We start from the raw sequence: 57,671 nt of genomic DNA, 5'->3' as shown, positions 1-57,671 counted from the left end.
ACCCGGTAGATCTGACCTGCCGCGGCGCTGCTGGCAACGAAGTACATGTTTCCGAGGCTGTCGAACGCGAGGTCCCCATTGCCGCCCGGAGGTGCATCCGCTGTGACAGGGATCGTTGTCGTTGCAAGCGTGTTCGTTGCTGGGTCGAATGTTTTGAAGACGAAGTTGTTCCCCCCACCAGCAGCTTGCCCGCCGAAGTAGAAGATGCCATTGGTGGGATTGACCCCACCCATGGTGTTGGGAACCGCGGGGGTGGCCCTGGCCGTGGTTTCCCAGGCCTCGGTCGATGCCGTGTACTCGAAAATGCTCGTGCCGTTCGTTAGCAGGAGCTTGTTACCGTCATTGGTGAGGCCAATTTGGTTTAGCCCTGTCACTCCGCCTGGCACTGTCAGCACATGCGAGGTCGTGCCCGTCGCGAGGTTAACCGAGACGATGTTGGAACCACCTGACTGAGTGGCGTACATTCCTGTGTCAGGGAACGCATCAGCTGCGAAAGCAGGCTGCGGGATAGTGATTGAAGCGCCGATGACCAAGGCAGCGGTTAGCCCTGCACCGCGAGCCTTTTTCAGATAGCTGCCGACGACAGCCTGTTTCGATGATCGCAATATTTACTTCTCCTCAAGCAGGCAAATGCCCACATAGTATTTTTCGGTTTTGGTTTCTGCGCATCAAGTCTAGGCTACAAAGCAAGGTACAAAAACCCCGCGTGCGCCTAGTCCGGCATGACTCGACTCTTGAATTATTCGCAGTCAGCCCTCGACGCGATGGCGGAAATCTGTGAATTCGCGCGACCAGAGGCGTAAGTTCTCGCTGGGCCGCAAGATTGTTCGTTCGGTTTTGCCACAACTTATCCTGGACTCAAAGCCGCTAAAGAAGCTGAACCCTTCGTCAACAGAAGTGGGGCAGTCTCTTTTGTTCTCTGAAATTGACCATTGGTCATATGAGTGGTGGACCCCAGAATTTAGGCCTCAGGGTCCACCACTCAGGATGGCAGTGAATCTAGCGTCTAGGAGGCACTGCCACAGATTAAAGCTTGCGGCGCGTCCGTGGTGCCAGCCGTGCCGCGGCACCGAGTAAGAGCAGCAGGCTGGCCATGCCGATAACGTAGCCTGGGAACGTCCCACCGGTTACCGCCAGCACGTCATGTTTCGGCCCGATCGGTGTGACGGCCGGGGCCTTCTCTACTGTGACGGTCTGGGCTGCGTCGTTGATGTCTTTGTGAACGGCAGCCGGTTTGCCAGTGGTTTTGCTGCCCTCAAAGAGTTGCTCGTAAGCAACCAAGACATCTCCGGCGTATCCTTCGGGGACGGTAAATGCCACGTCAGTTGAACCATTGGCCTCTGTCGGAGTGAAGGTCGTGCTGCCAGTGATCCCTGTACCTGTGCCATCTGCTTTGTTCATAAGCTCACCGGATACCGTGTACTTAACACCTGGTGTCAGGTTCTGATAGGCGACGGTATCGATAACGGTGCCCCCATTCCAGCTCAGTACCCGGTCACCATCGGCAGAATCGACTAGGGACGTGCCGATAACCGGATTCGAAACGGCCGGGGCCTTCTCTACTGTGACGGTCTGGGCTGCGTCGTTGATGTCTTTGTGAACGGCAGCCGGTTTGCCAGTGGTTTTGCTGCCCTCAAAGAGTTGCTCGTAAGCAACCAAGACATCTCCGGCGTATCCTTCGGGGACGGTAAATGCCACGTCAGTTGAACCATTGGCCTCTGTCGGAGTGAAGGTCGTGCTGCCAGTGATCCCTGTACCTGTGCCATCTGCTTTGTTCATAAGCTCACCGGATACCGTGTACTTAACACCTGGTGTCAGGTTCTGATAGGCGACGGTATCGATAACGGTGCCCCCATTCCAGCTCAGTACCCGGTCACCATCGGCAGAATCGACTAGGGACGTGCCGATAACCGGATTCGAAACGGCCGGGGCCTTCTCTACTGTGACGGTCTGGGCTGCGTCGTTGATGTCTTTGTGAACGGCAGCCGGTTTGCCAGTGGTTTTGCTGCCCTCAAAGAGTTGCTCGTAAGCAACCAAGACATCTCCGGCGTATCCTTCGGGGACGGTAAATGCCACGTCAGTTGAACCATTGGCCTCTGTCGGAGTGAAGGTCGTGCTGCCAGTGATCCCTGTACCTGTGCCATCTGCTTTGTTCATAAGCTCACCGGATACCGTGTACTTAACACCTGGTGTCAGGTTCTGATAGGCGACGGTATCGATAACGGTGCCCCCATTCCAGCTCAGTACCCGGTCACCATCGGCAGAATCGACTAGGGACGTGCCGATAACCGGATTCGAAACGGCCGGGGCCTTCTCCGTCCAGCTAATGTCAGCGCGGTCTCCCACGGTGGCAGTTTTCGCCTGAACCAGTACGATCGACTGCGCGTGGTCACCAGTAGTCGGAGTACTACCATCTGTGCGGGGAACTGAGATGATTCCGCCGGTCGGCCCTGCTGCGGCTGCGGTTACGGTTACGGTGGTCGATCCTGCTGCGACATGACCGCGAAGGTCGAGATATATCTTCTGTCCATCCACGACGGCAGTGGGATCTATAGGATTTCCCGATGCGTCGGTGAAGTTAAAGCCAGGGGCTGAGACGATAACCGACTTCTGGTTCGTGTTCACCACAAATGGCCCGACTATACTGTCGCTCGTCTGCGCAGAAGAAGGGGCTGTAATCGATGCAGTGACCTGTACATCACTCGGCTTCATCACGGGATTCGTATTTGCGCCATTCACAAGGTACCAATACACAGCCTCAGAATTTGGGCTCTCCCAATTCCAACTGGCATCGTAATCAAGTTCCGTGTATCGCCAAATCGCGTATTGAGTGGCTTCGATCGCATCGTTCACGGATAGCCCTGCGATCCCAGTGGCAGCTTCCAGATCCGCGAGTGTCATTGCCGGGTAGCTGTGCGCGAGTACCCAGAGAACCCTGCCCTGAATGGTGGGGTCGGTGAAGTAATTTGCGCCGAGGTATTCATCGAATCCTCCGACATGCCCTTCGACATTTGAGTTCGCGTGGACGTCGTGTTCTATGCAATATGCCCAGGCATCGGGTTCTCCGACTGCAGGAGTTTTGTACCAGACGGGAAACATTCCAGTCCCGGAGTACCCCTGCCTCGCTCCAACGTGTACCGAGTCGCCAGACTCGACCGTGGCTGAGGCCGCCGTTGGAGCTATCAGGGCTCCGAGCATCAGCAGGCTTACTAACAGCCACCTCGTGACCGCGGCCGATTTATGTCGTGGAAGGGGAGCCATTGTTTTCCTTTTCGAATTCCAAAAGAGGGTCATGCGAAAAGTTACCTTCGTGCCCCCAGCAAACAAATATCGTTCAGAGTCTATTCAAGGTGCCGACACCGGAGAATAGTTTAGGGCCAAATCACCCCCGTATAGGGGTCATCTCTGAAGCGCCACAATCCGTTAGCCTCGATCTTTCATGAGGCGCGGTTTCTTGTGGATCAGGGCTGACCGTCTGCCTGGCGGTTTTGATTGCGGCAGGTGGGTGTGACATTGTGTCCGCTGTCCTGGTGGCGGTTGTCGGTGACGGGTTCCACGCCGGTCACGGCGATGCTGGTTTTGGTTTCTCACGGAGTGTTGGTCAGTCGGTGGCGTCGTATATGGCTGACTCAGGGCTGCGACGCGTGCATGTCGTTGAGCGTCCGTCAGATCAGGGCGGCTTCAAACGGAACCCGGCTGGAGTGTTAGTAGGCCTTACGCTCACGCTTCGCTCGGAAGCGAGGGGTCAAGGTACCCGTCGGCCCAGGCAACGCGGCCATAGTCCAGCTTCGAGCGAACCGGGACGCCGACTGAAGCGTACTTTTTCTTCACTCGGTCGAGGTATTGTTTCGCCGTCTCACGCCCGATATTCATCGCGGCACCCACCTCGTCGACGCTGAGCCCGGAGGCATAGAGCACCAACGACCTTTCTTCCTGCAGACTCAATGAAGGGCGGTCGGGATCCCCAGCAATCACCGACGCAAGTTCCGTGGTCATCCATTCTTCACCCGCGAGCACTGCAGAGACTGCAGCAAGGATGTCATCCTCACTATCGCGCTTCCCGACGATTCCGACTACCCCTGCACGCACGATTCGACGAACGAGCATAGGAGAAGCGAGTGCCGATAGGACGAGGATCTTGAGGCCGGCCTTGACCATTATTTCAACGAGAGCGGGGCTGACGCTCGGTTGGCGGTCGACCATCAAGTCGAGGACGAGTAGATGCGGACGCTCGACCATCGGCGCTGCTCCTACCCATTGAGTGAACTCCGGCGCAGATGCCCCGCTGAAGACGACCTCGTACTTACCGGATCTGGACAGGAGCTCTTCGGTGCGGGTTCGTTGCAGCAGATGGTCTTCCACGATAGCGATCCGGGCCCGTTGAATTTGGTGATCAGTCATAGGGTTCTTCCTGAAAGTTCAGCACTGGGATGCGAGCGGTCCCAGCGAAATGCTTGGATTTTCGATGTACTGGTTGCATTGATTGGAAAGAAATTTCAAGTAGCTCAAGTTGCCCAAGTGAGACGAGGCGAGCCTTATCTGCTAGGTGTTCAGGTGTTTGGAGTGCCGATCCGGTAAGCGTCAACTGCAGCCCTTCCGCTACGGGGAACAGACTGACGGCGAGTGCCTCGCCATGCTCAGCTGACATCAGGTTCTCGCTGACGACGTCGCTAATGTCACGCGCGACGTGTTCATTGGCTGCATCGATGTCTCCGAGTCGCAGTCTGAACTCGATACCAAGTTCCCGTGCGCGACGAAGCGTGGGCATGAATACTTTGCCAATGTGCACGAGGTCGGGATTGATCTGCACGAGCTGGCGGAGATACCGTTCCTCTTCATCACAAGCAGCCCTCGTTGACTCCGCATGAGGGTTCAACCTACCGTCCCGGATGCCCCGCAACAGCGTGGCCGAAGCGTCGAGTCCTGCGTCCATCCAGCGTTGATAGCTTGCCTGAGATACAGTTGCCAGCTCAGTGTGCAGACTTGCCTGAAATGTTTCGGCGCGCGACACTGCCTCCAGGTTAGAAAGCCGGGTCACGAGACGTTGAAACATTGTCCAGACGCCTGAGAATCCCAGCCCCACTAGACCGGCAACGATAATAATCTCGGCAGCCGTCTCAGAAGTGGGCAACGCGAAAACAGCCATTAGAACTACCACCGCACCCCATGCGAAGGCTCCTACAATAGGCCATGCCTTACCCCTAGTTCTCGACAGCAACAACACGAACGGCCCGGTCGCCGCGAGCGCTTGCCAGTGCGCCGGCCCGACGAGGCCAAAGGAAGTCGCGCGCGCTGAGAGGTAGAACACCGACAAAGTGCCGAGCACGAGTAGGAATGGCAAAAGGGTCCTCCCGCGACGCAGCACCGGGGTTCGGGCAAGGATCAAGGAGACGAGCATGATCGCGATCATCGGGAACAGTGCGCCTCCATCATCGGTGCCTCCTGCGACGGTAAGCACAATGCTCACTATCGTGACGCCTAGGCCCCAGTAATTGCCGGAGCGACGGTTTACTGTGGATGCCGAAGCTTCTAGTCCGGCGTCGTTCGAATTTTCCGTTTGATCCGCTGAAAGGGGTGCCAGAGCTATTGAGAGCGTGACCACCGTACCCATGCCGAGTGTACTGCGCACGTCGGCAGCAAAGTTGTGGTCAATGGCCCGACGTCGGATGGAGGCGTCCACACCGCGCCCGGCAGGCGTGTCTTCGCGAAAACCAATACCGTCGTCACTCACACGGACGACTAGCTCCGTTGTAGAAGTGAGCACTTCGACGTCTACGTGGTTCGCACCCGAGTGCTTCGTCGCGTTGGTGACGGCTTCGCGGACACACCCGATGATCCCGTCGACGGTGCGTTGAGGTAGAGCAGTACCCGCCAGTTGTATTGCTTCGTCACCTGCTCCTTGGCGAATGGTGGTGATGCCAGGCTGCTCGAACACATCCAGAAGTGTGGCGATGGCGGTGGTTCGTCGAGCGCCACGGAGTTCTTCAATGAGTTCAAGGTCTCTGGCGCACTGAGTTATGACTCGACTTACATCACGGGCGCCGGCCCCTGCTGACGCGATCGCGGCGAACGTATTGATAGCGGTATCGTGCAGAACACGTGAGTCCTCGGCTAGGCGAGCGCTTTGGTAGGTGAGTGCTTCATCTCGAAGGGAAGCTTCGTCCGCGAGTTCGACGCTCTCGTCCGTCTTGCTGGAATGGCGCAGCAGAGCCCCGAGTCCCAACCTAATAGCGATGATGATGGATGCCTGCGTTACCAAGATCGACGCCGGCAGTTGGGCACCCCAATCAGGAAGAAAGTGGAGGATGGTTACTGACGTGCACACGGCAGACCCAACAACCATCCAGATTGCGTACCTTTGCAGTATCAAGAGTCCTGCGAAGAACGCCGAGAAGTTAATCTGCCAGCACGCAGCGAAAGTCAGTGACGAATCCAAATCCCCGCTCAGCAAGTAGCCCCATACTCCCATGGCGACCATCGCGGGCGGCAGAGCGGGCCCCCAACGCCTGCTCCGGATCGAGAAAGCGGCAAGGACACCGACCAGCGCTTGGAAAGTTGCAAGTATCCAACCGGGCTGGCCCAACGCGGCAAGTGACAGTATGACCATGATCCCTTGCCATACCAATGCTGCAGTGAGCGCAACGCTGGACGTCGAAGCGATCAACGACCTTGTTGCGCCACCAGGTGAACGTGGGGTGAGGCCCGCGGCGTCCCGTGCGCCGATCCGAGCCAACATGCTGCACCATGCGTCCATTCCCACCCGATTCATCTTGAAACCATTCGCAACATGTAAAGCCTACTGTCCAAACAACACATGGCGGGAGTCAGAAGTGTCCAAGGAATCAGTACACCGTATTGTTGGCGGGCGAAAGGGAACCATCACCTACAGACTTCAATCTCGTTGATCGTGGTTGGGAGAGTTTGATGGAGAACATGACCCCCATACTGGTGTCATTTTCTGATGATCACCCCCTCTAGAAGCCGGGATTTGATAGATATTTTGTAAGAAATCAATATCTTTCATCGAGGAGCTTCATCATGAACCGCGTTCCGCTTCCCTTGGCCGTGCAAAATACAGTCGACGCTATCAATGCTGCGGATATCGACAAGTTTGTCGGCTCGTTTCGAAGTGACGGGATTATCGACGATTGGGGCAGGGTACTCCGAGGTCGCGCCGGTGTGCGTCAGTGGGCAGAAACTGACGCGGTTGGTGCGGGTGCGATCATTGACGTGTTCGATGCGGACACCGTGGGTGTAGCTACTAAGATTCGATTTCATTGGAATAGTGGAGTATTCAATGGGGAATCCAGTGCAACCGTGACGGTCAGAGACGGCCTAGTCGCATCGTTCCAGATCCCTGCAATTAGTGCGACCTAGAACTTTGAGCCGATTTGGCCTCCAGCGGATGACAGGCCGCGAGCCGAGCGAACCGAACCGTGTAGCAAGTCCCCTGGAGCTCTTCTTTGATCTAGTCTTTGTCATTGCGGTTTCGCAGGCATCGCAGAACTTACATCATGGTGTGTCAGAAGGTCACACACTAGCGACCCTGCTCGGGTACGCAATGGTGTTCTTCGCAATTTGGTGGGCTTGGATGAATTTCACCTGGTTTGCCTCGGCCTTCGACACAGATGACTGGCTCTACCGGGTGACCACTATCGTGCAGATGGGTGGGGTTCTCGTCCTCGCTGCGGGGATCCAAAGCGCGCTCGTGGATGGCCAATGGGCAACAGTCACTTGGGGATATCTGATCATGCGTCTAGCAATGGTCGTCCAGTGGATCAGAGTGGCCCTCTCCGATCCAGAGCAGCGGAGTGTTGCACTTCGCTATGCTATCGGCATCGCAGCCGTACAGATCATTTGGGTGGTGCGAATTCTGTTCGCCACCGAGGTTCAGTTCTGGACCTTCTGGCCGGCGGTGTTCTTAGAGCTAACGGTTCCAGTTTGGGCCGAAAAATCACGGAAGACACCTTGGCATCCGCACCATATCGCAGAGAGGTACAGTCTCTTCGTTCTGATCCTTCTTGGAGAGAGCCTGCTTGCATCTGCTAATGCAGTAATCGATTCTCTAAACGCGGGTGGTCATGCAGGGGACGTTATCCGGCTCGCCCTCGCCGGGCTTGTACTGGCTGCAGGAATCTGGTGGATCTATTTCTCTCAAACACACGGCAAGCGGCTTAGCAATGCACGCACCGGATTTGGGTTCGGATACCCGCACTACCTGATTTTTGCTGCAGTTGGTGCGTTATCGGCGGGAATAGAAGTCGAACTAGATGTGCTCGCAAAGTCAGAGGAGAATCTACCAACGATGACAGGTTCAGTGGCTCTCACGTTGCCGGTATTCGTCTTCATGATCGTCGTGTGGGCTGCGCTGCTCAGACCTTCGCTACCAATCATTGTCTCGACAGTGTTCCTCGCCTGCACAGCTGGGACCCTCGCCATAGCAGCCTTTCCGGCGCTCACTGTTATCAGTATTTCTATCTTCGTAATGATCGCAGTTTCGGCGCTGGAAATACATCGTTCCTCCGTATTAGCATCCCCAGCTTCGGATTGAGTGCCTGAAGCAGCGAGAAGCTACGCCAAAAAGCAGGGTCTCTGGTGAAGCTGCGGAGATCAATAGTGAGAACCGTGACGCACCAAGGCTGACCAATGTCTCGCCCTGAGTCTATTCGCCGGTTCGAATGCCACAGACACTCAAGCGCGAGGTGACGGGGAGGAAAGCCTCCCCGTCACTACCAGAAGCCCCGTAAATCCGGGCCTTTTTGCCCCGCTCACACATTGGGCCCAAGTCAGATTCGAACCGACGCCCCCCAGGTTCCTGGGGCGCGTAAGGTTCACAAACGCGACGGCCGTTGACTATAAGCTCGTCGTGGTCGACGACGATCATTTCGGGTCCCTGGCCGGTCGCATCTATTCAGTCACAATCCTGGGGTAGGGCCGTCAAGATCGAACCACCCAGGTTGACACGGCGACCGGATTCATCTTGGGTGACCTCATCGCACCCCGGCACTGAACTAGACCACGAACTATTCAGCGATCTGCACGGTCAGTTCCCGGCCATCAAATGGTCCGGGGGTATCGACCGCTTCAGGGGTAGGACAACTCGCTAACCAACACGCCCGCCGGTGATGTCATCTTCTCCTGGTCTAGTTCTTCATCTTCTTTTGTGTTTGCAGCGTGATGATGTACCCCTGAGGTTCTTCCTGAGTGCGTCTGCCTGGGCGAAGGTACGACGCGAAACAATTCGCCATGGCGAAAATATGCTGTCTCTCCGCTAAGGCGTAAATCTGTAGACGCCAGCTCGCACCGGCTAAACCAGGTAAGTTGTCAACTTTCTCATTTTCGCAAATACTTCGTTAGCATCGGTGGTGCCGAAAGGCCAGTGGCTAGCTCTAGGGCGTGTCTCCTAAATGGTGGTGTGGTGGTGCGCAATGATTGAAGGGTGTCACGTACTTCTGTTTTGACTGATGGTCAGTGGGCCCGTATCCAGCCGTTACTCCCCTCGTCCTCCGGCCGTCGGGGTCGCCCCTTTCGGGATGACCGCAAGGTGGTCGAGGGCATCATTTACCGGTATCGGTGCGGGATCGCTTGGCGTGACGTGCCGACCGAGTTCGGTCCATGGCAGACGATCTGGAAACGCCACCGCCGCTACAGCGGGGACGGCACGTGGGACGGGATCTTGGCCCAGCTGCTCACTGCAGCCGATGCTGTGGGCCTGGTGGATTGGGCGGTCTCGGTCGATTCCACGGTCAACCGCGCCCATCAGCACGGCACCAATCTTCCCCGCCCCACAGGGGGACCCATCGAATTACATGAATCTGCTCGATGAGCCGGCCGACCATGCAATTGGCCGCTCCCGTGGCGGGCTGACTACGAAGATCCATGCCCTGGTCGATGGCAACGGCAGGCCCCTGGCGTTACTGGTTGCTCCCGGCCAGGGCGGGGACGCACCCATGTTTCCCCACCTGATGGACCATCTGAGTATCAACCGGGCCGGTCCGGGCAGGCCAAGAACCCGCCCGGACCGGGTACGCGCAGACAAGGCCTACTCCTCAAAAGCAATCCGGACCCACCTTCGAGATCGGGGCATCACGGCCGTCATCCCGCAACCATCCGATCAGATCGGGCACCGGAAACGCCGCGGCTCCTCCGGTGGCCGACCACCAGCATTCGACAAGGAAGACTACAAAGGCCGCAACGTCGTTGAGCGAAACTTCAACACCTTCAAACAATGGCGCGGACTGGCGACCCGTTACGACAAACTCGCCCTCACCTACCGAGGCGGAGCCGTCCTCCGCGCCCTCACCATCTGGCTGACCGCATTAGGAGACACGCCCTAGTCGCTGCAATGGCACCGTGTTGTCGGGTGCCAATTCTATTGGGGGTTTACAAGTTGTCCAAAAGAGAAGTCTCTCTACCTGTGCGAATCGTCCTTGGGTTGACGATCTCAACTGCGATCGTTGCCGCTGGATCCGGAGTCGCTTCGGCATCCCCGAGCACTGTCGCGAAGAATCAAGAAGCATCCCCGGTTGCAACTAACGTTGGGACCCAGCTCGAGGTGGCTCCCGGCACGGCGAAAGTCGTAGAAAAAGATGCCGCCGGTGACCTGTCGCTTGAAATTCCCGGGAACATTACAAGTAAGCAGGCAATCAGCCCCTCGGACATCCCCGCTGCTCTCTTCGAAGGCCAAGGTCAAGCTCTGCTGAACACTGAGCTTCCCGACGCTACGATTTCCACCTTTGCCACGGCATCAGGTAGCCAATCGATCATCAAGATTGACTCCGCCTCTGCGGCTACGGAGTACCGGTTTCCTCTTGAAATTCCCGCGAGAGCTAAAGCAAAAGTACTCAAGGACGGTTCCGTAGAATTCTCAAGCCAGGACGGAGCAATCTTGGGTAGCGTTCTGGCGCCCTGGGCACATGATGCCAACGGCGCCTCAGTTCCTACGTCATTCACTATTGATGGCACGACCCTGGTGCAGCGGGTAGCTCACACAGAGCAGACTGCTTTCCCGGTAGTCGCAGATCCCAGTACGGTGTGGGGGTGGACCGTCTGTGTCGCAACTGTGGGGACCACCATTCTTCCTTGGGGCGCTGGCGCAAAGGTTGCCGCCAAACTCATCACCAGGTTTGGTTCCGTCAAGCGCGGTATCGAAATCATCTATCGTGCCTATCACGCCGCAAATGGTGCCGGTGCCAAATGGAACGCAGCGATGGCAGCTTCAGGTGGCCTGTTCGCTGAAATCTTGGGTATTAACGGGATCAAGGATGCGTGCTTCTCCTAACATGCCGCTCCGCTCTATCTGTTCAATGAAGGAGAACCAATGATGAACGAATCGACGTCAGAGAGTCATGTTAAGGACCGACGACCTCGCAGGTATCTCAGTGACAGCTTTTACCTTGTCCTGGCTGCGGCTGGGCTGTTTCAGGTCCCGAGGACCATTGATGCTTCAGGACCTTGGATTGGTATTCTCTTCGCTCTCGTGATCGTGATCTTCACTGTTCTGATCGCGGTGGGAAATAGGAACCGATTCCTCCCAATGCTCAGTAACCGATACAAGGACTAAGAGCACTCAAGTTCAAGAGGGTGGGGGCTGTGCCGGCATCGCCGGTTACAGCCCCCACCCTCTTTCACTGCCGGTCATCGAATTCACATGGTTTTGTCTGCTGTCGGAGACGTCACAGCTTTCACAATGCCATCCAGGGAAGGAACATCGTAGGTTTGAATCATGATGAAGACTCGACGGGGAACAGTCAAAGACGGCCCAACAACGGACGCTACCCAACTTAACGCCGAATGGATCAATCTCGTCTGCGGGGAAGATGTGGCCCTTGGACTCGCCAACGGCTACACCCTGCAGGGGCAGGTATCCGCCGTCGCAACGGACGGTAGTGCCGTCTGGATCGACCTCTCCGACGGCCGGGGTCGGCAAATGTATTGCGCCACAGATAACGTCACGATCACCCCGATCAACTAGACACAAGCGGCCTATTTTTCCCCTTGAATCATGGCACTTCTGCCCCGTGGAGTGGTTCGACCGGTGGAGTTAGGCCCACTCCCCCGGCTTTCTTCCTTGGTGCGCATGCCTGGGCGAAAGACTCCGGCCGGGATCCCGCGCCAAGGCATACCGCCGTTGTGTTTGCGTTGGAGCCAGCGTAACTCCCGATTAACCGCCGCCGCCAGCAGCTCATTGACGGACGCGTACCCTTCCTGGGCTCCCACAGCTTGTTGCACGGCACGTACCTGATCCGCGGTTTCGACGGGCAGGGACAGGCTAAAACTCGGGGACTTCTTAGGCTTCATCGGGCCACGGGTACAGGGTGGAGAGCCTCTCAATACTTTGGGAGCCATCCGTGTTGGTAGTGAAGCCGGAATGTTCGTGGCTGCCGCCGGCGTGCGCTACCGCAGCCAGCACCAGCTCGAGGACCCGGCGATCAAGTCCAGGAAGAACCTCACCCAAGTCCACACTGACCTCAACAGCAGCAATGGAGGCCACGAGCCTCAGGAACCGGCTCTCACCACCGGAAAGCACATCCACATGTTCAGGGATCTCACCGAAGCGGATCCAGTGTTTTCCTGATTTCTCACTCTTGTGGATCCAGGAGTTGCCCGGTGCTGCGAAGCGTCCCTCAAAGGCACGGATCAACAACTCCGTAGCCGCCTCGGCGGTGTAACTGCCTCTGGCCCAGGCGCGGAGGTCTTCAAAGTGTTCGTCGTTCATAGTCATCTCATTTCAAGCATCAGATGCGGGGTAGTGCACGGTTGCGTGTCGGGGCTAGCGTACCTGCCAGCCCCGACACGAGAACAGTGGTTAGAACGAGGGCGCTCAGGTCGGGTCCGCTCCCCTACCCACCGTCATTCTGGCCTCCGGGAATGGCCCACGGGCCATCGGCTGTGACCGGCAATGAATCACCCCAGCCCGGGCGTGCCTGACCATTCCCGGCCGGGTTACCCTGGTTAGCCGGTACAGCTCCTCCGGCGCCATGGCTGCTGCGTTGGGTACGGTTGACCTTCGCAGCGGCACAACGCAGCAAGGGGCCGATCTCATCAACCTCAAACTCCATGACGATGCGCTTCTCGCATTCCTTCGTGTCATAGGTCCGCGACTTCAGCCGGCCTCAACGATGACGCGGGTGGCCTTGGTCAAGGACTCGGCGATAACATACCCATGGTTTTCCCCATCGCGGAGCACCGCGAGAACTGCTTGCGGGAGGGCCGCACGAGTCAATTCTGGGTCCGCATCGAAATCGTACACACTTGGATAATGTCCCTAACCAGATAGTGTTGCAATCTTCACTAGGGTCAGGGTTGGTTAGACCCGGGGGAAGGGCTCAGCCAACGTAGGGAATGGTGGGGTTTTTTCGGTGGTGTTGCCAAGTAGCCGTTGACGTTGCAGCGGGTCCGAGGCCGCTGCGCTGGCGGCCACCGCCAGACCGAATGCGCCGTCGATCACCGCCTGGTCCGCGGAGATCGATGCCCCGTGCTCGGCAAACTCTGCAGTGTGGTGGACGGCCCCGCCCACGTCGTAGCCGAGCAGCGGGTGAATGCTTGGCACCAGGTGGGAGACGTTGCCCATGTCCGTGGAGGCTACTGGCGCTTCGCTGTAGCGGACGTCCCGCCCCCGTGTCACCATGGCCTTGCCGTAGGCCTCGGAGAGGAAGGAGTCCTGCCGCAATTCTACAAAGGCATGGCCCGCTGGGGTGATTGTGAGTGTGCTGCCACTGGCGTGTGCTCCGGCCTCCAGACAACGCCGCACGCGATTCTCGATGACACTCAGGCCGGCCACGGTGGGGGAACGCATTTCCACGCTGGCCCGGGCGCGTTCTGGTATGACGTTAACCGCGCTTCCGCCTTCGGTCACGATGAGCGAGACAATGGATCCCGGCGGAAGCTGTTGCCTCGCCAACGAAACGGCAACTTGGGCCACCACCAGTGCGTCCAGGGCGTTGATGCCCTGATCGGGTGCTGCTGCGGCGTGTGCTGGGCGTCCCTCGTAGAGCACATTCCACATGTTTACCGCCAGCGAGGTGCTTCCCACTACGTCCTCGGCGCCGGCATGGGCCATCATGGCCATCGAGACATCGTCAAAGAATCCTTCGTTGATCAGGTCGACCTTGCCGCCGGTGGTCTCCTCAGCCGGGGTGCCCAGGACCTTGACGGTGATGCCAAGGTCATCGGCCACGGCAGCGAGCACGAGGGCCGCCCCCACGGCTGACGCCGCGTTTACATTGTGCCCGCAGGCATGTCCAATGCCTGGAAGTGCGTCGTATTCAATACAGAGCGCCACTACCAGCGAACCGGAGCCTAATCGTGCACTGAAAGAGGCTGGGAGTTCGGGCTGGATGGCATCGAAGGTGAAACCGGCTGCTGTCAGCAGCGAGGAAACCCGTCTGGCGGCTCGAAGCTCCTCCCCGCTGGGTTCGGGATCGGCGTGAATTGCGTGGCTCAGGTCGATGACCTCGGACTGCCAATGCTCCAACGCTGCTGCCATCCTGGCCTCGATCCCCACGGCGGAGGCACTGTCGAATGCCGCCGACCGGGAAGCGGAAACCCGAGGGGCATGTGTATTCATGACAGGACTCCAACGGCATGGCGCTTGGGATACAGGGTGGAAGCTGCCGCCGCGATCAAGGCGGCAACGGCTAGGGTTCCCCAAATGACGGAGAGGCCGCTTTCACTGATGTGACCGGAGACAGCGAACGAGGACGAAATCATTTTCACCACGGCAGCACCCACGGCTACCCCGACTGATAAGGCCAACTCATTGAGCCCGGCCGCCGTTGAAGTCTCCGCTAGCGGGACACCTTCCACCGACAACGCCCGTGTCCCCGCCTGATACATCCCAAGGCTGATATTGAACATCGCAAACCCGGCACAATACGCTACGAAGGAACCATGGGCCACCGCCATGACCATAAAACCTCCGGCCAACAGCAGACCGGCGAGAACCAGGGTTGCACGCTCGCCAATCACCCTCAGCAAGGGGGCGGTTAACAATGAGGACAGGAGCGAGAACACGGATGCTCCGGCCAAGATGATGGCAATCATGAGTGAACTGAATGCGAATCCGTAGCCGGCCTTGTCCGGGTTCGCGTGCAGGAAGATTCCGTTCGTGCCGAAGTAGCTGATGGAGGCGAACCCGAAGAAGAAGGTCGCCAGAGATACGGTGCGGATCCGCGGATTGGCGAGCATGCGCAGGTCCACGAACCTCTTCCTGGCCGGGAGGCTTCGGACGTCAATGGCGATCCATACGACCAGCAACGCCAGCCCCAGTAGTCCCGAGCCGATCGTCCGGGCATCCAGCCAGCCCCAATCCGGGCCCATCGACAGCGCGACCACAAGGCCGATCAACCCCAGGGAACATGCCATCAAGGGTGCGAGAGCGAGCCCCTCCCGTGTGGGCGTCCCAGCGTCAGGCAGCAGGAAGGAGCAGACCAGGGCCACAATGGCGAACGGGACCGCCACCCAGAACCCAAGGGTGGGGTGGGTGACTCCAACGATCCCGGCCAGCAAGCCTCCCAGGCCAACCATGATCATCAGCATGCCGATCATCACGCTGACGCCCGTGCGGGTTTGTCCGGGGCTGGTCACCCTCAAGATGCCCATCATGAGTGGAATGAACCCCACGACGCAGGTAAGCATGACAACACCTACCGTCACGGTCCACAGAGAAGGCCAAAGGGCCATCATGAGCACGCCGGCAGTGACAATGCCTGTCGACCCGCGGAGCACGAGCCGGTATCCATAACTGTCACCGAGCCGGGAGATGATCGGTGTGAGGACGGCAAAGCTGACGTTGGAGATCAAGAAGATGCCGTTGATCGTCGGATCATCGATCGAAAAGACCGGCCCGAGAGCGGGCAGGATGGGATTCAAATATCCCTGAGTGACGCCGCTGAGTGATTCGATCAGAGCCATCGCCACGATCATGCCCACGACGGTTCGTCTCGCTATGGCCGCCGCGGCCGGTGGGGCTGTCTTGTTTCCCATGTGCATCCTTACGGTTTGGGCGCTTGCGCCCAAGTGGCGCGAGTCACAACACTATCTTCACGCCCACATGTCACGTCAAAAATGTTTGAAATAGTGATCAGTCCATCAAAAATGTAAGAATCAATCATGCTATCGGAGCTAGATCTTGAAATCGTAAATGCCCTTCAGGTCAATCCCCGCGCGGATTGGGCCCGGGTTGCTGATGCCCTCAATCTTTCCGCCCCCACTATCGCCCGCCATTGGAGCGCTCTGGCAGAACAAGGCTTGGCCTGGGTCACACCCGCTCCGGGGCCGCGCTACCCCCGTGTGGGTTGGTCGGCATTCATCTACCTCTCGTCCTCGCCAGCTGACCACGAGGCACTTGTCCATCGGCTCTGCGCAGAGCCGGCCTTCGGCACCGTGTCCTTGGTCTCGGGTGCGCACGATTTCTTCATTGACTGTTTTGCCTCCAGCCACGAGGCCCTGATGGACATCCTCACAGGTTCGTTCGCAGACCTGCCGGGCGTGACCGGCAGAGAGATCGTTCTTATCACCAAGCTGTACCGGCAGGCCACCGATTGGCGCCACGGAACCCTAGAACCCGGGCGGGCGCGAGCCGTTGCCGCCGGCCGTCAGGTACCGCAACAAGAGTTCCAACCGGACCGGCTGGATGCGGTGTTGCTGGAGGAACTTGCTCGCGACGGGCGGGCCACCTGGGCGGAACTGGGCGCCGCTTGCGGCGTCTCCCCGCAGACGGCCAAGCGGCGCCTAGAGCGCTTTCTTGCAACAGGCTACGTGGCCCTCAGGTGCGATACGTCCATGGCCTTCCAGCAGGACCTTCGGGAGGTGACGCTGGTACTCAATGTTCCGGCGACCCAGGTAGACGCTGTGGGCGGGTACTTCGCCGACCTGCCCAGCTGTCGTCTCAGCGCACAGGTTTTGGGCGCCCAAAACCTAGTCGTGACATTGTGGGTTCGGGACTATCTGGAGGTACAGGGCCACGAACGAGAGCTAGCAATCCGTGCTCCACAAAGCACTGTTATCTCCCGGCAGGCGGTAATCCGCAACTACAAGCGGCTTGGCCACCTCCTGGACGAGACGGGACGAAGCTGCGGTCTGGTTCCCCTTCCACTTTGGCGTGGAGAATAGCCGGCCGCGCGGCACCAAACGCTGCATAGCCGCCAGAGCTACCTCCTCTTGCGACGACCGGCTGAAGCCGCCGCGGAGCCAAACGAAAGGTTTGTCTCTCGGGCGTTCAAAACGCGGGGAACATGCCAAGTCTTGAGGCTTTCGCGATAGGGAGCTCGTCCCCACTGGGTGATGTAAAAAGGTAAGCGCACCTCTTGTTGCATGGCCCAGTCCGACCCGCCGTGGATGCCGGCACGGCCAATTCCCACGCTCCCCACCCGGCCAGGCACTCAACCCCTTCTTGTGACGGCGAAACCGGCCGCCACATTTCACAACATCCGCCACGACCGACAATTCTTGGGCGACACTAAGGGATGACTATTTCCGAAGCTTCACGTCCTCCTCGTCAGCGAGTCAAGGTCGAAGGCCGCGACGATTTCGGGGAGGTTCTCTCCCTCGGTGTAAACGTTGGCGGCAGTGCCCAAGTCTTCTGTGTCGCCGTCCATTTCCCACTGGATGGCCTGTGCGCCTACTACGACAAGAGCCGAGTCAAGCTCCTTCCTCCACTCGAACCCACCTACCCGACACGTTAGGCAACCACCCGCTCGAGGTGGTAGGCCAGTGCCGGTGACGGCACCAACCGTGATTGCCGAGGTAGGGCACTCAAAGGTGGCGGCACCGTTTTCAAAACCAGCCCGCCTGGTTGGTCTCGATGAGTGCGGGGTGTTAAACCTTGGGCAAGAGTAGAGCGCGGCACCAAGCCATTTCGGTTAGCTTGGTGCGCTCCTTCTCTTTGCCCTCTTACTTGGTGAGCATCGGCTTTTCGACGTCACTGAGACTTTATCCCCGTTCCGCAAGCTGGGTCAGGTAGTAGCTGTGATCGGCGTCGACGTGTCACCAGCTCGTGCGGATGATCGAGGTTTCCTACGCGGTGACCATGATCGTCAAGGTGACCCGCTCGGGCTTGGTGATGGGCTTGGCCAACAAATGTATTGCGCCGCCGACAACGTCACCATCACGCCGACCAACTAGTCACAAGCTGCCTCGCTTCCAGCCAGGAAGTGCTCCTCCGACTGGGCCCCGATTCTGAGCAACCATGCTTCGAGACCATTAGGTGGGCACCAAGGCCTAGCCAGGGCGTGAGCGTTGCGCGATTGGGGAGAGTAGGGCGTCTACTATCCGCTCGCGCGGGTACGACCGGGGAGCATCGCTGTTAGTTGGATTGAGCTTTCGTCGCAAGAACGGCGAGCTGGACACGGTTGCGAACCCCCACCTTGATCATGACCTGAGAAACCGCGACTTTGATGCTGGCTTCGCTCAGTTGAAGCCTGCGTCCCAGGTCCGCGTTGGACAAGCCCTCAGCGATCCCATTAGCCACCGCGCATTCTCGGACACTAAGCCTGGCATAAGAGTCCTTGAACCGCCGGGTTTCATTCGACTCCTCAGCTCCGGCCGAGGGGTAGCCCCGAGCACCCGGTATGAGTACCCCGCCTTGGTGAACCACCCGCAATATTGCCGGCAGGTCGCCCGTCACTCCCGCCGGGGTAAGGATCGCTGCAGCCCCAGCCATGATCAGTTCCCCGGTAGTCTGTTCGTCAAAATTGCCCAACATCACTACCCTTGGCGATTGCGGGAACGCGGCAAGTTCTGCGCACGTCCGAATAGCCTCGGCCTTTCCCATGCCGGCCTCCACCAAGACCAGATGCAGAGGACCAACGCCCGGCAGCTGGAGAGCGTCCTGCGCTTTTTCGACCGCACCCACGATTTGAAGAAACGGCGCCCCGGCCAGGATGTGACTCAACCCCAAGCCGGTGAGGTAGTCACAACCGACTAACGCCAGACGAATAACCGACGACTCCTCCGCGGTCACCACATTCATTACATGCCCCATCTCAGTCCGCACCCAAACAGTGTTCGCACTGTGAATTAGATCACATTGAGAGGGGGTGAATTGGCCAATGTTGCGCTGTGACGACACCCGCCCCGCATCGCCATATCGAAACCGACAATCAACTCATTGACGGCCCGCTACCACCTGCCACGGACGGTCGACCTTCAGGCACCAAAATGCCCTGCCGACACAGCGTGGGGCAATGCCGACAGGGCCATCTTTTTGATCCGGCCCCACGACCGTCCGGGGGAGAACGAGAGGCGGGGCCGCCCGGGAAACTATATGACAATAATGGTCTGAGGCAACATCAACTTCGTGAAATGACCACGATCCGGACAAAGCCCCCCGCAGCCGGGGCACTTCCGCTTAACTCTGGGGCGACAGGTCCCCTCTGCGCCGATCGAAGCTGCGGAAGACAGGAACAAGTCGACCGTTTCCCTGATGCGAGATCTGCTAGGGTTGGCGAATTTGCGCTGTGGCAAGTAGCTGGAACCCACGGTTCCTGCTGCCAAAGCTACGCGAAAAATCGGGAAAGTCTCTATTTCCCACTTCCCCGGGTTTCTTCTTTGGTGCGCATGCCTGGCCGGATGACTCCGGCCGGGATCCCCGGCCAGGGCTTACCGCCGTTGTGTTTGCGTTGTAGCCGGCGAAACTCCCGATTCACCGCCGCTGTCAGGAGATCGTTGACGGAGGCATAGCCTTCCTGGGCTCCCACAGCTTGTTGCACGGCACGTACCTGATCCGCGGTTTCGACGGGCAGGGACAGGCTAAAACTCGGGGACCGTTTAGCCTTCATTGGGCCACGGGTACAGCGAGGACAAACGCCTAATGGAGTCCGTGCCGTCTGTGTTGGTGATGAGATCGGAGTGTTCGTGGCTGCCGCCGGCGTGGGCCACCGCTGCCAACACCAGGTCAAGTACCGGCCGATCAAGGCCAGGAAGGACGTCACCGAGCACCAGATCGAAATCCACTTCAGCGATAGACGCGGCTAGGAGCAGCAACCGCCGTTCCCCTCCGGAGAGTCCACCCAGGCGGTCTGGGATCTGCTCGAAATTGATCCACGCATTCTCGGTGTCTTTTTCTTTCTTGACCCAGGGTTTCCCAAGGCTCGCGAAGCGTCCCCCAAAAGCCCTGATCAAAAGTTCGGTCGCGGCTTCGGTGGTGTATGCATCTTTGGCCCAGGCCCGGAGTTCATCGTTATGGATCATGGCTTCATCCTCACAGTTCGGTCTTACGCAGAAAATAGGGGTGTCGGGGCCAGACTATGGCCTGGCCCCGACATGAGCGGAGTTTAGAACGGGGGCTCGTCGGAGGTCGGCCCACTCCCCCACCCGCCATCGCCCTGGCCGCTGGGAACGGCCCACGGGTCGTTCGCCGGGGGGGAAGGATGATGCCGCCTGGCCCGGTCGTGACTGGCCGTTTCCGGCCGGGTTGCCCTGGTTTGCCGGTGTGGCGCCGCCGGTGCCCTGACCGCTGCTGCGTTGGGGGCGGTTGATCTTGGCGTTCGCCTAGCGCAGCGAGGGCCCGATCTCATCGACCTCCAACTCCATGACGGTGCGCTTTTCGCCTTCCTTCGTGTCGTAGGTCCGGGACTTAAGCCGGCCGCTGACAATGACGCGGGTTCCCTTCGTGAGGGACTCGGCCACGTTCTCAGCCGCTTCACGCCAGATAGAGGCTCGGAGGAACAGGGTTTCCCCGTCCTTCCACTCGTTACTCTGGCGGTCAAAGGTCCGCGGCGTCGATGCGACGGTGAAGTTCGCTACCGCTGACCCGGATGTCGCAACTGTCGTGGGTTCCGATCACGGCGATGGTAGTTTCGCCTGCCATGATCGTGCTCCTTTTCTATTGTCTTACTTGCTGGTGACGGTACAGACGGTCTCGATTGAGGTCTGCATTCGGGTTTCAGAGGCCGGACCTTCAGGGTCGGACTGATCAACCGCTGAACCGAGGTCGACCAGGGCCTTGCGCAACGCAGCCGCAATACCGGCGACGTCCTCGAGTTCGGGGAAGCTCGTGCGAATTAAACTCTCTGCGTAGTCACTGATCCCGGTGAGCCCGAGCATGTGGGCGAAATCCCGGCCCCGGGCGAGCTGAGTGCGGTGGCAGTGGGCCTCGTAGTCCAGCTCGCCGTCCTCGTCATAGAGGGGAAGATCGTAGGCAACCTCGTCTAAGTAGGTCTTCAGTGCGCTCATGGCGTCCACTCCCCTAGGCTGCTTGCTCGATGGTGATGATTTTCTTGATCTCCGGCGGGTTCAGACCCGACCAGTGATTGACAGTGCCCTCACGTTCGTAGACGACGACCGGGGCCTGGGAATAGCCGCGTTTTTCGGAGACGTACTCCAGGGCGGCAGCGTTGGTGGTGATGTCTACCAAGACGTTTTCGATGCCGGCAGCGTTAAAGAGTTCCCTGGTCTTGGTGTAACCAAAGCCACCTGCGGGCTTCGAGTAGATGGTGACAGCCATAGGGATCAGCTCCTGCGTTACGTATGAATTCTGGTTATGTTCGGCTGTTGCTATACCCCGATTCTATCAATTATTCCTATGGATAATAAAGCGCTTTGTTTCTACAATTCGCGAAATTCTGCAACAATGTGCGCCTGTTTTGGATGCCGTTTCTGGGGTACGCGGCGCCCGGCGGGTGTGGCGTCAGAACGGATAGCACCTCAGCGTGAATCCCTTCAGGCGCTTGAAAACACCTTTCGTCCACAAGGTTCCTGTGCCTGACCGAGGTGGCTGCGCCTTGCCGTCCATGCCGTCACTGCTGAAAAGAACACGACCACGACGGCGGGGACCGTCTCAGTTCCTTAGAACTGAGACGGTCCCCGCCGGCACTCCCCCTCCCTCACGAATGAAACATGACGGCAGTGACTGCTAACCTCGTTTGGCAGTTGAATTCCAGCTTCGATTGGGAACCATGGCAGTTCCGTAGGTGGAACCTTCACCGGATAGGCCTCCGACAAGTCCCGCCTTGCTCCAGGTCGGGTAGTATCAGTGCGCTCTGTTCTGCCGGATGGTCTACAAGCGGGTGGCTTGCGAAAAAGTGAAATATCCGACGCTAAGGATTTGCCGAACGACGAAGCGGCCTGGACTTGCCGGGTTTGACGTCGAGGCGGGCCTACTTCTCCGCCATTTCGATGTTTTCCATCACGGTTTTCAACTCAGGAGAATAGGCGTAAGTGGATTCGCCGTCGACCGTAACCCACCACTTGCCGCAGAGCGAACTGGCTTTCTGCTCAGTCCCGGCGGGCCACCAGTCAGCCTTCAGCGTTGCTACGCCTGTGCTGTAGTCAACGGCCTTGAAATGACTCTCAGCATCGTCAGCCGGGGCGGGCTTTTGGCCGATCGGGATCGCTTTGCAGCTACTGGGAAGCGTGACGTTTTTCATCACGATGATTCGCTCCGAACCGGTGGTGCGGAGCACTTCTTTGATGTCAGCGGCCTGTTCTGGAATCCAGCTGGGCAGCACCCCGGCGCCATCCTTAGCGGTGGCAAAAGTCTTAGTTTCTAGTTTGTTGTTTTCATTGCCATTGACACCAGTGTTGCAGGCGCTCAATAGGAAAGCGGCACCGACTGCCAAAGCGAATACTGTTGCGGTTCGTTTCATACCTCCAGCGTATTTCTCCCAAGCCGGGTGGGCATCGGAGGGCGGGATGAATCAATCTCCTGCCCAGGGTGGACAGTCTGGCTCAAGAGGCGAGATGAGTCATCCTGGGGTAGGGGAGTTCGTCGAATAACCGAAGCTAGAAGCTTCAATGAATCCGGTAACGATCGTTGGTGAGACACTTCAATCCCGTGTGATGGAAGTGTCTCACCAACGATCGTTTACAAGACGCCTAGATAGGCCAGGGCCCGACAATGCTGGAGCATTGCTCCTGAGCCCCCCGTTACGGACTCCTACCTCTCGTTCGGTGTATTCCTGGTCGAAGATCTAGCGCGCCGCCAACGTCTGTAGTCATGTTGTAGGAGACGACCAGCCAAAGCGTAGAGTCGCGCATTGCGACGGCGTTGTTCAACGCGTTGATGGACCCGACCTCCCTAGCGTCGGATATTTCACTTTTTCACGTTGTGGCCTATCCATGGCTTCGCGACGGAGGACACCATGGAGTAACACAAGCGTCCACGCCGAACTATCCCAGGAGGCTCCATGATGTCCGAGAACCAGAAAACGGTCGAGAAGTACATCGACGGATTCAACAAGTCGGGACTGCCCCGGCTTTGCTTGACTTCTGACTTGTGAGGATCCGTTCCTTGCAGCAAGGATGTTGATTATGCCCAAGCCTTTCCCCGCCGAGTTCCGCCGTGATGTTGTTGCCGTGGCTCGCAAGCACGAAGCACCCATCGCTCAGATCGCCAAGGACTTCGGAATCTCCGAAGCGACCTTGCATGTCTGGCTCAAGAAAGCCGATATCGAGGATGGCACCCGTCCCGGCGTGACGGAGAAGGAAGCCGCCGAACTACGGGATGCCAGAAAGCGGATCCGTCTGCTGGAACAAGAAAACGAGATCCTGCGTCGGGCCGCAGCGTTCTTCGCCCGCGAGTTGCCCCCAAAATGAGCTACCCGCTGGTCCTTGACCTTGCCGCTGACGGGGTCCCCATCGCGGTGGCCTGCCGGGTGCTCGGTTTCTCCAAGCAAACCTTCTACACCTGGAAGGCAGCTCCGGTGACAGACCGGGATTGGGCTGATGCTCACCTGATCAACGCCGCGCTAGACGTGCACCGGGACGACCCAGCGTTCGGGTACAGGTTCATCGCCGACGAGCTCAAGGACCAGGGACTGGTCGCGAGTGAGAACCGGGTCCTGCGGCTATGCAGCAGCCAGAGGATCTGGTCTGTGTTCGCCAAGAAACGCGGCCTGACGCGCAAAGCGGGGCCGCCCGTCCATGACGACCTCGTCAAGCGGGACTTCACCGCGACAGCACTCAACCTGCTCTGGTTGACGGATATCACCGAGCATCGCACCGACGAGGGCAAGCTGTACCTGTGCGCGATCAAGGACGTCCACTCCAATCGGATCGTCGGTTACTCGATCGATTCACGCATGAAGGCTTCCCTGGCCGTGGCCGCGCTGCGCAACGCCGTGTCGCTAAGGTCCCCTCTGGGGACGGTGGTGCATTCGGACCGGGGCTATCAAGCCGTATTCAACAGCTTCGTTCGGACCCTGAAGAGCAATGGGCTGACCGGCTCGATGGGCAGGGTGGGTGCGTGCGCTGACAATGCCGCAATGGCGTCATTCTTCGCGCTGCTGCAGAAGAACGTGTTGGACCGGCAGCGCTGGTCCAACACGGCAGGAGCTGCGGCTGGCGATCGTGACTTGGATCGAGAAAACTTACCACCGGAAACGCCGACAACGACGACTTGGCCGGCTAATCCCGATCGATTTTGAGACAATGAATACCGGCCTCAAAGCCGCCTAGAAGCACTAAACTCGAAGAGTCAACGACCCGGGGCAGTCCCGTCCGACCACGCCCAGATCCTGTCCTGCCTGACCGACGACGTCGAGTGGACCGTCTACGGCGCCTACCGCCTGACCGGTAAGGAGGCCTACGACAACGAGATCGAGAATCCTGCCTTCATGGGCAGCCCCACGCTCACCATCACCCGGATGGTCGAGGCGAACGACGTCGTGATGGCCGAGCTGACAGGGGAGGTCCGGCGCGCGAGCGGGAACCCCACGCGGATGGCTGTGGCGGAAGTGTTCGTCATGCGCGAGGCCCTTATCGCTGAGCGGCATGCCTACGTCATCGAGATAAAACGCAACGATTACAGGTGACTGCGCCCTCTCCGAGCGCGACCGGAGTCCTGGCATGAAGCAGACGGCAGAATCGACCATGGCCTCCTCAGCCTCAGCCTGGACGGATTCGCTGGGTCTCCGGCGGCCGCCCGTCCGGACGCGCCAATCACCTTAAAGGCCTAGTACTCCTGAAGGTGTCTTCAGGGGCATTCCCTCTTGGTAGCCGGTTCGCGTTTCTCGACTTTCTTCGCTCCTTTTCCGCCACGGCCCAGGCAATCGGGCGCTGGCTGTCAACGGCACAAGCTCCTGAGGAATCGCGGCCGGGTCGGACGTTAGAGGGGCGATACGGATTCGATCTCTCCATCTTCCGCCGATGTGACCGGATCGTTGAACTGCTCCCGGATAAGTAGTGCGGACAGGATGCCGACAAGGCCCGAGCTAGCCAAGACAATCCACGCGAAGCGGTAGCTGGACGCGGTGGTTCCGGCTCCGACAATCGCGATCAGGGCAGCGACGCCGAGTGCGCTGCCGATCTGCCGGGCGGTATTGAGCACTCCGGTGCCGGCGGCGTAGGAATCCGGCTGCAGGCCGCTGACTCCCCCGGCGAGAAATCCGGTTTGTGCTATGCCGGCACCGGCTCCGGTCAGTGCGAGACCGGCGAACATCACGGGAATGGAGTTATGCCCGTCGTTGAGGAGGAAGTACCACAGCGTCCCGCCGAGGACGAAAAGCACACTGCCCAGCCCTGCCAGCCAGCGCGGCGCCCGGCGCGTCCTGCCGGCGATCAGCGCGGCCACGACTGCGGTTCCGGGCCCCACGGAAAAGCCAAGCCCGGCGATGACTGGGCTCCATGCCCAGACATTGGTGAGGAACAGGCTTCCGCCGAGTAGCATGACCGCGAATCCGATATAGAAGCCGGCCATGCCCACGGCGGCGACGGAGAACGACGTCGTTCGAAATACCCGTAGATCGACGGCGGGCGAGGCGTGGTTCAGGCACCGCCGGACGAACCAGACGATTGTCCCGATACTCACGGTAACCGTTCCCCACAGCCCCGGACTGGCGAAGCCCCAGTTGCTGACGTAGGACAACGCCGTAACTAAAGCTCCAATCGCGACGGCGAGCAGGGCTACCCCGAAAAGATCGGGCGTCCTCGTCTCTTGCCGCGGTTCCTCTTTTAGGAAGGTGGTGAGGAGCAGCGCAAGGATCGCGATGGGCACATTGATGACAAAAATCCATCGCCAGTCATACTCGGACAGCAGTCCGCCAAGCACTGGCCCACCTGCCGCGGCCACGGAGCCGCTGGCGCTCCAGATTGACACCATTTTCTTGTGCTGCGGCCGCTGGTACTGTCCCAACAGCAGCGCGAGGCTCGTGGGCACGATCAGGGCAGCACCTCCGCCTTGGATTCCCCGGGCACCGATTAGAACGGCAACGCCAGGGGCCAACGCAGCCAGGAGCGACCCGGCGCCGAACAACACCAGCCCGAGGCGGAACAGTCGAAGACGCCCGAAGCGATCCGCGAGGCGGCCTGAGGGAACGAGCAGCGCTGCGAACGCGATCCCATAGGCATTCAGAATCCACGACATTGTCTGTGGTGTGGCGACTGGGAAGCTCTCACTGATCGAGGCGAATGCAAGGTTGACGACGAAGAGGTCCAGTGAGGCTAGAACGCTGGCGAGCAGAGCTGCCGCCAACAAGTAGTTACGTCCGGGCACCCAAAGTCGACTTGCTTGAGAAAAGCTATTCACAGGGCAACAGTACGGTTATAGACTTGCTTTAAGCAAGCTATTTAGTGAGGAAGAGATTTTTATGGTCCTGCGTTCTGATTGGTCGGAGAGGCCTTGTCCGATCGCCCGAGGCATCAATGCTGTCGGTGATCCTTGGGTGCTGCTGATCTTGCGTGAACTTGTCGCGGGAGTGTACCGCTTTGATCAGATCCGCGAACAGATCGGTGCCGCTGAAAACATTCTGGCGAAACGCTTGAAGCACATGGTCGAGGAAGGACTGGCGGTGCGCGCGCCCTACCAGGACGGCAGTCAGCGCCGATTCGAATACTTCCCCACCCAGGCCGGCGCCGACGCGTTACCAATCTTGCACGCGTACTCGCTCTGGGCGGAAAAGCACACTCCGAGCGAGAGCCATGGGAGCCGTCTCGGCATCATTTGCCGCGGCTGTGGGCAGGAAAGCTCCACCGGGGAATCCTGTAGCAATTGCGGCGTGGGGCTGACAACGAAGACCGTTTCATGGATTCGGCCCACCGATGAGGACCACTCACCCCGGCCACTCACCGATTTGGTGGTCTGACACCGCAGGAGTGCGCGGTGGACAGGGAGCGGCGGCTACGATCGAAGCTATGGTCAAGAGAGGTCCGTACGCCAAGGGTGTTGCAACGAAGGAAGATCTACTGGATGCCGCCCTGGAGGTCGTGGGTCGCGTCGGCTACGGTCGCAGTTCGGTGCGGGAGATTGCCGACGAAGTTGGCATCACGCACGCGGGGTTGATGCATCACTTCGGCTCCAAGGACGTCCTGTTTCGGGAGGTTCTGAGGAAGCGGGACGAGGTCTCCCGTGCCCGGGCGGTGCAAGCGGGAATCGAGCTCGGCACACCCGAACAATTGACAACTACCATCCGTGCCAACGCCGATGTTCCCGGCCTGGTGCAACTCTACGTTCGGCTCTCCGGCGAAGCGAGCGAGGATGGCCATGCGGCCCATGAGTTCTTCGCCGAGCGGTATCGCGAGCTGAGACAGCTTGCCGCCGATCGCGTCCGTACTTTTCAAGCCGAAGGTAAGCTGCCGACCACGTTGGACGCCGAACGAATCGCCACACTGATTCTCGCTGCCGCCGATGGGCTCCAACTGCAGTGGCTCTACGAACGCGACCTGGATATGCCGGGCCATATCGATTACATGCTGGAAGCCATGGGTCTCGCGCAAACGTCCACCGCAGACACACCCACGAACTCGGACGGCCTCTAGCAACACCCTCCATCCCCCTGCTCCCGGCCCCTGTCGGACCGAATCGGGAGCGCCCTCTGGCGCGCCATCAACCAGCTCAAGAGACGCACATTTTGAATACATCAAATACTTCCCAGCTACCCCTTGTCATCGAATACTTACCATTGTAAGGTTTTCAATATTCGCTCTCCTCGTCCGAAGAGGCACCGATCTGGCGCCAGCGAAGGTGCCAGCGAAGGTGCCAGCATTCGAGGTGGCGGCACACCAGAGCCGCGTGCCATGGCCAGTCCCACCCAACAATTGAAGGAGCAGTATGTCTCCCACCTTCCATCTTCCCGACGACTTTCTCTGGGGTGCCTCAACCGCGGCCCACCAGATCGAGGGCATGAATGTCAACAGTGACTTCTGGGCCCACGAGCACAGCGGCCTACTCCAGGAACGATTTACAGACATGAGTGGTGACGCCTGCGACAGCTACCATCGCTGGCGTGAAGACATGGACCTGTTGGCGGGGTTTGGCTTTACCGACTACAGGTTCAGCATCGAATGGGCGCGCATCGAACCAGCACCCGGCGAGTTCTCCAACGCCGAGATCGCCCACTACCGTCGCATGGTGGAGGGAGCCATTGAACGAGGGCTTCGCCCAATGCTGACGCTTCATCACTTCACCGTTCCCCGGTGGTTCGATGAGCAGGGCGGATGGGAATCCGAGAATGCAGTTGGTCTCTTTGGGCGCTTCGTCGAGGCGGCAGCCCCCATTTTCGCCAGCAACGTTGACCGCATTTGCACCATCAACGAACCCAACATGGTGGCGAGGTTTGCCGCGGTCCGCAAGGCGGTCTTGGCGGGCAACGATTGGGAAAATTCCGGAACCGGCGGATACGACGAGCCCACCACCGTGGCCTTGATCAAGGCCCACCGTCGAGCCGTTGAAGTAATCAGGAGCCTCACGCCCCACATCCAGGTCGGGTGGTCGGTCGCCATCGCCAACTACCACGCAGTCGATGGCGCGGACATGAAAGCGGCAGAATTAGCATCCCGCACTCGGGATATTTTCGTCCTCGCCGCCGCCGGTGACCAGTGGATTGGCGTGCAAGCCTACACCCGTGCGTTTGTCGGGCCCGAGGGGCAACTGCCGGTTCCCGAAGGCGCACAAAAGACACTCACCGGCTGGGAGTACTACCCTCCGGCCCTCGGAGAATCCATTCGCACCGTTGCCCGCCTCGTGCCGGGAACACCCATCATCGTGACCGAAAACGGCATCGCCGAAAGCGACGACACCCGCAGAATCGCCTACACATCAGGTGCTCTCCAGGGGTTGCGCGATGCGTTGGCCGACGGCGTCGACATCCGCGGCTACTACCACTGGAGCGCCCTGGACAACTACGAGTGGGGAAGCTATCTCCCGACCTTCGGACTAATTGCCGTCGACAGGAAAACCTTCGAGCGGAAGCCAAAACCATCCGCGGCATGGCTCGGCGCCGCCGGCCAGTCCCGGTCCCTTGACCTGTCCAGCGAAAACGCCAACTGACTTTCACTTCCCACTAAGCAAGGAACAGCTCATGACATCGTCGTCAGGCAATTCCAACAACGCAACCTCACTCTCCACCGCTGAACCCCCACAGCCGGCAGCCCAGGAAGACGACGGAAGGAAGCGTCGCCGGCTCATCGCCACGATCGCTCCCGCCACCTCCGGCATCTCCCTCATCTGGGGTGCCGTCCCCTCGATTCTGCTGGCATTGCAGGTGCAGCAAGCCTTCGGGGACGATGCCAAGGTCGCGATTCTGGCCCTTGTCACGACAATCGGCGCGATTGCAGCGATGCTGGCCCAGCCGATCGCCGGAGCACTATCGGACCGTACACGGAGCCGTTTCGGCAAGCGCGCACCATGGATCGTCGCCGGTTCCCTATGCGGCGGGATCGCGTTGATTGGCATGGCCTTCGCGAACAACCTCGCCTTCCTCATCGCGGCGTGGGTTATGGTGCAGATCGGCTACAACTTCGCCCAGGGTCCGTTGAGCGCGATCATGCCCGACAGGGTGCCGCGTTCGATCCGCGGCACGTTCGCAGCGGTTCTGGGACTGGGATCCATGTTCGGCTCCCTCGGCGGGCAGATCTTAGCGGCGTCGCTGTCAAGCAACATTCCCGCCGCCTACTTGCTTCTCGCTGGATTCGCCGTGATTGTGCTGACGCTCTTCGTGGTGCTCAACCCCGACCGTTCCAGCAAGGACGCCGCCGTCGAGCCGTTCGTCCTGCGGAAATTCGCACACACATTCTGGGTCAGCCCCATCAAGCACCCGGACTTCTTTTGGGCGTTCACGAGCAGGTTGCTGACCTACACCGGATACTTCGTGGTCGTAGGCTACAAGCTCTACATCCTCCAGGACTACTTGGGCCTGGGCCAGAAAGCGATCGGCCTCATCCCGGCACTGGGGCTCGTGTCGCTCGCCGGGCTCCTGGTGAGCACAGTTGCCGCCGGTCGACTGTCGGACCGAATAGGGCGCAGAAAACCGTTCGTCTTCGCATCGGGATCTATCGTCGCAGCCGCCTTGGTCATTCCGCTGGCACTTCCCAGCGTGACAGGGATGTTGCTCATGGCCGGTCTGGCGGGCTTCGGATTCGGCTGCTTCCAAGCAGTTGATGCTGCACTGATTTCTGAAGTCCTCCCTTCGGACCGCTCGTTCGCCAAAGACCTCGGCGTGGTCAACATTGCCGTGACCCTGCCACAAATCCTCGCCCCCGCCGTCGCAGGCGCCATCGTGCTGAGCTTTGGCTACGCACCGCTCTTCCCCATCGGCGCCACCATCGGCATCCTCGGAGCCCTGGCCGTCATCCCCATCAAATCAGTTAGATAGCATCCTTGATCCGGCTTCGGACACCCCTGAGCACCAGCACATCCAGCAGAAGGACACCCAGATATGACCAACGCCACTAAGACCGCCGAGCTGAGCCTGGACCAAAAGGCCGCCATGACCTCGGGTGCCGGGTGGTGGGACACCGTCGCCTACCCGGAGGCCGGAATCCAATCCGTTATTATGTCCGATGGGCCACACGGGGTCCGATTCCAGGAAGCCAATGCCGACCATCTGGGTCTCTCCAGCAGCGCCCCGGCCACCTGTTTCCCTCCCGCCGTCGCGCTCGGTTCAAGTTGGGACCGTGGCTTGGCCCGCCGCGTGGCCGTCGCTTTGGGCCGTGAGTCGCAGTTCTTTGGGGTCAACGTCCTCCTGGGTCCTGGTATCAACATCAAGCGCAGCCCGTTGTGCGGGCGCAACTTCGAATACTTCTCGGAGGACCCGCTGCTGAGCGGGGAACTCGGTGTGGCCTGGGTCAATGGCCTGCAGTCCCAAGGGGTCGGCGCGTCTTTAAAGCATTTCGCCGCGAACAACCAGGAAACGGACCGTCTGACCGTGAGCGCGGATATCGCCATGCGCCCGCTCCAAGAGATCTATTTGCGCGCCTTCCGCCGCGTTGTTTTGGAGGCAAAGCCGTGGACGGTGATGTGCTCCTACAACCGGGTCAACGGCGTGTACGCCTCCCAGAATCCCTGGCTGCTCACCGAGGTGCTGCGGGATGATTGGGGCTACGACGGCGTGGTGGTTTCGGATTGGGGCGCCGTGGTCGACAGGGTCAAGGGGCTGGCCGCCGGCATGGATCTGGAGATGCCTTCCTCTGCGGGCAATGGCCCCTCCCAGGTGGCCGCGGCCGTGCGCTCCGGCGCATTGGATGCAGCCGCTTTGGATCGCAGCGTGGCCCGGTTGGTCGGCCTTGCCTCGAAGAGCGGCACTGGTGCCCGCCCGGGAACCACCTTTGATGCAGCCGCCAACCATGCCCTGGCCCGCGAGGCCGCCATCCGCGGTGCGGTACTCCTGAAAAACGACGGAGCATTGCTGCCTCTGGATCCGGCCACGGGAGAGAAGATCGTCGTTCTTGGTGAGTTCGCGCGCACGCCGCGCTACCAAGGGGCGGGCAGCTCGAAGGTGGAACCCACGTACCTTGACAATGCGCTGGACGCGATTAGAGGGCTGGCTGGCAATGCCGGGGTTTCCTTCTCCCCGGGCTTCACCGTGGACGGCGCTCCAGAGTCCCTTTCAGATTCCGCATTGCGGGAGGAGGCGGTGGCACTCGCCGCAGCCGCCGACGTCGTCCTTCTCTTCCTCGGGCTTCCCGCAAGTTACGAATCGGAGGGTTTTGACCGGGACCACATCGACCTGCCGCAAGATCAGACGGAGCTGCTCGACGCCGTCGTCGCCGTCAACCCGAGAGTGGCCGTGGTGCTCGCGAACGGTGCCGTGGTGCGCGTGTCCGGTTGGGCGGAGAAGGTTCCAGCCATCCTGGAGGGCTGGCTGGGCGGACAGGCGGGTGGTTCGGCCACAGCGGATCTGCTCTTCGGAATCGCGAACCCCGCCGGCAGGCTGACCGAGACCATACCGCTGCGGCTCGAAGACTCCCCCGCATACCTGGACTTCCCGGGTGAGTCCGGACACGTCAATTATGGCGAAGGGCTGTTTGTCGGCTACCGGCACTACGACGCCCGCAAACTGGCGGTTTCCTTCCCGTTCGGGCATGGTCTGAGCTACACAAGTTTCGAGTACTCAGACTTGCGGATCGAGGCCGCCGACGGCGGTGCCCGGCTGACTGTTGCCGTACGCAACAGTGGCGGCCGCGCCGGCCATGAGGTGGTCCAGGCCTACATGCGGGCGCCCGGCTCCCGTGTGCAGCGGCCAGAACGCGAACTCAAGGGTTTCGCCACCATCGAATTGCAGCCCGGCGAAACAGGCGACGTGACCATCACCGTTCCACGGGATGACTTCGCCTTCTACGACACCACCGCGGCAACATGGCTGGTGGAGGAACTGGAATACGGCTTCCAAGTGGGCGCATCAAGCCGAGACCTTCGGCTGGGCGCGAGCATCCAAATCCACAGCGAGGCCTACATCGCCCCGGTGGATAAGGAATCCACCATCGGCCAATGGCTCAGCCATCCCGTCGGCGGCCCCGCCCTACTTCGCCTGATTGAACCAGTGCTTGCCACCTACCGCGCGGGAGCGCCGGAAGGATCGCCGCGAGACAAGATGCTCATGGGGACCCGCTTGGGCCAGCTCGCCCAATTCCCCGTGGTGCCAGTCACCGAGGAGGACCTGGATGCCTTGATGGAACTCGTTTCACGCGACTAAGAACAACACGCACGGCGGTGTGGCAACAATTGGGGGCGCCACACCGCCGCGGCTCGAGCGCGCGTCACGCCGCTTCCATCCGCCGTCGAGCGTTTCTTAATCATCTCGCAAAATTATTCCATTTGTGTCATAGATTATGCATTCCATTTGTGCCATAGTTGATCTATCGTGATCCGCATCACGTCAACAATTTGGACTGGCATCGGAGACAAGCAATGAAGCTCGAATACATCCTCCTTGGGGTGCTGCTGGAGCATCCCAGCACGGGTTACGACCTGAAAAAATTCCTCGACGTGCAGGGCCGGTTTCTACGCTCCAACACGCAAATGAGTCAGGTTTACCGATCGCTGGGGTCGATGGAAAAGCAGGGTTGGGTCACCCATAGCGTTAATCCCAGGCCCGGTGCCCAAGATGCCAAGACCTACCGTGTCACCGACGAGGGTGCCACCATCTTCCTGGACTGGCTCACAGGCCCCTACCACCCGCCCACACGATTCCAGGACCCGGAGCTGGGCGTTCGCCTGAGCTTCACCGGCTTCATGAGCGCCGAGCAACTGCTTCGGCTTCTCGACGTGGAGATCCAGACACGACAGGCCGAAATTGGCAGGTACAGGCACCGCGACCGCCGGCACGACTGGGCGCCGACCATACCCTTCGACACCGAACTCTCCGAGGCCGTCAGTGACAGGCTGCATATCGCCGGGGCCAATGCCATGGATCACCATGTCGCCACCCTGACCGATCTCCGCAAGGACCTTTTGGACGGCCATCTGTCCTCTCGCTCCCTTACAGCGGTTCCCTAAGTCTTCCTCACTCCGGGTACCCACGATCACTCCTGCGCACCATCAACCACCATCGGAAAGGATCACGATGAGGGCCATCATCCTCATGTTTGACAGTCTGAACAGGCACATGCTGTCCCCGTACACGGACACCATAGTCCAGGCACCGAACTTTGCCCGCCTTGCCGCCAAGTCGGTGACCTTCGAGAACTTCTATGCCGGGTCCATGCCGTGCATGCCGGCCCGGCGCGAAATGCACACCGGACGCTACAACTTCCTGCACCGCAGCTGGGGACCCCTGGAACCATTCGACGACTCGATGCCGGAAATGCTCGGCCAGGCTGGCGTCCACACGCACCTGGTTTCCGACCACCCGCACTATTGGGAGGACGGCGGGGCCACCTACCATCCGCGCTACACCACGTGGGAGTTTTTCCGCGGCCAGGAGGGCGACCCATGGAAGGGGGTCGTGGATTCGACGCCGGGAGCCCACAGGGGGCGTCCCGGGATGAAGCGCCAGGACGTCATCAACCGCAGCTACATGCCCACCGAGGCCGAGCACTCACAGACATTGACCGTCGACGCCGGGCTTCACTTCGTCGACACCAACCAGGCAGCCGATGAGTGGATGCTGCAGATCGAACTTTTCGATCCGCACGAGCCCTTCTTCACCCACGACGCGTTCAAGGCCATGTATCCACACGACTACGACGGTCCGGAATTCGATTGGCCCGGGTACCAAAAGGTCACTGAACCGGCTGACCAGGTGGAGCACGCTCGCTTGGAATACGCGGCGCTGGTTTCCATGTGCGACAAATCACTAGGCCGAGTCTTGGATGTCATGGACAAATACGACATGTGGAAGGACACGCTGCTGCTGGTCAACACCGACCACGGCTTCCTGCTCGGGGAGCACGGTTGGTGGGCCAAGTCGGTCCAGCCGTGGTTCAACGAACTGGTGCACCTGCCCATGTTCCTTTGGGATCCCCGCACCGGCGGGAAGGACGATCGACGCGGCGCCCTGGCCCAGACCATCGACATCGCTCCGACCATGCTGCGGTACTTCGGCCTTGAGCCGACCCCGGACATGCAGGGCCAGGACCTTTCCACCGTCCTGGCGGACGACAGGGCCATCAGGGATGGGGCCCTGTTTGGCATCCACGGCGGCCACGTCAACGTCACTGACGGCCGCTACGTCTACATGCGGGCCGCAGCAGCCTCGGCCAATGCGCCGCTGGAGGACTACACCCTCATGCCCACCCACATGCGGTCCCGGTTCTCGGTGCCGGACCTTGCCGATTGGAAGGTGGGCGAACCCTTCACGTTCACCAAGGGGCTGTCCACCATGCGCGTACAGACATCCTCCATGTTGAGCTCCTGGAACCATGGAACCCTGCTGTTCGACCTCCATACGGACCCAGGACAGGACAATCCCCTCATCGACGACGACATCGAACTGCGGATGGTGGAACTGCTGGTTCAGCTCATGCATGACAGTGATGCGCCGCAAAGCCAATTCGTCAGGTTGGGGCTGCCATTTGACGCGGCCCCAGCCAGGGAGCATTTGCTGGCCAGGGAGCAGGGGGGGCGCGCCCGCGCTGCTCTGGAGCCATTGCCACCCCTGGCCGAGTTCCACGCGGACGGTGCCGCGCTGACCGTCCCGCTTCTCGCGCTGCTCCAGGACCAGAAGTCCCGCGCCGCCCTGGGGAAACACCTTCCGCACCTTGTCCGGACGGAACTGGTCAACATCCCGGCCCAGCTCAGCCTCTACGACCTGGCCAAGGTCAGCCCTCTCCCGTTGCCCGCACTGGTCAACCTGGCCGAAGATCTCGCCCCCATCGCCGCCCCCTAAGCAGCACCTCCAACCCTCCCATCCCTGCCAATGCAGACAGGACCCCCCGATGACAACCCCAACAACCCAACCCGGAACAGCCGAAGGCACGGCGCAGGCACGGCGCGTTCCCCACCGCTGGCGGAACCTGGCTACTCTCACCGGCGTGACAGTGGTCGACAACACCGAGGCCGGGCTCAGCGCCACCCTGTTCCCTACGATCGCCGCGGCCCTGAAACTGCAAAGCAGCCACCTTGGCCTACTCGCCGCCCTCGGCAAGCTCGTTGCAGTCCCGACCGGCCCCGCCTGGGCGTGGCTGGCAGGGCGCATCGGACGCCGCAACACCCTGATCATCACCACCCTCACCGGCGGCGCCTTCGGCATCGCTGCAGGCTTCTCCCAAAACTTCATCCAACTACTGATCTTCAACTCACTCATGTCGGCTGCCATCATTGGCGGAAGCCCAATCGCCAACTCCATCATCGCCGACTCGTTCGATGACTCCCAGCGTGGCAGGGCCGCCGGGTACTTCTACGGCTCCATGAGTCTGATCAGCTCCTTCATCGCCCCGCTCATCGCATTGTTCACCGGACTGTCCGACGGCTGGCGCTACGGAATGTGGACCATCGGGGCCATCTGTATTGCCGGTGGCCTCGCCGTGGCCCTGCTGCTCCGCGACCCCGGTATCGGCGCATCCGAAAGGCAACTCGCGGACCTTTCAGGTCGCGACCGTATCACCCCCAAGGTCAGTGCACGGGCAGTCATGTCGCTTTTCCGGATACGCTCTTTCTCCATCATGATGGTCTCCCGCCTGCTCTCCGGGCACCTACTGATCACCATCTTCGGCATTCAATTCCTGGTCACCGAACGTGGCTTTACGAATGCCGTCGCAGCCGTGGTCCTTGTGCCCTTTGGTCTTGGCTACTTTACGGGGACAGTCGGCGGTGGGTGGCTGGTGGCCCTTCTAGACCGTGTACTCCCCAGCAACGGGCGTGTTGCCTATCTCCAAGGAGCGCAAATACTCTTCGCCGCCGTGGCCTTCTTTGCTACCCAGTTCCACTACGACAGCATCGCGATCTACGGAGTCTTCTGGGCCCTCATGGGCTTCGCTCAGGGCGCGAACCCTCCTGCCAACCGACCCATTGTCGCGGCCGTTGTTCCTCCGGAACTGCGCAGTCAGGCCTTCGCCATTTTCATCACCGTTTTCGAAACCCTCGGGTGGGCGGCCTTCTCCCTCGGTGCCGGAACCCTTGCTGCCACCATCGGCATCCAGGCCGTATTCCTGTGGACCCTGGTCATCTTAATGCTCATCAACGCGGCAGTCCTCACCAGCTTGTACTTCTGCTACCCCCGCGACGTCGCCCGCGTCCGCGACACTCTCGAACAACGCCGCCAGGAAGCCCTCCAGGACGGCTGACCGCCCCAAAGGATCATTGCCCCTTCGCCTGCCCGTCAGGCCGGGCGGCTAAGCGAAACAGCCCGGCCGACAAGAACACAGAACCGGATCCGCCACCAGGAAAACGACAGACACCTCATGAGCACCTTTTACCCTGGACTCCTCCCGCTGAGCGTCGAGGAGAAGACTGCCTTGGCCAATGGCTCCAGCTGGCGGGACACTCTGGCCTACCCTGAGGCCAGAGTGTCCCGACTGTGGTGACGTCCGACAAACCCCTAGGCTCCGCTTCCAGACGGCAGATGCCGAACATCTGACCCGGGTCGCAGCATTGGGTCCCTACTCCTCGCCCCTGTACATTACCGTGATGTTCGGCGTCTCTGGACCTCCTCGGCACCAGAATCCCTTGTCCGAGCAGGACCAGGAAAGTCAAAAGCTGATCCTACTGTCGACACTCTCAAATCCACCGCAGGCAACTCGTTGACGACCAGCATTCAATCCGGTGCGGTGGGCGTGATCCCTGGCCATCGGGGACAAAGTTCTGGAAGAGCGAACCCTGTGGCCGATCGCTAGCACTCTGCGCACACTCAGAGGTCCACCTGCGCTGACTCCTGGCACGGTTCCGCAACGATCCCCCGGGTACAGGGCTTTGTGGAAAAGGAACTGGAATGCGTTTTCCGTGCCAAGGCCCGCGATGATGCCATCCATATGAAGTTGCTCACGCTTAACTCGGTTTTGGGCGGCAACCAGTCCGCCGTCGGGCCGGATGCTTTCCTCAGCCGGTCCACCCCCTTTTCCTGGCTTCACCGACGCGAAGATCTGCTTGGACTCGACCTCGAGGATCTTGACTCCGGCACTTCTTTGCTGGTGTCGCTGATGCTCAGTCAGTTGCGGAAGTCGTAGCGAGGTGGCATAGGCAGCGCCCTCTAGACTGCGCGGATTCAATCGGTCGTCGCACCACCCCCTTTGTTGTGAGGTGTTGTGCATGCATTCGAAAACGGAACGGATTGCTAAGGAAGCCCAGTTCTGGGTGCTGATGGCCCAGGGTTCGACGTTGATTGCGGCGTGCAACGCTGTAGGAGTGGATGGACGAACCGGGCGGCGTTGGCGGCAAGCAACTGGCGGGCGGATCCCGCGGAAGAAACCTGAACCTTCGGGCCGGTACCTGTCGTTGGAGGAGCGGCTGCTGATCGCTGGTCTGCACCTTGCTGGGGGCAGTGCACGGTCAATTGCGATGCAGCTGGACCGCTCCGCCTCGACGATCAGCAGGGAGCTACGCCGCAATGGATCCGCGAGGGTAGGCGGGGCCGTGGAACGTATGCACCACATGCGGCCCAGAAGCAAGCCGAGCTGCGCGGGTGCCGGCCCAAGGGCAGTAAGCTCGACGAGATGGAACTGGCCGACCTGGTGCAGGCCAAGCTATGCGTGAAGTGGAGTCCCCGGCAGATCAGTGATCACCTGTCCGTTTCGTTCCCGGACCGGGCCGAGATGCGAGTTTGTCCCGAAACGATCTACCAGGCGTTGTATGCGCAGGGGCGTGGACATTTGTTTCCTGACCTGCACCAACACCTCAGGACCGGCCGTGCCGTCAGGCGACCCAGACGATCCGCAGGTAATCGGCCTGGCAAGATCTCGGACATGGTCTTGATCAGCGAACGACCTACCGAGGTCGATGACCGGGCCGATGCCGATCCATCAGGGTGGACGAGTCGTTGGCAAAACACGTTGGAAATTCAACGGTCAGAAAACACCAGAGTCACACCAAGATAGATCAGCACCAACCTTGCCAGCGGGTACCAGACCTGCCAAGACCTATTAGAGAGAGAACATCACTGGACTCCTGCGCCAGTACTTTCCCAAGGGTACGGATTTGTCCGTGCATTCACCGAAGCGGCCGCTGGAAGTCGCCACCGAGCTCGACGCCCGGCCCCGCAAAATCCTAGGTGGCAGGACCCCCGCGCAAGCCATGGAACAGCTACTATCGGAACCAGAGAAACCCCTGGTGCGACGACCGATTGAATTCGCCCTGTCCCAACGGGTCAGGATGTGGGCCGACGTGCGAGGAGCAATCCCTCGGACGGTGGACTGCGTGGTGCCGCCTGGGCGTCATGGACTGGGATGAAATCAAGTCCGCTGCCGGCACTGACTGCCTGAAACATCCTATGGGGCAGTTCACTCCGCTCGCGCGTTTGTTGAACAGGGGTCGAGTGCGGGCAGTGGGCATGACACGAGCGACTCCGCGGCGCCGCAGACCGCAGCGAGGATGCGCACCCGGTCGACACTGCCGGTAAGGATCCCCATGACCAGCCCGTCTTCCATTCCCAGTAACAGGCGGGCAACATCAGATGTTGGCATTGTGATGTCAAAGTCACCGGCTTCGACACCCGCATCCAGGATGCCCTGATAGATAGAGATTTGCTTGTCGGTAAGGAAGCGTTCGATGGCGCTCATTTCGGGGTCGCGCAGGCTCGTGCTCCAGAACTCGTAAAGAATGGTGGAGAGGTCATTGTCCAGCCCTCCCGTAATGCCTGCCTGGATTGCGGCACTGAGCATTGCCGGCGCCGACGGAGCCTGTTTGTCGACCGCCGCGTCCAGCTGGGCAATGAATTCACCCGTAACCACCCTGACGACCTCGCGGACCAACGCGCTGAGGCCCTCGAAGTAGTAAAGAGCAGCATTGGGCTCCATCTGTGCTTCCGTGGCAATCGCCCGCAGCGTCGTTCCTGCCGATCCGTCGCGCGCGGCGACCAGTCTCGCTGCGTTGATCAGCCGTTCGCGTTGGAGGGCCTGAGTGTTCGGACGTGACATGGAACCATTCTGCCCCATCCATCCCCTTGGGTCTCGCGCTGACCCTTGACAACCACACTCCGAGTTGTTTGAATGTGATTCAAATAACATTTTCCATCAGCCGGGAAGGCTCAATATCATGGCGAGACAAGATTCCGAGGAGCTATCAAAGGCGACGCCAAGACCAGGGTCCCAGACGAAGGGCCTGCGCGGGAATTCATTGGGGTTGGCCCGTTCGATGGCCCTGGGCCTGGCTGCGGTGGCGCCTGCCTACAGCCTGGCAGTGACGCTCGGTTTCGTGGTCGTGGCCGTGGGCCAGCACACGCCCGCCGCGTTCGTGCTTGGGTTCATTCCGATTCTGTTGACTGCCTTCGCCTTCCGCGACCTCAATAGCGAGATGCCAGATTGCGGTGGAAACTTTGTCTGGACCTCCCGTGTCTTCGGGCCCACGGCCGGGTGGTTTCTGGGTGGCTGGATCACCCAGATCGCGAGCTTCATCTCCATGGCTGCCTTGGCTCAGGTGGCAACGACCTATTTTCTGCAGTTCCTCGGACTGGGGTCGTTGGCGGACAACGCGCTGATCGTTTCCCTCATCGGCTGCACTCTGATCATCCTCAGCACACTGGTCGCCGTTCGCGGCATCGAGATCGCTGCCTGGTTGCAATACGTTCTGATCGCTCTCCAACTCGTAGCGATCGGCGGCTTCTGTGTGGGTGCCTTCGTGCACGCGGCCAATGGGTCAGCCCTCGCCGGCGCCGAAACTCCCACCCTGGACTGGCTGAATCCCTTCAATTTCGGCGACCTCAGCGGCCTGACTCAAGGCGTGCTGTTGTGCCTGTTCATCTACTGGGGATGGGATGCGCTGATCTCTGTGAACGAGGAAACGACCGACAGCTCCCGCACACCTGGCCGCGCCGTTGTCCTCTCCACGATCATCTTGTTGGCCTGTTACGGAACCACCTCATTCGCCGCTCTCGCCTACGCCGGATCGGGCAGCAACGGTATCGGGGCACCGAACATCGTTGGCGACGTTTTCTCGGCTCTGGGCCCCGGCGCAACCGGGCCGATCTTCGGGAAGATCATCGTACTGGCCGTCGGCCTCTCAGCTTTGGCCGCCATGATGACTGTCACTGTCAGCACGCCCCGCATGTGGCTGAGCATGAGCGTGTTCAAGGCGCTCCCGGCACGCTTGAGCCGAATCCACCCAGTATGGAAGACCCCCTATGTCGCCACCCTCTGGTGTGGAGGTTTGAGCATCGTCGTCTTGATTGGGCTGACCCTCATCGCCCCAAACTTTATTGGCGACGCGATCCTCTCTGTCGGGCTCCTGATCGCCGCCTATTACGGGGCGACAGCGGTAGCGTGCGTGATCTACTTCCGCAAGCAGTTCCGCTCGCCCAAGGCTCTGCTCGTCAAGGGCATCCTGCCCGGAGCCGGCGCACTGCTGATGGCCGCTGCGTTCGTCATCAGCGCCATTGACATGTTCAGCCCGTCCTACGTCAATTCCTCCTGGCTCGGCATCGGAACGGTCTTCTGGATCGGCGTCGGCGCCCTTGTCCTGGGCATCGTCGTCGTCCTGGTGATTCGGCCGGCGCTGCCAGGCTTCTTCCGGCAGAACAGCCTTCCCCAAGGCGATGTGAACAGCCCGCCGCTGCAGCTGAGGGTCACCGAGAACCTCGAAATCAAACAAGTTGAAAGCGAATAGACCACCATGCGCACTCTCACCCTTGCCATCCTGCAAACGGCCCCCGTGCCGCAGGACCTCGAAGCAACCTGGCAGAAATTTGAGCAGCAGGCAACGAATGCACGCTCACTTTTCCCCCACGTTAACCTGATCGTCGCACCCGAGCTGCTTCTCACTGCCCCGGACCGGCTACTGGCCTCTGACCCCGATTACGAGGCCCGCTCGGCCGCACCGATCCCGAGTCCTCTAACGGAGAGGATCGGCGCTCTGGCGCGGGAACTGGACGTCTGGCTGGTGCCCGGGTCCCTTAACGAGATCGGCGAGGACGGGTTGGTCTACAACACGGCAATCGCTGTCAGCCCGGAGGGTGACATTGTTGCCCGCTACCGCAAACTCTTCCCGTGGGCGCCCTATGAGACCTCGCAACCGGGCTCGGAATTCGTCGCCTTTGACATAGAAGGGATCGGCCGTGTGGGACTGGCCATTTGCTATGACGGCAGCTTTCCCGAAGTTGCCAGGCAACTGGCCTGGTTGGGTGCCGAGGTCATGATCCAACCCACCCTCACCTCGACACGGGACCGCGAGATGGAAATAGTCATGTCTCGGGCGAACGCGTTCGCCAACCAGATTTTCGTGGTCAACGTCAACGCCTCCGACCCGGTAGGCGTCGGCAACAGCGTGATCGCCGACCCGGACGGGACGATCATGCAAATCGCCGGTAGCGGCGAGGAAGTCCTCATCGGCGTCCTGGATCTGGACCGGGTAACGCAGGCGCGGGAGCTGGGAACACTGGGCCTGAACCGTCCTTGGGAACTGCTGGCCAGTCATGCAGGTGCGATCCAGTTCCCGATGTTCGGCGGCGCGCGAATCCACCCTCCACACTGGACCCCCGACGGCGCGGATTCCAGTTCCAGCCCGAACGAGTCGACTATCGAACCACTCCGTGCCAGTGGATAGGTGGCACGAAACTCGCCGCTCGCACGCTTGTCGCCACCCCTGAACTCATCCGGGCCCGGAGGGCCGGCACAGATTCACAGCCACGACTAAGGAACACCCATGTCCAACATGTTTGCCGACACCATTATCGTCAACGCTTCGGTTCATACCCTCGACCCGGCGCGGCCTGGCTGTGACACGATCGTCATGGCGGGAGGTCGGGTTGTTGCCACCGGCGATGCGGCACTGCTCAAGGAACACAGGGGATCGGACACGTCCATCGTCGACGCCCAAGGGCACACCGTGACCCCTGGCCTGATCGACGCGCACATCCACCCCATCGAGGGGGTCGAGGCAACTATCGGAGTCGACTTCGGTGGTGTGAAGACGCTCGAGGGTTTCCTGGCCGCACTGCGCGCTGAGGCCGATCGGGTGCTGGCCCACGAACCGTCCGGCTGGGTGCGGGGATGGAACGTGGACTACGGCGTCTTTGAGGGGCGCCCCATCACCGCGGAGCTGATTGAGGGCGCCGTCCGCGGGCTTCCGACGTTCCTGCAGCTTTTCGACTTGCACACCGTTCTGGCAAGCCGGGCAGCACTGAAGGCAGCAGACATCACCGGGCCCAGGAGATTCCCAGATTCCTCGGAGATCGTCGTCACCGACGAAGGCCTGCCCACCGGTGAGCTTCGTGAGGCGAGTGCATATGCCCTGGTCGCTGCCGCCGCGCCGGCCCTGACCCGCGCACAGGCAATCGGGCGCGCCCGCGAAATCATGATGAACCTCGCCAAGAGCGGCATCACGGCCGGATCGATCATGGACGGGGACATCGCCTCACTGGACTTTCTCGATGAAATCGACAGCACCGACGCCGGGCTTCCAGTACGGCTGGTTGCTGCCCTGGGGCACAAGCCCGGGATGGATGCCCAGGCGGTCCGCGACTACCTCGCGGCCAAGCACCGTTCCGGTCGTCGCTGGCGCGGTGGACTTATCAAGATGTTCCTCGATGGAGTGATCGACACCGGCACCGGATGGATGTACGAGGCCGATACCTCCGGCGAGGGCCTGTACTCGTTCTGGCCAGACCCAAGCGAGTTCCCGACCACAGTCAAGCACTACAGCGACGAGGGCTTCCAAATCGCCACTCATGCGATCGGAGACAGGGCCATCGGAGTGGCTATCGACGCCTACATTGCCGCGGGAGTGGCCTCGACCCGCAGCGCACCGCACCGGATCGAGCACCTCGAGTGCCTCGCCGACCAAGACCTCCCCAGGCTGGCCGGTGCTGGCATCACGGCGTCCATGCAGCCACTGCACATGCAATGGCGCAATGCCGACGGTTCCGACTCCTGGTCCAGTCGGCTGGGACCGGACCGGGCCAGCCTCGCCTGGCGGGTGAAGGACATACTAACTTCGGGCGCACCGCTTGCGCTGGGCTCCGACTGGCCCGTCGCCCAATACGACGTGCGGATCGGTATGGCGTGGGCCCGGCTGCGGCGCACGCCCGGACAGCCCGATGCGCATGTCTTCGAACCGGCGCAGCGGCTATCGCCGACCGAAACGCTAAAAGGATTCACCCTGTGGGCGGCCAGGGCTCAGGGGGACAATGATGCCGGAAGCATCCGGCCGGGCTACCGCGCCGACCTGACGATGTGGGCCGATGACCCACTCAAGGTCTCCGGCGATCAGCTCATCGATGTGCCAATCACATCGACATGGGTCGACGGCGCAGTGGTATTCGCCGGCGAGGAGTAGCCACGAATTCCAACCCCGTTGCGACAGGGAACCCACCAAGGGCCTCGGTGACCTGTGTGGCCTAGACACAGCACCCTTTCCCTGAAGGCTCCCATGTGCCTGACCGACCGCCCGGGATTAGGCTGCGCGACGACGTCGGCGAGGTCTCGTTCACCCACCCGCCATGCCTTCAGTGGTCCTTGGGACTCCCGATGAGATACGACAAGAAGCACCCACAGCAACCGCGGCGACGGCCTGGATCCGCCTGAACTCTTTAGTGGACGCGCCGCCCGAGCGATTCCCCCGTCAGCTCCAGCTGCCTAAGTGGAGAGCGGATTGGCGCGCAGGCCTCGGACTCCGTGATCGATGATCGATCGCACCGAATCGTCGTCGATCTTTGCGTGCCCGACAAGCAACCTAAAGACCAGCGGGCCAAAGAACAGGTCGATCGCCTCGTCGAGATCGATGTCCGCCCGGAAATACCCGGACTCGATGCACCGCTCAACAAGCGAGGCGAACCCCCGGCGGCGCTCATCGAGGAAGAAAGTCCGAAAATACGCCGCAGTGGTCGAATCATTGGCACACGCACCGACGAGCTCAGCGAAGACCGACCCCAGGGGACCCCGATAGAAGCGGCCGATGTCGGCGAGATAGGCACTCAGGTCCGCGGGCGGATCACCCGCATCCGGGATGACCAGGTACTTCCCCATCAGCATCCCGAAGGCTTCCGCAGCGATCGCTTGGCGGGAGGGCCAATGCCGGTAGAGAGTCACCTTGCTGACCCCGGAGGCCGCCGCGACAGCATCAACCGTCGCAGCCTTCAATCCCCCGGCCTTCAGGAGAACCGCCGCCGCCTGCAGCGCCTTTTGATGAACCGCTTCGCTCCGCGCTCCACGCGGTGGTGTCGCCACTTCGGCCTCGACGTCAGCAGGGGTCTGATGCCCCATGAACCCTCCTAGATCTCACGGAAACCCCTTCAGGTCTCCGAATCAACTTATCGCTGATTCCATGGCCTGACCTACCGGGAGGGTCACAGAAACTGTAATATGTACGATACGTACTGTACACTAGAGTTCTAAATGGGTTCACAATAATCCCGCAGAAGCTAAGGAGAAGGCCATGATCGATCTATCCGGGAAGACCATCCTCGTCACCGGAGGCACCAAGGGCATTGGCCAGGCGATCGCACTGAAGGCAGCAGCACACGGGGCCGATGTCCTGATCGCGTATGTTTCGGATCGCGAGGCCTCAGACAGGACCCTGTCCGAGCTCCGGAACACCGGACGCAATGCAGCGGCATTCCAAGCGGACCTTTCCAGCGAGGAAGGGGTGATGGCGCTATTTGAGGAGATCCGCAATCATGCCTCGTCGATCGATGCGCTGGTCAACTCCGCCGGCGTCTTCGCCACCGCTCCCCTCGAAAAAGTCTCATCCGCATCGTTCTCCCGTCACTTCTCGGTCAACGTCTTCGGGCTAACATACGCCATCAGGGAAGCCCTCCCCTTATTCCCGAAGTCCGGTGCGAGCATCGTCAACATCGGCTCCAGCGTCTCGTCGTTCACCCCGGCGGGATCCGTCGAGTACAACGCCAGCAAAGGCGCGGTCGACGCCATCACCCGTACACTCGCCAACGAACTGGGCCCTCGCGGGGTGCGAGTCAATTCAATCAATCCCGGACTCACCGAGACCCCCGGGATGCGCCAAAGCGAGTTCTCCTCGGAATCCTTCAAGAGCGAGATCAAGGAGCGTACTCCGCTTCGACGGATTGGAGTCCCCGACGACATCTCCGGAGCCGCCTGCTTCCTGATCTCCGAGGACTCCTCATGGCTCACCGGGGAGACCCTCATCGTCGGCGGCGGCCTTCACTAGCCACCCACCATCAGCTTTCATCTCACTACACAAAGGAACCTAAGTTGAAGATCTCAAAGAACACCATTTTCATTGCCGGCGGAACGTCCGGAATTGGCCTCGAGGTCGCCCTCCGTCTCACCGACGAGGGGAACAAGGTCATCGTCGGCGGACGCCGCCTCGAGCGCCTGGAGGAGATCAGGAACAGCCACCCCACCATCGGAACCGTTGGGATCAACGTCGACGACAAGGACTCGATCCGCCATGCGTACGAGGAAGTGACTGCGTCGCACCCGGATCTCAACGTGCTCATCACGATGTCCGGCATCATGGAACCGGAGAACCTGAAGACTCCGGACTTCCTCCAGGTTGCGGAGCGGACCGTGACGACGAACATCCTCGGGACGATCAGGCTGGTTGCGCAGTTCATCCCCTTCTTGAGCACAAAAGACTCCGCGGCCATCCTCACGATCTCTTCCGCGTTGGCGTTTGTACCCCTTCCAATTACTCCCACCTACAACGCTTCCAAGGCCGCAATCCACATGTTCACCGAGAGCATGCGGGTTCAGCTCGCGGACACTTCCATCCAGTGCATCGAGATCGCTCCGCCGGGAGTGCGTACTACCATGATGGGCCAGGAGAACTCGGAATCTGCGATGCCGATCGACGCCTTCGTCGCCGAAGTGATCTCCCTGCTCAAGGCAAACCCGGAGGCGAAGGAGATCGTCGTCGAGGCGGCCGCTCCCCTTCGCAACGCCGAAATCAACGGAAACTACGACGAGATCCTGACGATGCTCAGCTGATCTCTTCGATACCGGAAGATGCCTGCGCCGCACCCTTGAATTCCAGTGGAGTTCAAGGGTGCGGCGCAGGCATCTTCGTTGGCGCTCGAGGCGATTTCATTGAACCCAAAGGCAACCAGCTGAACCTCAATGAATGGTCGTCACTCATGGGCCCAAGCCTGTCATCCTCACGATTCCCTGGCTCCCGGAAATTCTGGTACCGAAGACCGTCTTCAACCACACAAGAAGGGCAATGTTCAAGGAGGCCTCGCATGGATGCTGTGGTCTGGATCAGCAAAGCTCCCAACGCACACACCGACAACAAGTCCTCAGACGGCTCACGTCGATCGTGTTCAAGATACTCCAAAGGGCCACCTCACCGGTGGCATGGACCACCCGAAACTCAACTGGAACCCAGACCCTCAGCGAACCCGCCACCTGGCTCACTCCGGAGACATCCGAGACGGCAACCACTTTCACAGCCCTCAGTCTCCCTACCCTCAGCAGTTCCACCGTCGACGACATTGCGGCTCGGTTCCGGCGATGTAGAGCAGACGCATTCAAGGACGGCCTCGTGATGATCCCCCTCGGACACGCCACGACTCCCCAGGTCCAGAGACCAGTCCGTGACGCCGCAGCGTCGAGACTAACCCATCCCCGGAACCATCTCCCTCAACATGGTCGAACGATCCACCTTACGCCCCCCACCCCGCAGCGAACGGCGCACGTGGGGGAAGCCTGACAATTTGCAATATGTACGATACGTATCGTACAGTAGTAATATTGATTTCAAACAGGAGGTTGTCATGGTGGATCGTGATGTCCGTGAATACGGGGCGTTTATCGATGGTTCATTCCGTTCGTTGGGGGCGGAATGGTTCGAGGCGCGAGAGGCCGCTTCGGGGGTGTTGTTGGGCCGGGTGATGCGTTCGGGCCAGAAGGAAGTCGATGAGGCGGTCGAGGCTGCGGATCGGGCATTTCCGGCCTGGGCTGCGTTGCCTGCGGAGCGGCGTGCGGAACTGCTTATGAAGTTTGCCGCGGTCATCGAGGAGCATTCGGAGGAGTTGGCGAGGTTGGAGGCCCTGGACACGGGGCGGCATATCCGCGAAATGCGTGAGGACTACGTAGCAACCGTGGTTCAACTACGCTACTTCGCGTCAGTGGTCCTGGCACACGAAGGTTTCGGGCGCCAGCTCGCGTCCGGATATCTCGTGGCCAAGCGCGTGCCGCTGGGTGTGTGCGGTCAGATCATCCCGTGGAACGACCCCGCGGTGATGACGGCCTTCAAGATCGCACCGGCGCTGGCTGTTGGCAACACGGTGGTCTTGAAGCCGGACCGCAACGCCTGCGTTTCGGTGATGGAACTGGCGCGCCTGGCCGCCGATATCTTCCCGCCAGGGGTTCTGAACGTGGTTCCCGGCTTCGGCGAGGAAGTAGGTTCAGCTCTACTTGCACACCCGAAGGTCAGGAAGCTGGCGTTCACCGGTAGCACCGAAGTCGGCAGGATCGTCGCCGGGGCCGGATCTTCCCGACTCGTCTCCTCGATCCTGGAGCTCGGAGGCAAGAGTCCGAACATCGTCTTCCCCGACATCGATGACCTCGACGCCGTCGTGGCGAACGCGTCCTTCGGAGTTCTCATGTGCAACGGCCAGTCCTGTCTTGCCGGGACCCGTCTCTTCCTCCACGAGGACATCTACGACGAGTTCATGCAAAAACTCGTGGTTCGCTTCAATTCCCTCCGGATTGGCCCGCCTCTTGACGAGGAGACCGATCTCAGCGGGATGATCCATCAACAGCACGCCGACAAGGTCATGTCGATGATCGCCTCCGGAATCGCTGAAGGTGCCCGCCTGGTCACCGGCGGTCATCGTACCTACGTCCCCGGATACGAAAACGGGAATTTCATCGAGCCCACGATCCTCGAGGTCGAGAACTCGATGGACGTCGCACAGCAGGAGATCTTCGGCCCAGTCCTGTGCGTCATCAAATGGAACGACTACGAGACCATGATTGCCGAAGCCAACGACACCCCTTACGGTCTGGCCTCCGGGATCTACACGTCGAATCTGAAGAACGCCATGGACACTGCAGATCGTCTCGAAACCGGAAGCGTCTGGATTAACCAATACTTTAACCTCTCCGGCGGCGTCCCCTTCGGTGGCTTCAAAGATAGCGGGATCGGAAGAGAGTTCTGCTTTGAAACTCTCAACGAATACACCCAGCTGAAGTCCATCACCATCGCCACCACGACACCGCCCGCCAACTGAACCGAGCCCGTGCACGAGGACGACCAGAAAGAACCACGAGGGGTGTCCGCCCGGCCGAGGAACACCCGACCCGCAACCACCCCTCGTGCTGACCACAGAAAAAGATAGTAAACCATGAGTACAGAACCAGAACTCCTCCAAGCAACAACACCAAAGCCATCAGCCCAGACCGAGAGTAAGGATTCGTTGCCTTGGTTGGCCCTCCTGGCCCTGGCAATGACGGGCTTCGTGGTCATGATGACCGAGACCTTGCCGGCCGGACTCCTCCCTTCGATCGCCGAAGACTTCTCCGTATCGCAGGGCGCCGCCGGCCAGCTGGTCTCCTTCTACGCCATCGGTCCGGTCATCGCCACAATCCCTGCGATGATCTTCACAAGACGGCTGCCCCGACGCCCGCTGCTCCTGGTGACCCTGCTCGTCTTCCTCATGGCCAACACCTTGACCGGGCTGGCCTGGAATTACGAGATCTCCCTGGTGGCGCGCCTGATCGCCGGCGTCTGCTCGGGCGTCGTTTGGGGAATGATCGCCGGGTACGCCCGCCGCATCGTCCCCCACGCCTTGAGCGGCCGCGCCCTCGCAGTAGCTCTGATAGGAACTCCCGTAGCGCTATCATTCGGCACACCGCTAGCGACCTTCCTAGGCTCGATCGTCGGCTGGCGCTGGACCTTCGGGGCGATGTCCGCCCTCACCTTGCTTCTTCTTGGATGGATCATGGCATCCCTGCCGAACGTGCCGGGAGCCAGCGCCGAATCGGGAGTTCCGGTGCGACGCGTGCTGAAGATTCCCGGGATCGTCTCGATCCTGGCGGTCACTGTCGGTTGGATGCTCGCCCATAACCTCCTCTACACCTACATCGCTCCGTTTATCGAGTCAACGGGAACCGGTCTTCGGACCGACGTGGTCCTCCTGATCTTCGGGGTATCCGCGATCGGTGGAATCTGGGTCACCGGTATCCTCGTCGATCGAGGGCTGAGGCTGCTCGTGCTCGGGAGCCTGGCGCTCTTCGCCGTGAGCATGGTGCTCCTCGCCGTGAGTTCTGCAAGCTCCGCAGCGATCATCGCCGCGATCATCGTGTGGGGACTCACCTTCGGCGGAGCGCCAACGCTACTCCAGACCGCTAACGGGGACGCCGCAGGCGCCAACGGGGATATCGCCCAGGCAGTCCTTGTTACGGGCTGGAACCTGGCAATCTTCATTGCGGGAACCGTGGGCGGGCTTCTCCTCGAAGGCCTCGGAACGGCCTCACTCCCGCCCGCAGCACTCCTGCTGATTGTCTTGTCGACAATCGTGGCGATCGCCTCGAGAACCCATGCCTTCAAACCGGGCACCAGGCACCCAGCGGCCTAAAAAGCAGGTCACGGTACCCGGCCCGCCAAGTGCCGTGACCTGCCAGCAAGCCAATCCCGACTATTCCAAGCGGTGTCCCATGAAACAGCACAGCACGACCATCTCGCCGATCGATACGCCCTACACTCCAAACAAGGGAACGCTGTGGCTATCGCCCGTGTTGGCGGCGATAATATTCACCGCTCTCGTTCTCCGCCCGCCGCTGACGGCAATCGGGGCCCTCACCCCCGTGATCCTGAGCGACGGCGGGCTCTCCGCCACAGAGCTAGGATTTCTAGGGTCCGTTCCACTTGTGGTCTTCGCGACGTTCTCCATGCTCGTCCCCCGCCTCGCACAACGAATCCGGATGTCATCCCTGCTGGCAGCAGGGATGGCGATAGCATTCCTCGGGAGCCTACTTCGGCTACTGCCAGGTTCCGCCCTGCTATTTCTCGGCACCGGGCTCCTTGCTGCCGGTCTATGTATCGGAAATGTCGTCCTCCCTTTGGCGGCACGACGCTTTTTCCCCCGAAGGATCGGAATCATCACCGGCCTGTACACCGCGCTAATGTCCGCCGGTGGAGGAATCGGCGTCGTCCTAGCTCTCCCCCTCTCCGACGGACTCGGACTGGGGTGGCGCGCCACCCTGGCCTTGATGGGGGCCCTCACGAGCATTGCAGGCATCCTCTGGATCCAAACCAGCCTGCGGGAGTCACGGACATGCTCACAGCAAAAAGGAACCCGCACAACGCCGGAAACATCAGCGTCCGAAGGAACGAGCCGGGGCGTCATCCTCGCCGTCGGAACCTTCTTCGGCGCCCAGGCATCGTTCTTCTACCTCGTCGCCTCGTGGCTGCTGCCACTGCTCCTAGGGAAATCCGTCCCACTGCCGCAAGCCACCATCGGTGTCGGTGCCTTCAGCTTCGCAGGAATCCTGACCTGCTTCATCACACCTCCCCTGGCTCTACGCCTCCTGGGTTTGACCAAGACAGTCCTAGTGCTCTCCGCGTTCCAGCTCGTCGGAGCGACCATGCTCCTCCTCGGAACCGGGAACACTGCGTTCATGGGCGCCGTCCTCCTGGCCACTGGAGTCACAGGGGCCTTCTCGCTCAGTTTCGTTCTCTTCAGCGTCAAGGCCGGCTCACATGAAGCCACCATGACCCTATCTGGCAAGGCTCAGGCAACTGGATACATGATCGCTGCTGTCTTCCCCTTCGCTATCGGCGCACTGCATTCCGTCACTGACTCGTGGGTTCCGGCCGAAGCAGCCATGCTGGGCCTGGCCCTCCTGACGCTGGGCAGCGGCATCGCATCCACCCGAGGAAAAGTCCGCTGACCAAACGTAGCCGCGACCGTTACAGAGTGGCAGCGATCGCTGCCACTCACAATCGGGCTGCAGCCACCTAATAGACGTCATCGCTCACATGTGCTGCGGCCTAGGTGTATTACCCAGGGACGTTAGGGACATGCGGCGTGGCTGAGTGACAAAGAGAAGACCTCTTGATGAATTCACCCTCGAATGTATGCACCACACCTCACTACAAAGGTGGTGGTGCACGACCGGTTGAATCCGCCAACGGCTTGCGGGACGGTCTCGCCTGGCCGGGGACGCACTGGATGTGTGCCGGTGCAGGGTTCAACAGACAACGTCCGGGCATCGCGGACGTGCCGGCGACCCGCTCTACAAAGCCAGACGAACCCTTCATCCCGGCGGAGGTTTGCTTACCGAGAAAGAACAAAAGCGACTGAAAAACCTTTCAGCTCTGGGTACGTATGGTGAAGTGGCAGCCACCTGGGGCATCTACCAACGCATGATCATCGCCGACCGCGAACTAGACCGAGCCCAAGGAAAGAATACAGATGTAGGCCGAAATTGGCCCCCTCAGCACCGGAGCCCGGCCCACGGAACTCAAAACGTTGGGGCGGACACTCAAACGCCGGGCAACGGACGTTCTCGCCTACTTCGACCAACCCGGTACCTCCAGCGGCCCAACCGAGACAATTGACGGGAGGCTAGAGCACCACCGAGGCTCAGCCCTGGGCCTCCGGAACCTCACCAACTACGTCGCCAGATCATTACTGGATTCCGGCGGATTCAGACAGAAATTACACCGTGGATTCTGAAGAGCCAGAATAGTCCCATCAACGTGGCGAAGTATTCACCCCACAAAACGGCTCACTTTTCAACCAGCACTGACATTTGCCCGACTGAATTGCGGAGAACTGAAGAGCACCTCTGGGTTGAATCGATGGACCTCTACACAAGTTCTATCTCGCCCAGTGGTCTTGTTCATGTCACTCAGCCGCGCCGCATGTTGCTAATGTCCCTTGGCTAGTACATCTAGCGACTTCCGATGTAGGCCGGCAGAATCCGAGAGTCCGGCTCGTCGGATTCCATGGACACCAAGGCCCCGCTCACGGCAAAGTACCCGGCACTCGCGAGGAGCAAGGCTACCCCGGCCAACGCGAAGAACGTGGCCTCCCAGCCGCCCGTAGCTTCGTGCAGCAGCCCGGCCCCCAGTGGGCCCAGGGAGGCCAGGGCGAAGCCGAGCCCCTGGCTCATCGCAGATAGTCTGCCCGCTGTCTGCGGCCCCGCCGAGCGGATGACAACAAGCGCCATAGCCAGGCCGAAGCCGGCACTCTGCACAACCCCCAGGATGCCCACCATGGGCAGCTGCAGCTCTGCTGGGGCCAGGAGGACGCCCAAGAGGGCGAGGGCCACCAGCATGCCCAGCCCGGGCGCCATGATCCGCAAGACGGCCGGCCGGCCAGCCAGCACGGGGGCCAGCAGGCTTGCGGGCAAGCCAGCCAGACTAAACCAGGCCAGCAGCGCTGCTGCACCGCCCGGCCCCAGGCCTTTCGAGACGAGGAAAACGGCAAGCCACGACGTGATGGCGAAGTAGAGCAGCGCCTGAAGCCCGAAGAACGTGGTCACAGCCCACGCCGTTCGCTGCCTCCGGAGCGGCACCGCGCCCGCCCCTGCAGGGTGGACCCCCGCCGCCGGTACGGGTCCGGCCGCGTCCGGTCGTCCGCCACCGGCGCGGTGGATCAGCCCGGCACCCAGCAGGGCCGGCACTGCCCAGATGGCCAGCGCCCAGGCGAGGCTTCCACCCATCAGGTCCTGCAGGGGCTGCACCAGTCCAGCACCCAAGGCGGCGCCCAGCCCGAACCCCATGGTGCACAGCCCTATCCACCAACCGGTCCCCCGGTTGGCCTTGACGATCTGCGGCACCAGCACGCTGGCAGTCATGATTGCCGCACCGGCCAGGAAGGTTCCTGGGAGCAGCAGGACAGGCACCAGGCTACGGACGATAAGCGCAGCGGCGAGCACCAGCAGTGCCACGGCCACCGCCCGGCCGGCGCCAAGCCGGCGAGCGAGCCAGGGCCCGCACGGCGCCGAGATTCCAAAAGCTAGCACGGGCAGGGCACCCAGCACGGACAGCACGTTGGGATCCATTCCGAAGCTGGTGTGGAGCTGCCCCATGACGCCTGCGACGGTGGTGATTGCCGGGCGCAGGTTGATCGAAACGAGCGCTAAGGCAAGTAGGACCCACACCGTAGTTGATCGTTTGCTGGGGGCGGGCAGACCTCTGCGACCTCGGTGCCTGTCACGCACGGTTAGTCTCCTCGCTGTGCCATGTTGATGTGGGGTCTGTAGTTGTGGCGGACGGCGGTATCGAACAGCACGTGGCCGATGGCCAAGTCGAGCAGGCCGAGGCCCACGGAATTAGACAGCGTGATGTCCTTGTCGATGCTGCGCCCCGCCGGCTGGCCGGCGACGACCGCTCCGAGTTCTCCGCGGACGTCTCTGATCGAGACTGCGGCTTCGTCATATCACCGGGTTTTTCCACGGCTGTTTCCATGCTGTCTACGAACACTTGGGAACTGCCCATACCAGCGGAGTCGATTTCGCGGTGGATTGGACGGGGACGGGCTCCGACGGCGTTGATGTGGAGCCCTGGTCGGAACCACTTGCCGCGGCCTAAAGGCTCCACAGATGGGGTCAGAGCGCAGAGCACATCGGCCGACTTCACTACCTCCTGGATAGTCGACGCCGAACTGGCGTTGACGGAGTTGTGAGCGGTTTTTGCACTGAAAGACTCCACGGCGGCGCTATGGAACCACAGGACCACGGTGTCAATGGAACGCACCTGGAGCATTACCTTCACGTGAGCGATGGCCAAGGCGCCGGCCCCAAGGAGGCCGTGAGTGGAGCTTGCTGGGCGGGCCAAATATTTGCTGGCGACGGCGCTTGCCGCAGCAGTGCGCATGCGTGTGGGCACCCTGCCGTCGAGCAGGGCCAGGGTCTCACCCGTGTATTGGTCGGCGTGTAGAATGCTCGAACGCTCAGTCGGCAGTCTTGCCGTCACGTGCGTGGGAAGGACCAATAGGAGCTTTACGGCCGTCAGGGTCCGGGCATCTGCCAGCCCGGACATCACGAGGTAGCGGGTATCGGAGGACGGCAAATGGAGGGAGGTGCGCCCTGGCTGGTGGGTGGTACCCCTCGCAATGTCACCGAGGCGCTGTTCGACGGCCGCGATGGTCGACCACAAATCCACCAATGTTTCAAGTATGGAAGCAGTGAGAGTGGGCGTCATGGGCACCTCTTGTAGTTGGTGGGATCGGCGGTCAAACAACGCCGGTGGTCCGTTGGCACGTCAAATCGCGGGATATCGTTGCGCGCGTACCGGGGAAGGGCGCCGTTGGTCGCCATCCGCGCGGGGTATCGGGTTAGGTAGAGGAGCAGACGTGGCTCATTTAGGGTGGAAACCTCCGCCTAGTTGCCCTCCCACCGGGTTTCCCGGGGTTCGGTCGAACGCCGGGCCGGCAGCTTCCCTTCGAGTTGGGATATGGCTGGCCTCCTGCTGTGTTCAATGTGCGCCGTGGCCAGTGCTGAGGCGAGCTCGGCTTGCCCCTCACAAATGGCTTCACAAAGCTGCCTGTGCTCCAGGCAAAGTTGTCCGGAATCCTGATGTACGGCGTTCCCAAAGAGCCACCGCATTCGATTGGCCACCGGACGGATCATCGACACCAGAAGCTCATTGCCGGTCAGCTTGAATATCTCGTCGTGAATGGCCACATTCGCTTGAGCCTTGCCGTGCTCGTCATCGCTGGATGCGAGGGCCTCCGCCAGTGCCAGTGCCTCTAGAAGACTGTCTGTACATGCACCGGAGACGACCTGCCTGGCAGCGAGGCTTGCCGCTGATACTTCAATGCTTAGGCGAATGTCAAAGATTTCGTTGACGTCCTGGATCGTGAGTTGCTTCACGACGGCTCCGTGACGGGGTCCGGTGGTGGTGAATCCGTTCGTTTCGAGTTGAAAGAGAGCCTCCCTCACGGGAACCCGTGAAACCTTCAGCTCGGCGGACAGTTCCCTTTCCCGGAGCCAGGTCCCCGGAGCCAGCTCTCCGCTGATGATCCGGTCCCGGATCTTGGTATAGGCCGAAATGGTCAGGGACCGGGCAGCAGGGGCAGCTGGCACCGGCTGGGTTCCCGGGATCTCTAGCCGACTTTGTGGGGTAACGGCGGTGGGCGGTGTTTCCAAGGTGGACACTCTTGAAGGCTCCTCTTTGCTGGTCTGACGGGACGGGCTGGGCCGGAGTCCTCAGACTATCGGCTGATGTATAGGCACCGGGCGAGGCGGTAGTCCGCCCTACCGTTGCAGTCCGGAGCGCCTCCTGACGAGTCAGGCCCCTCGGTTCTCATGTATGGACCGGCGTACGCCATCCATGAACGCTCATTTGACATGGCGGAGGAAGTTCGCGGTCCGCTCGTGTTGCGGGCTGTCAGCACGGTTGCTGCGGGGCCGTGTTCAATAACCCGCCCCTCATCCATGAACACGACCCGGTCGGCAACCTCACGGGCGAACCCGATCTCATGGGTGACGACAATCATGGTCATGCCTTCTTCGGCGACGTGCTTCATGACGGTGAGAACATCGCCAACGAGTTCCGGGTCAAGAGCACTGGTGGGCTCGTCGAAGAGCATCAGCTTTGGTTTCATGGCCAGGGACCGGGCAATGGCCACGCGTTGTTGTTGCCCGCCGGAGAGCTGCGCGGGGTACGCCTTGGCCTTCTCCGCCAGTCCCACCTTGGACAATGAATCACGTCCCTGGGTGATGGCCTCGGCCTTGGACAGCCCGAGGACGCGGCGGGGCCCGTAAGTGACGTTTCTCCAGCACGGTCATATGCGTGAAGAGATTGAAATGCTGGAAGACCATCCCGATCTGGCGTCGCATCCGGGCGGCCTCCCGTTCGGTGTGTTCGAATAATTCGCCCTTATGGTGGCTGTAGCCCACACGCTCGCCACCGACCTCCACCGTGCCGGAGTCGATGCGCTCAAGGTGATTGATGCAGCGAAGGAGCGTGCTCTTTCCTGAACCCGAGGGGCCCAGGACACAGACGATTTCGCCCGGCTGGACCGTCATGTCGACGCCGCGCAGGATGTGGTTTCCGCCGAGCCATTGTGGACGTCGTGAGCAACCATCAGGGGTTGCTTCGTTGCGGAAGGCGTCATGGCCGGACCGCCTTTCGAGGGGAAGGGGAGAATTTCTGCAACAGGACGTTTCTTTTTTGAGCAGCTGCCGAACGGACCGTCCTGACGCGGCACCGTCGGGGTTGAACCGGCGCTCGAGGAAGTACTGGCCCACACTGGCGACACTGACGAGGATGAGGTACCAGGCGGTGGCCACAATGAGCAGCGGCACTATCTTGAAATTCTGGCCATAAATGAGCTGGGTTTGAGTGAGCAAATCGCTTCCCCCGATGGCCGAAACCAAGGAGCTGGCCTTGAGTAACCCAATGAATTGGTTGCCCGTCGGTGGAATAATGACGCGAATGGTCTGTGGGATGACGATGCGTCGCAGTGTCTGCCCGCGGGTGAGTCCGATGCTGAGACCGGCGTCGGTTTGCCCCTTGTTGACGGAGAGTATGCCACCACGGATGATTTCGGCCATATACCCCGACTCGGCCAGCGACAGTGCAAATAGACCTGCCGTGAACCCCGAGATCAGCTGATTAGTGGTCCGTTCCCAGAATGGTGGGGTAAAGAACGGCCAGATTGAACCAAATGAGTATCTGGACCAGAAGTGGGACTCCACGAAAGAACCACACGTAGATCTGACCCACTGCCGCTGTGAACCGGTTCCTGCTCTGGCACATCAGTGCAATACCGAACGCCAGCACTACGGAAATCACCATCGAAAAGACGGATAGCTCGAGTGTGACGACGACTCCGCTGAGTATTGCCGGGTGGAACATGAACTGTCCGACGCTTGCCCAGTCCAGGTTCTGGTTTCCCGCCTGGGACCAAACAAAGGCTCCGGCAACGGCCAGGATCAGGACCCCTGAAGCCCATTGCCCATATGGCTTCCGGCGTCTGGCCTTGATGCCGGGGACTGGGCTGCCCAAAGCCGGGCCGGGGAAATAAATTCCGGGGTCTCTCCTGCAATTCCCG

The 57,671-nt window shown here is 60.5% G+C and carries 48 protein-coding genes and 7 pseudogenes (1 of these 55 running past the window's edge); 28 read left to right on the top strand and 27 right to left on the bottom strand.

The window, feature by feature from the left end:
• From AL755_RS04270 to AL755_RS04255, 4 genes are all read right to left on the bottom strand, one after another.
• Positions 1-605: the 5' portion of an Ig-like domain-containing protein gene (locus AL755_RS04270; RefSeq protein WP_150117033.1), read on the bottom strand. Its footprint begins 2,008 nt before the window's first position; 605 of the gene's 2,613 nt are visible here — the first part of the coding sequence; it begins with the start codon at positions 603-605; its stop codon lies off the left edge, out of view.
• A 421-nt stretch (positions 606-1,026) separates the two neighbouring features.
• Positions 1,027-3,099 carry a VaFE repeat-containing surface-anchored protein gene (locus tag AL755_RS04265; RefSeq protein WP_160318849.1) on the bottom strand — a complete coding sequence of 691 codons (2,073 nt, stop codon included), beginning with the start codon at positions 3,097-3,099 and terminating at the stop codon, positions 1,027-1,029.
• Between the two features lie 621 nt (positions 3,100-3,720).
• Positions 3,721-4,401: a response regulator transcription factor gene (locus AL755_RS04260; protein ID WP_054009934.1), complete on the bottom strand. Its 681-nt coding sequence runs from the start codon at positions 4,399-4,401 to the stop codon at positions 3,721-3,723.
• Positions 4,394-6,754 carry a sensor histidine kinase gene (locus tag AL755_RS04255; RefSeq protein WP_337589603.1) on the bottom strand — a complete coding sequence of 787 codons (2,361 nt, stop codon included), beginning with the start codon at positions 6,752-6,754 and terminating at the stop codon, positions 4,394-4,396. The genes AL755_RS04260 and AL755_RS04255 overlap by 8 nt, the downstream gene beginning before the upstream one ends.
• A 284-nt stretch (positions 6,755-7,038) precedes the next feature.
• On the opposite strand from AL755_RS04255, the gene AL755_RS04250 reads away from it, so the two are divergent.
• The 5 genes from AL755_RS04250 to AL755_RS04225 all read left to right on the top strand — a co-directional run bounded on the left by AL755_RS04250 (position 7,039) and on the right by AL755_RS04225 (position 11,974).
• Positions 7,039-7,377, top strand: a complete 339-nt coding sequence (locus AL755_RS04250; protein WP_054009932.1) for a hypothetical protein — start codon at positions 7,039-7,041, stop codon at positions 7,375-7,377.
• 28 nt (positions 7,378-7,405) lie between these two features.
• Positions 7,406-8,551, top strand: coding sequence for a low temperature requirement protein A (locus tag AL755_RS04245; RefSeq protein ID WP_054009931.1), 1,146 nt, complete (start codon positions 7,406-7,408; stop codon positions 8,549-8,551).
• A gap of 888 nt (positions 8,552-9,439) precedes the next feature.
• A protein-coding gene (locus tag AL755_RS22805) for an IS5 family transposase (RefSeq protein WP_107503784.1) occupies positions 9,440-10,337 on the top strand; the annotation gives its coding sequence in 2 pieces (ribosomal slippage) (positions 9,440-9,796 and positions 9,798-10,337; 897 coding nt in all).
• Positions 10,338-10,417: 80 nt separating this feature from the next.
• Positions 10,418-11,281, top strand: coding sequence for a hypothetical protein (locus tag AL755_RS04235; RefSeq protein WP_054009930.1), 864 nt, complete (start codon positions 10,418-10,420; stop codon positions 11,279-11,281).
• Positions 11,282-11,725: 444 nt separating this feature from the next.
• Positions 11,726-11,974, top strand: coding sequence for a hypothetical protein (locus tag AL755_RS04225; RefSeq protein WP_054009928.1), 249 nt, complete (start codon positions 11,726-11,728; stop codon positions 11,972-11,974).
• 11 nt (positions 11,975-11,985) lie between these two features.
• Here the strand turns inward: AL755_RS04225 and AL755_RS22270 are convergent, their stop codons facing one another.
• The 5 genes and pseudogenes from AL755_RS22270 to AL755_RS04210 form a co-directional block, all read right to left on the bottom strand.
• Positions 11,986-12,300: a ParB family protein gene (locus AL755_RS22270; protein WP_160318847.1), complete on the bottom strand. Its 315-nt coding sequence runs from the start codon at positions 12,298-12,300 to the stop codon at positions 11,986-11,988.
• Positions 12,290-12,718 (bottom strand): hypothetical protein, encoded by a 429-nt coding sequence (locus AL755_RS04220; RefSeq protein ID WP_054012855.1) that lies wholly within the window; start codon positions 12,716-12,718, stop codon positions 12,290-12,292. The genes AL755_RS22270 and AL755_RS04220 overlap by 11 nt, the downstream gene beginning before the upstream one ends.
• A gap of 124 nt (positions 12,719-12,842) precedes the next feature.
• Positions 12,843-13,156 (bottom strand): annotated as a pseudogene (locus AL755_RS23910) (single-stranded DNA-binding protein); the annotation flags it as partial.
• Positions 13,157-13,309: 153 nt separating this feature from the next.
• A complete protein-coding gene (locus AL755_RS04215; protein ID WP_202813541.1) occupies positions 13,310-14,569 on the bottom strand; it encodes a M20 family metallopeptidase in 1,260 nt (419 codons plus the stop codon).
• A complete protein-coding gene (locus tag AL755_RS04210) occupies positions 14,566-15,927 on the bottom strand; it encodes an MFS transporter (protein WP_150117031.1) in 1,362 nt (453 codons plus the stop codon). The genes AL755_RS04215 and AL755_RS04210 overlap by 4 nt, the downstream gene beginning before the upstream one ends.
• A gap of 186 nt (positions 15,928-16,113) precedes the next feature.
• Here AL755_RS04210 and AL755_RS04205 point away from each other — a divergent pair, with 186 nt between their 5' ends.
• Entirely contained in the window at positions 16,114-17,115 is a 1,002-nt protein-coding gene (locus AL755_RS04205; RefSeq protein WP_054009926.1) for an Lrp/AsnC family transcriptional regulator, read from the top strand.
• Between the two features lie 1,192 nt (positions 17,116-18,307).
• On the opposite strand, the gene AL755_RS04200 is transcribed toward AL755_RS04205, so the two are convergent.
• From AL755_RS04200 to AL755_RS04175, 7 genes and pseudogenes are all read right to left on the bottom strand, one after another.
• Positions 18,308-18,973 carry a response regulator transcription factor gene (locus AL755_RS04200; protein ID WP_160318845.1) on the bottom strand — a complete coding sequence of 222 codons (666 nt, stop codon included), beginning with the start codon at positions 18,971-18,973 and terminating at the stop codon, positions 18,308-18,310.
• A 550-nt stretch (positions 18,974-19,523) separates the two neighbouring features.
• Positions 19,524-19,781 carry a ParB family protein gene (locus AL755_RS22260; RefSeq protein WP_082368896.1) on the bottom strand — a complete coding sequence of 86 codons (258 nt, stop codon included), beginning with the start codon at positions 19,779-19,781 and terminating at the stop codon, positions 19,524-19,526.
• Positions 19,771-20,193: a hypothetical protein gene (locus AL755_RS04195; RefSeq protein ID WP_054009924.1), complete on the bottom strand. Its 423-nt coding sequence runs from the start codon at positions 20,191-20,193 to the stop codon at positions 19,771-19,773. Before AL755_RS04195 ends, AL755_RS22260 begins: the two co-directional genes overlap by 11 nt.
• A gap of 83 nt (positions 20,194-20,276) precedes the next feature.
• Positions 20,277-20,812 (bottom strand): annotated as a pseudogene (locus AL755_RS23905) (single-stranded DNA-binding protein).
• Positions 20,813-20,835: 23 nt separating this feature from the next.
• A complete protein-coding gene (locus AL755_RS04185; protein WP_150117029.1) occupies positions 20,836-21,177 on the bottom strand; it encodes a hypothetical protein in 342 nt (113 codons plus the stop codon).
• Between the two features lie 13 nt (positions 21,178-21,190).
• Entirely contained in the window at positions 21,191-21,448 is a 258-nt protein-coding gene (locus AL755_RS04180; RefSeq protein ID WP_054009922.1) for a glutaredoxin family protein, read from the bottom strand.
• A 652-nt stretch (positions 21,449-22,100) separates the two neighbouring features.
• A complete protein-coding gene (locus AL755_RS04175; protein WP_150117028.1) occupies positions 22,101-22,589 on the bottom strand; it encodes a hypothetical protein in 489 nt (162 codons plus the stop codon).
• A 664-nt stretch (positions 22,590-23,253) separates the two neighbouring features.
• Between AL755_RS04175 and AL755_RS04165 the strand changes: the two are divergent.
• Both AL755_RS04165 and AL755_RS24505 read left to right on the top strand, forming a co-directional pair.
• Positions 23,254-24,399: pseudogene (locus tag AL755_RS04165) on the top strand (IS3 family transposase).
• 56 nt (positions 24,400-24,455) lie between these two features.
• Complete coding sequence (locus AL755_RS24505) at positions 24,456-24,755, top strand: nuclear transport factor 2 family protein (protein ID WP_082368895.1); 300 nt, start codon at positions 24,456-24,458, stop codon at positions 24,753-24,755.
• Between the two features lie 293 nt (positions 24,756-25,048).
• On the opposite strand, the gene AL755_RS04155 is transcribed toward AL755_RS24505, so the two are convergent.
• The gene (locus AL755_RS04155; RefSeq protein ID WP_202813540.1) at positions 25,049-26,434 is read right to left on the bottom strand and encodes an MFS transporter; all 1,386 of its coding nucleotides are present in this window, start codon (positions 26,432-26,434) and stop codon (positions 25,049-25,051) included.
• Positions 26,435-26,528: 94 nt separating this feature from the next.
• Here AL755_RS04155 and AL755_RS04150 point away from each other — a divergent pair, with 94 nt between their 5' ends.
• From AL755_RS04150 to AL755_RS23890, 11 genes and pseudogenes are all read left to right on the top strand, one after another.
• Positions 26,529-27,023 (top strand): winged helix-turn-helix transcriptional regulator, encoded by a 495-nt coding sequence (locus AL755_RS04150; RefSeq protein ID WP_054009918.1) that lies wholly within the window; start codon positions 26,529-26,531, stop codon positions 27,021-27,023.
• A gap of 49 nt (positions 27,024-27,072) precedes the next feature.
• A complete protein-coding gene (locus tag AL755_RS04145) occupies positions 27,073-27,696 on the top strand; it encodes a TetR/AcrR family transcriptional regulator (RefSeq protein WP_054009917.1) in 624 nt (207 codons plus the stop codon).
• A gap of 292 nt (positions 27,697-27,988) precedes the next feature.
• Positions 27,989-29,206, top strand: coding sequence for a glycoside hydrolase family 1 protein (locus AL755_RS04140; protein WP_054009916.1), 1,218 nt, complete (start codon positions 27,989-27,991; stop codon positions 29,204-29,206).
• A gap of 31 nt (positions 29,207-29,237) precedes the next feature.
• Positions 29,238-30,530 carry an MFS transporter gene (locus AL755_RS04135; RefSeq protein WP_054009915.1) on the top strand — a complete coding sequence of 431 codons (1,293 nt, stop codon included), beginning with the start codon at positions 29,238-29,240 and terminating at the stop codon, positions 30,528-30,530.
• A 63-nt stretch (positions 30,531-30,593) separates the two neighbouring features.
• Positions 30,594-32,849, top strand: a complete 2,256-nt coding sequence (locus tag AL755_RS04130; protein WP_054009914.1) for a glycoside hydrolase family 3 C-terminal domain-containing protein — start codon at positions 30,594-30,596, stop codon at positions 32,847-32,849.
• 215 nt (positions 32,850-33,064) lie between these two features.
• Positions 33,065-33,652 carry a PadR family transcriptional regulator gene (locus tag AL755_RS04125; RefSeq protein ID WP_054009913.1) on the top strand — a complete coding sequence of 196 codons (588 nt, stop codon included), beginning with the start codon at positions 33,065-33,067 and terminating at the stop codon, positions 33,650-33,652.
• 67 nt (positions 33,653-33,719) lie between these two features.
• Complete coding sequence (locus AL755_RS04120) at positions 33,720-35,483, top strand: sulfatase (protein ID WP_054009912.1); 1,764 nt, start codon at positions 33,720-33,722, stop codon at positions 35,481-35,483.
• A gap of 49 nt (positions 35,484-35,532) precedes the next feature.
• The gene (locus AL755_RS04115) at positions 35,533-36,879 is read left to right on the top strand and encodes an MFS transporter (protein WP_054009911.1); all 1,347 of its coding nucleotides are present in this window, start codon (positions 35,533-35,535) and stop codon (positions 36,877-36,879) included.
• A gap of 627 nt (positions 36,880-37,506) precedes the next feature.
• Positions 37,507-37,758 (top strand): hypothetical protein, encoded by a 252-nt coding sequence (locus AL755_RS04110; RefSeq protein WP_150117027.1) that lies wholly within the window; start codon positions 37,507-37,509, stop codon positions 37,756-37,758.
• 82 nt (positions 37,759-37,840) lie between these two features.
• Positions 37,841-38,284: a helix-turn-helix domain-containing protein gene (locus AL755_RS24500; RefSeq protein ID WP_082368893.1), complete on the top strand. Its 444-nt coding sequence runs from the start codon at positions 37,841-37,843 to the stop codon at positions 38,282-38,284.
• Positions 38,285-38,677: 393 nt separating this feature from the next.
• A pseudogene (locus AL755_RS23890) lies at positions 38,678-38,842 on the top strand (IS30 family transposase); the annotation flags it as partial.
• A 185-nt stretch (positions 38,843-39,027) separates the two neighbouring features.
• On the opposite strand, the gene AL755_RS04105 reads toward AL755_RS23890, so the two are convergent.
• Positions 39,028-39,663, bottom strand: a complete 636-nt coding sequence (locus AL755_RS04105; RefSeq protein ID WP_054009909.1) for a TetR/AcrR family transcriptional regulator — start codon at positions 39,661-39,663, stop codon at positions 39,028-39,030.
• 217 nt (positions 39,664-39,880) lie between these two features.
• On the opposite strand from AL755_RS04105, the gene AL755_RS04100 reads away from it, so the two are divergent.
• The 3 genes from AL755_RS04100 (at position 39,881) to AL755_RS04090 (ending at position 44,014) form a co-directional block, all read left to right on the top strand.
• Entirely contained in the window at positions 39,881-41,347 is a 1,467-nt protein-coding gene (locus AL755_RS04100; protein ID WP_237762584.1) for an APC family permease, read from the top strand.
• Between the two features lie 6 nt (positions 41,348-41,353).
• Positions 41,354-42,283, top strand: a complete 930-nt coding sequence (locus AL755_RS04095) for a carbon-nitrogen hydrolase family protein (protein WP_054009907.1) — start codon at positions 41,354-41,356, stop codon at positions 42,281-42,283.
• A 99-nt stretch (positions 42,284-42,382) separates the two neighbouring features.
• Positions 42,383-44,014: an amidohydrolase gene (locus tag AL755_RS04090; protein WP_054009906.1), complete on the top strand. Its 1,632-nt coding sequence runs from the start codon at positions 42,383-42,385 to the stop codon at positions 44,012-44,014.
• A 299-nt stretch (positions 44,015-44,313) separates the two neighbouring features.
• Here the strand turns inward: AL755_RS04090 and AL755_RS04085 are convergent, their stop codons facing one another.
• Entirely contained in the window at positions 44,314-44,940 is a 627-nt protein-coding gene (locus AL755_RS04085) for a TetR-like C-terminal domain-containing protein (RefSeq protein ID WP_054009905.1), read from the bottom strand.
• Positions 44,941-45,112: 172 nt separating this feature from the next.
• Here AL755_RS04085 and AL755_RS04080 point away from each other — a divergent pair, with 172 nt between their 5' ends.
• The 6 genes and pseudogenes from AL755_RS04080 to AL755_RS23425 all read left to right on the top strand — a co-directional run.
• On the top strand, positions 45,113-45,862 hold the full coding sequence (locus AL755_RS04080) for an SDR family NAD(P)-dependent oxidoreductase (protein ID WP_054009904.1): 750 nt from the start codon (positions 45,113-45,115) through the stop codon (positions 45,860-45,862).
• A gap of 44 nt (positions 45,863-45,906) precedes the next feature.
• A complete protein-coding gene (locus AL755_RS04075; RefSeq protein WP_054009903.1) occupies positions 45,907-46,644 on the top strand; it encodes an SDR family oxidoreductase in 738 nt (245 codons plus the stop codon).
• Between the two features lie 785 nt (positions 46,645-47,429).
• Positions 47,430-48,890 (top strand): aldehyde dehydrogenase family protein, encoded by a 1,461-nt coding sequence (locus AL755_RS04070; RefSeq protein ID WP_054009902.1) that lies wholly within the window; start codon positions 47,430-47,432, stop codon positions 48,888-48,890.
• A gap of 114 nt (positions 48,891-49,004) precedes the next feature.
• The gene (locus AL755_RS04065; RefSeq protein WP_082368892.1) at positions 49,005-50,237 is read left to right on the top strand and encodes an MFS transporter; all 1,233 of its coding nucleotides are present in this window, start codon (positions 49,005-49,007) and stop codon (positions 50,235-50,237) included.
• 79 nt (positions 50,238-50,316) lie between these two features.
• On the top strand, positions 50,317-51,552 hold the full coding sequence (locus tag AL755_RS04060) for an MFS transporter (RefSeq protein ID WP_160318843.1): 1,236 nt from the start codon (positions 50,317-50,319) through the stop codon (positions 51,550-51,552).
• A 259-nt stretch (positions 51,553-51,811) separates the two neighbouring features.
• Positions 51,812-52,340, top strand: a pseudogene (locus AL755_RS23425) (ISL3 family transposase); the annotation flags it as partial.
• A 217-nt stretch (positions 52,341-52,557) separates the two neighbouring features.
• On the opposite strand, the gene AL755_RS04055 reads toward AL755_RS23425, so the two are convergent.
• The 8 genes and pseudogenes from AL755_RS04055 to AL755_RS24475 all read right to left on the bottom strand — a co-directional run bounded on the left by AL755_RS04055 (position 52,558) and on the right by AL755_RS24475 (position 57,475).
• Complete coding sequence (locus tag AL755_RS04055) at positions 52,558-53,772, bottom strand: MFS transporter (protein WP_237762469.1); 1,215 nt, start codon at positions 53,770-53,772, stop codon at positions 52,558-52,560.
• A 62-nt stretch (positions 53,773-53,834) separates the two neighbouring features.
• A complete protein-coding gene (locus tag AL755_RS24495; protein ID WP_445290308.1) occupies positions 53,835-53,969 on the bottom strand; it encodes a hypothetical protein in 135 nt (44 codons plus the stop codon).
• A gap of 134 nt (positions 53,970-54,103) precedes the next feature.
• A pseudogene (locus AL755_RS24490) lies at positions 54,104-54,814 on the bottom strand (ornithine cyclodeaminase family protein); the annotation flags it as partial.
• A gap of 179 nt (positions 54,815-54,993) precedes the next feature.
• A complete protein-coding gene (locus AL755_RS04045; RefSeq protein ID WP_237762463.1) occupies positions 54,994-55,485 on the bottom strand; it encodes a GntR family transcriptional regulator in 492 nt (163 codons plus the stop codon).
• Between the two features lie 9 nt (positions 55,486-55,494).
• Positions 55,495-55,698 (bottom strand): annotated as a pseudogene (locus AL755_RS23885) (GntR family transcriptional regulator); the annotation flags it as partial.
• 128 nt (positions 55,699-55,826) lie between these two features.
• Positions 55,827-56,306 (bottom strand): amino acid ABC transporter ATP-binding protein, encoded by a 480-nt coding sequence (locus tag AL755_RS24485; protein ID WP_445290522.1) that lies wholly within the window; start codon positions 56,304-56,306, stop codon positions 55,827-55,829.
• A 13-nt stretch (positions 56,307-56,319) separates the two neighbouring features.
• Positions 56,320-57,315 (bottom strand): ABC transporter permease subunit, encoded by a 996-nt coding sequence (locus tag AL755_RS24480; RefSeq protein ID WP_445290489.1) that lies wholly within the window; start codon positions 57,313-57,315, stop codon positions 56,320-56,322.
• Entirely contained in the window at positions 57,233-57,475 is a 243-nt protein-coding gene (locus tag AL755_RS24475; RefSeq protein WP_445290521.1) for an ABC transporter permease subunit, read from the bottom strand. Before AL755_RS24475 ends, AL755_RS24480 begins: the two co-directional genes overlap by 83 nt.
• Positions 57,476-57,671 lie beyond the last annotated feature (196 nt).

It is taken from the genome of Arthrobacter sp. ERGS1:01 (genome assembly GCF_001281315.1).
Taxonomy (GTDB): domain Bacteria; phylum Actinomycetota; class Actinomycetes; order Actinomycetales; family Micrococcaceae; genus Specibacter.
Note: the sequence above shows the minus strand (reverse complement) of the source record. Positions and strands in the feature narration are given on the sequence as shown.

Bases quoted from the DNA above. Each gene is read 5' to 3' on its own strand.
- AL755_RS04265 (WP_160318849.1), bottom strand. From the start codon at position 3,099: ATGTTTCCCGTCTGGTACAAAACTCCTGCAGTCGGAGAACCCGATGCC.
- AL755_RS04260 (WP_054009934.1), bottom strand. From the start codon at position 4,401: ATGACTGATCACCAAATTCAACGGGCCCGGATCGCTATCGTGGAAGAC.
- AL755_RS04255 (WP_337589603.1), bottom strand. From the start codon at position 6,754: ATGGACGCATGGTGCAGCATGTTGGCTCGGATCGGCGCACGGGACGCC.
- AL755_RS04250 (WP_054009932.1), top strand. From the start codon at position 7,039: ATGAACCGCGTTCCGCTTCCCTTGGCCGTGCAAAATACAGTCGACGCT.
- AL755_RS04245 (WP_054009931.1), top strand. From the start codon at position 7,406: ATGACAGGCCGCGAGCCGAGCGAACCGAACCGTGTAGCAAGTCCCCTG.
- AL755_RS04225 (WP_054009928.1), top strand. From the start codon at position 11,726: ATGATGAAGACTCGACGGGGAACAGTCAAAGACGGCCCAACAACGGAC.
- AL755_RS22270 (WP_160318847.1), bottom strand. From the start codon at position 12,300: ATGAAGCCTAAGAAGTCCCCGAGTTTTAGCCTGTCCCTGCCCGTCGAA.
- AL755_RS04220 (WP_054012855.1), bottom strand. From the start codon at position 12,718: ATGAACGACGAACACTTTGAAGACCTCCGCGCCTGGGCCAGAGGCAGT.
- AL755_RS04215 (WP_202813541.1), bottom strand. From the start codon at position 14,569: ATGAATACACATGCCCCTCGGGTTTCCGCTTCCCGGTCGGCGGCATTC.
- AL755_RS04210 (WP_150117031.1), bottom strand. From the start codon at position 15,927: ATGATCGTGGCGATGGCTCTGATCGAATCACTCAGCGGCGTCACTCAG.
- AL755_RS04205 (WP_054009926.1), top strand. From the start codon at position 16,114: ATGCTATCGGAGCTAGATCTTGAAATCGTAAATGCCCTTCAGGTCAAT.
- AL755_RS04200 (WP_160318845.1), bottom strand. From the start codon at position 18,973: ATGAATGTGGTGACCGCGGAGGAGTCGTCGGTTATTCGTCTGGCGTTA.
- AL755_RS22260 (WP_082368896.1), bottom strand. From the start codon at position 19,781: ATGAAGGCTAAACGGTCCCCGAGTTTTAGCCTGTCCCTGCCCGTCGAA.
- AL755_RS04195 (WP_054009924.1), bottom strand. From the start codon at position 20,193: ATGATCCATAACGATGAACTCCGGGCCTGGGCCAAAGATGCATACACC.
- AL755_RS04185 (WP_150117029.1), bottom strand. From the start codon at position 21,177: ATGAGCGCACTGAAGACCTACTTAGACGAGGTTGCCTACGATCTTCCC.
- AL755_RS04180 (WP_054009922.1), bottom strand. From the start codon at position 21,448: ATGGCTGTCACCATCTACTCGAAGCCCGCAGGTGGCTTTGGTTACACC.
- AL755_RS04175 (WP_150117028.1), bottom strand. From the start codon at position 22,589: ATGAAACGAACCGCAACAGTATTCGCTTTGGCAGTCGGTGCCGCTTTC.
- AL755_RS04150 (WP_054009918.1), top strand. From the start codon at position 26,529: ATGGTCCTGCGTTCTGATTGGTCGGAGAGGCCTTGTCCGATCGCCCGA.
- AL755_RS04145 (WP_054009917.1), top strand. From the start codon at position 27,073: ATGGTCAAGAGAGGTCCGTACGCCAAGGGTGTTGCAACGAAGGAAGAT.
- AL755_RS04140 (WP_054009916.1), top strand. From the start codon at position 27,989: ATGTCTCCCACCTTCCATCTTCCCGACGACTTTCTCTGGGGTGCCTCA.
- AL755_RS04135 (WP_054009915.1), top strand. From the start codon at position 29,238: ATGACATCGTCGTCAGGCAATTCCAACAACGCAACCTCACTCTCCACC.
- AL755_RS04130 (WP_054009914.1), top strand. From the start codon at position 30,594: ATGACCAACGCCACTAAGACCGCCGAGCTGAGCCTGGACCAAAAGGCC.
- AL755_RS04125 (WP_054009913.1), top strand. From the start codon at position 33,065: ATGAAGCTCGAATACATCCTCCTTGGGGTGCTGCTGGAGCATCCCAGC.
- AL755_RS04120 (WP_054009912.1), top strand. From the start codon at position 33,720: ATGAGGGCCATCATCCTCATGTTTGACAGTCTGAACAGGCACATGCTG.
- AL755_RS04115 (WP_054009911.1), top strand. From the start codon at position 35,533: ATGACAACCCCAACAACCCAACCCGGAACAGCCGAAGGCACGGCGCAG.
- AL755_RS24500 (WP_082368893.1), top strand. From the start codon at position 37,841: ATGCATTCGAAAACGGAACGGATTGCTAAGGAAGCCCAGTTCTGGGTG.
- AL755_RS04105 (WP_054009909.1), bottom strand. From the start codon at position 39,663: ATGTCACGTCCGAACACTCAGGCCCTCCAACGCGAACGGCTGATCAAC.
- AL755_RS04100 (WP_237762584.1), top strand. From the start codon at position 39,881: ATGGCCCTGGGCCTGGCTGCGGTGGCGCCTGCCTACAGCCTGGCAGTG.
- AL755_RS04095 (WP_054009907.1), top strand. From the start codon at position 41,354: ATGCGCACTCTCACCCTTGCCATCCTGCAAACGGCCCCCGTGCCGCAG.
- AL755_RS04090 (WP_054009906.1), top strand. From the start codon at position 42,383: ATGTCCAACATGTTTGCCGACACCATTATCGTCAACGCTTCGGTTCAT.
- AL755_RS04085 (WP_054009905.1), bottom strand. From the start codon at position 44,940: ATGGGGCATCAGACCCCTGCTGACGTCGAGGCCGAAGTGGCGACACCA.
- AL755_RS04080 (WP_054009904.1), top strand. From the start codon at position 45,113: ATGATCGATCTATCCGGGAAGACCATCCTCGTCACCGGAGGCACCAAG.
- AL755_RS04070 (WP_054009902.1), top strand. From the start codon at position 47,430: ATGGTGGATCGTGATGTCCGTGAATACGGGGCGTTTATCGATGGTTCA.
- AL755_RS04065 (WP_082368892.1), top strand. From the start codon at position 49,005: ATGAGTACAGAACCAGAACTCCTCCAAGCAACAACACCAAAGCCATCA.
- AL755_RS04060 (WP_160318843.1), top strand. From the start codon at position 50,317: ATGAAACAGCACAGCACGACCATCTCGCCGATCGATACGCCCTACACT.
- AL755_RS24475 (WP_445290521.1), bottom strand. From the start codon at position 57,475: ATGTTCCACCCGGCAATACTCAGCGGAGTCGTCGTCACACTCGAGCTA.